This is a genomic window from Pseudomonas sp. Leaf58, from assembly GCF_003627215.1.
Taxonomy (GTDB): Bacteria; Pseudomonadota; Gammaproteobacteria; order Pseudomonadales; family Pseudomonadaceae; genus Aquipseudomonas.
Genome location: NZ_CP032677.1, coordinates 3825088 through 3881281, shown reverse-complemented (window position 1 = coordinate 3881281; position 56194 = coordinate 3825088). Strand labels below are relative to the sequence as shown.

General features: G+C 61.7%; 52 protein-coding genes and 6 tRNA genes (1 of these 58 cut by a window edge). 42 read left to right on the top strand and 16 right to left on the bottom strand.

Features of this window, described 5'->3' with window-relative positions:
• The first annotated feature begins 48 nt into the window (after positions 1 to 48).
• From DV532_RS18055 to rluB, 5 genes are all read left to right on the top strand, one after another.
• Complete coding sequence (locus tag DV532_RS18055) at positions 49 to 909, top strand: PHP domain-containing protein (protein ID WP_056804979.1); 861 nt, start codon at positions 49 to 51, stop codon at positions 907 to 909.
• Between the two features lie 13 nt (positions 910 to 922).
• On the top strand, positions 923 to 1552 hold the full coding sequence (locus tag DV532_RS18050; RefSeq protein ID WP_056805411.1) for an L-threonylcarbamoyladenylate synthase: 630 nt from the start codon (positions 923 to 925) through the stop codon (positions 1550 to 1552).
• Between the two features lie 125 nt (positions 1553 to 1677).
• Positions 1678 to 2394 (top strand): ScpA family protein, encoded by a 717-nt coding sequence (locus DV532_RS18045; RefSeq protein WP_162241143.1) that lies wholly within the window; start codon positions 1678 to 1680, stop codon positions 2392 to 2394.
• Entirely contained in the window at positions 2381 to 3151 is a 771-nt protein-coding gene (scpB, locus tag DV532_RS18040) for an SMC-Scp complex subunit ScpB (RefSeq protein ID WP_056805414.1), read from the top strand. Before DV532_RS18045 ends, scpB begins: the two co-directional genes overlap by 14 nt.
• A gap of 239 nt (positions 3152 to 3390) precedes the next feature.
• Positions 3391 to 4458 carry a 23S rRNA pseudouridine(2605) synthase RluB gene (gene rluB, locus DV532_RS18035; protein WP_056804984.1) on the top strand — a complete coding sequence of 356 codons (1068 nt, stop codon included), beginning with the start codon at positions 3391 to 3393 and terminating at the stop codon, positions 4456 to 4458.
• A 41-nt stretch (positions 4459 to 4499) separates the two neighbouring features.
• Here rluB and DV532_RS30410 read toward each other — a convergent pair whose 3' ends face one another.
• Positions 4500 to 4808 carry a hypothetical protein gene (locus tag DV532_RS30410; RefSeq protein ID WP_156676003.1) on the bottom strand — a complete coding sequence of 103 codons (309 nt, stop codon included), beginning with the start codon at positions 4806 to 4808 and terminating at the stop codon, positions 4500 to 4502.
• A 290-nt stretch (positions 4809 to 5098) separates the two neighbouring features.
• Here DV532_RS30410 and DV532_RS18030 point away from each other — a divergent pair, with 290 nt between their 5' ends.
• Complete coding sequence (locus DV532_RS18030; RefSeq protein ID WP_056805417.1) at positions 5099 to 6517, top strand: amino acid permease; 1419 nt, start codon at positions 5099 to 5101, stop codon at positions 6515 to 6517.
• 88 nt (positions 6518 to 6605) lie between these two features.
• Here DV532_RS18030 and DV532_RS18025 read toward each other — a convergent pair whose 3' ends face one another.
• Entirely contained in the window at positions 6606 to 7490 is an 885-nt protein-coding gene (locus DV532_RS18025; RefSeq protein WP_056804985.1) for a LysR substrate-binding domain-containing protein, read from the bottom strand.
• 152 nt (positions 7491 to 7642) lie between these two features.
• Here DV532_RS18025 and DV532_RS18020 point away from each other — a divergent pair, with 152 nt between their 5' ends.
• Positions 7643 to 10663: an FAD-binding and (Fe-S)-binding domain-containing protein gene (locus DV532_RS18020; RefSeq protein ID WP_056804986.1), complete on the top strand. Its 3021-nt coding sequence runs from the start codon at positions 7643 to 7645 to the stop codon at positions 10661 to 10663.
• A gap of 106 nt (positions 10664 to 10769) precedes the next feature.
• Here DV532_RS18020 and DV532_RS18015 read toward each other — a convergent pair whose 3' ends face one another.
• The 4 genes from DV532_RS18015 to phhA form a co-directional block, all read right to left on the bottom strand.
• Positions 10770 to 11969 carry an MFS transporter gene (locus DV532_RS18015; protein ID WP_056804987.1) on the bottom strand — a complete coding sequence of 400 codons (1200 nt, stop codon included), beginning with the start codon at positions 11967 to 11969 and terminating at the stop codon, positions 10770 to 10772.
• A 91-nt stretch (positions 11970 to 12060) separates the two neighbouring features.
• Positions 12061 to 12189, bottom strand: coding sequence for a hypothetical protein (locus tag DV532_RS30970; RefSeq protein WP_015271274.1), 129 nt, complete (start codon positions 12187 to 12189; stop codon positions 12061 to 12063).
• Between the two features lie 189 nt (positions 12190 to 12378).
• Positions 12379 to 12735 carry a 4a-hydroxytetrahydrobiopterin dehydratase gene (locus tag DV532_RS18010; RefSeq protein ID WP_056804991.1) on the bottom strand — a complete coding sequence of 119 codons (357 nt, stop codon included), beginning with the start codon at positions 12733 to 12735 and terminating at the stop codon, positions 12379 to 12381.
• A gap of 39 nt (positions 12736 to 12774) precedes the next feature.
• Positions 12775 to 13563, bottom strand: coding sequence for a phenylalanine 4-monooxygenase (phhA, locus tag DV532_RS18005; protein ID WP_056805000.1), 789 nt, complete (start codon positions 13561 to 13563; stop codon positions 12775 to 12777).
• A 256-nt stretch (positions 13564 to 13819) separates the two neighbouring features.
• On the opposite strand from phhA, the gene DV532_RS17995 reads away from it, so the two are divergent.
• Positions 13820 to 15379, top strand: coding sequence for a sigma-54-dependent transcriptional regulator (locus DV532_RS17995; RefSeq protein ID WP_056805003.1), 1560 nt, complete (start codon positions 13820 to 13822; stop codon positions 15377 to 15379).
• Positions 15380 to 15467: 88 nt separating this feature from the next.
• On the opposite strand, the gene DV532_RS17990 is transcribed toward DV532_RS17995, so the two are convergent.
• Positions 15468 to 15722 carry a DUF2790 domain-containing protein gene (locus tag DV532_RS17990; RefSeq protein WP_003260110.1) on the bottom strand — a complete coding sequence of 85 codons (255 nt, stop codon included), beginning with the start codon at positions 15720 to 15722 and terminating at the stop codon, positions 15468 to 15470.
• 398 nt (positions 15723 to 16120) lie between these two features.
• Between DV532_RS17990 and acs the strand changes: the two genes are divergently transcribed.
• The 22 genes from acs to mgtE all read left to right on the top strand — a co-directional run bounded on the left by acs (position 16121) and on the right by mgtE (position 38344).
• Positions 16121 to 18082: an acetate--CoA ligase gene (gene acs / locus DV532_RS17985; RefSeq protein ID WP_056805006.1), complete on the top strand. Its 1962-nt coding sequence runs from the start codon at positions 16121 to 16123 to the stop codon at positions 18080 to 18082.
• A gap of 538 nt (positions 18083 to 18620) precedes the next feature.
• Positions 18621 to 19406, top strand: a complete 786-nt coding sequence (locus DV532_RS17980; protein WP_056805008.1) for an ABC transporter substrate-binding protein — start codon at positions 18621 to 18623, stop codon at positions 19404 to 19406.
• Between the two features lie 88 nt (positions 19407 to 19494).
• Positions 19495 to 20184 (top strand): ABC transporter permease, encoded by a 690-nt coding sequence (locus DV532_RS17975; RefSeq protein ID WP_056805011.1) that lies wholly within the window; start codon positions 19495 to 19497, stop codon positions 20182 to 20184.
• Positions 20181 to 20879: an ABC transporter permease gene (locus DV532_RS17970; protein ID WP_056805014.1), complete on the top strand. Its 699-nt coding sequence runs from the start codon at positions 20181 to 20183 to the stop codon at positions 20877 to 20879. The genes DV532_RS17975 and DV532_RS17970 overlap by 4 nt, the downstream gene beginning before the upstream one ends.
• Before the next feature lie 19 nt (positions 20880 to 20898).
• Positions 20899 to 21663 (top strand): ABC transporter ATP-binding protein, encoded by a 765-nt coding sequence (locus DV532_RS17965; RefSeq protein ID WP_056805015.1) that lies wholly within the window; start codon positions 20899 to 20901, stop codon positions 21661 to 21663.
• 99 nt (positions 21664 to 21762) lie between these two features.
• Positions 21763 to 22743: a transcriptional regulator ArgR gene (argR, locus tag DV532_RS17960; protein ID WP_056805018.1), complete on the top strand. Its 981-nt coding sequence runs from the start codon at positions 21763 to 21765 to the stop codon at positions 22741 to 22743.
• A gap of 618 nt (positions 22744 to 23361) precedes the next feature.
• Positions 23362 to 24582, top strand: coding sequence for an aspartate aminotransferase family protein (locus DV532_RS17955; RefSeq protein WP_056805020.1), 1221 nt, complete (start codon positions 23362 to 23364; stop codon positions 24580 to 24582).
• A 146-nt stretch (positions 24583 to 24728) separates the two neighbouring features.
• The gene (gene aruF, locus DV532_RS17950; RefSeq protein WP_056805022.1) at positions 24729 to 25748 is read left to right on the top strand and encodes an arginine/ornithine succinyltransferase subunit alpha; all 1020 of its coding nucleotides are present in this window, start codon (positions 24729 to 24731) and stop codon (positions 25746 to 25748) included.
• Between the two features lie 78 nt (positions 25749 to 25826).
• Positions 25827 to 26855 (top strand): arginine N-succinyltransferase, encoded by a 1029-nt coding sequence (gene astA, locus DV532_RS17945; RefSeq protein ID WP_056805023.1) that lies wholly within the window; start codon positions 25827 to 25829, stop codon positions 26853 to 26855.
• A complete protein-coding gene (gene astD, locus DV532_RS17940; protein WP_056805024.1) occupies positions 26856 to 28319 on the top strand; it encodes a succinylglutamate-semialdehyde dehydrogenase in 1464 nt (487 codons plus the stop codon). It begins immediately after the preceding gene.
• Between the two features lie 23 nt (positions 28320 to 28342).
• Positions 28343 to 29692, top strand: a complete 1350-nt coding sequence (gene astB, locus DV532_RS17935) for an N-succinylarginine dihydrolase (RefSeq protein WP_056805026.1) — start codon at positions 28343 to 28345, stop codon at positions 29690 to 29692.
• A 13-nt stretch (positions 29693 to 29705) separates the two neighbouring features.
• Positions 29706 to 29996, top strand: coding sequence for a hypothetical protein (locus DV532_RS17930; protein WP_056805028.1), 291 nt, complete (start codon positions 29706 to 29708; stop codon positions 29994 to 29996).
• Between the two features lie 10 nt (positions 29997 to 30006).
• Entirely contained in the window at positions 30007 to 31014 is a 1008-nt protein-coding gene (gene astE, locus DV532_RS17925) for a succinylglutamate desuccinylase (protein ID WP_056805030.1), read from the top strand.
• Between the two features lie 268 nt (positions 31015 to 31282).
• Complete coding sequence (gene alaS, locus DV532_RS17920; RefSeq protein ID WP_056805033.1) at positions 31283 to 33907, top strand: alanine--tRNA ligase; 2625 nt, start codon at positions 31283 to 31285, stop codon at positions 33905 to 33907.
• An 84-nt stretch (positions 33908 to 33991) separates the two neighbouring features.
• Positions 33992 to 35227 (top strand): aspartate kinase, encoded by a 1236-nt coding sequence (locus tag DV532_RS17915; RefSeq protein WP_056805036.1) that lies wholly within the window; start codon positions 33992 to 33994, stop codon positions 35225 to 35227.
• A gap of 166 nt (positions 35228 to 35393) precedes the next feature.
• Entirely contained in the window at positions 35394 to 35582 is a 189-nt protein-coding gene (gene csrA, locus DV532_RS17910; protein WP_003254503.1) for a carbon storage regulator CsrA, read from the top strand.
• A 72-nt stretch (positions 35583 to 35654) separates the two neighbouring features.
• A tRNA-Ser gene (locus tag DV532_RS17905) sits at positions 35655 to 35745 on the top strand.
• A 106-nt stretch (positions 35746 to 35851) separates the two neighbouring features.
• A tRNA-Arg gene (locus DV532_RS17900) sits at positions 35852 to 35928 on the top strand.
• A gap of 71 nt (positions 35929 to 35999) precedes the next feature.
• Positions 36000 to 36076 (top strand) — tRNA-Arg (locus tag DV532_RS17895).
• A gap of 72 nt (positions 36077 to 36148) precedes the next feature.
• Positions 36149 to 36225: transfer RNA gene (locus tag DV532_RS17890), tRNA-Arg, on the top strand.
• A gap of 72 nt (positions 36226 to 36297) precedes the next feature.
• Positions 36298 to 36374 (top strand) — tRNA-Arg (locus tag DV532_RS17885).
• A 527-nt stretch (positions 36375 to 36901) separates the two neighbouring features.
• Entirely contained in the window at positions 36902 to 38344 is a 1443-nt protein-coding gene (mgtE, locus tag DV532_RS17880) for a magnesium transporter (RefSeq protein ID WP_056805046.1), read from the top strand.
• 180 nt (positions 38345 to 38524) lie between these two features.
• On the opposite strand, the gene DV532_RS17875 is transcribed toward mgtE, so the two are convergent.
• Positions 38525 to 38851 carry an Arc family DNA-binding protein gene (locus DV532_RS17875; protein WP_003254499.1) on the bottom strand — a complete coding sequence of 109 codons (327 nt, stop codon included), beginning with the start codon at positions 38849 to 38851 and terminating at the stop codon, positions 38525 to 38527.
• A gap of 69 nt (positions 38852 to 38920) precedes the next feature.
• Between DV532_RS17875 and DV532_RS17870 the strand changes: the two genes are divergently transcribed.
• From DV532_RS17870 to DV532_RS17855, 4 genes are all read left to right on the top strand, one after another.
• Positions 38921 to 39184, top strand: a complete 264-nt coding sequence (locus DV532_RS17870; protein WP_156676004.1) for a hypothetical protein — start codon at positions 38921 to 38923, stop codon at positions 39182 to 39184.
• Between the two features lie 12 nt (positions 39185 to 39196).
• Complete coding sequence (gene phnN, locus DV532_RS17865) at positions 39197 to 39790, top strand: phosphonate metabolism protein/1,5-bisphosphokinase (PRPP-forming) PhnN (RefSeq protein WP_056805049.1); 594 nt, start codon at positions 39197 to 39199, stop codon at positions 39788 to 39790.
• Between the two features lie 111 nt (positions 39791 to 39901).
• Positions 39902 to 39978 (top strand) — tRNA-Arg (locus DV532_RS17860).
• 250 nt (positions 39979 to 40228) lie between these two features.
• Positions 40229 to 41227 (top strand): diguanylate cyclase, encoded by a 999-nt coding sequence (locus tag DV532_RS17855; protein ID WP_056805052.1) that lies wholly within the window; start codon positions 40229 to 40231, stop codon positions 41225 to 41227.
• A 59-nt stretch (positions 41228 to 41286) separates the two neighbouring features.
• Here DV532_RS17855 and lpdA read toward each other — a convergent pair whose 3' ends face one another.
• Genes lpdA through DV532_RS17835 form a run of 4 tightly spaced genes read right to left on the bottom strand, consistent with a single transcriptional unit; the run spans position 41287 to position 46233 of the window.
• The gene (lpdA, locus tag DV532_RS17850) at positions 41287 to 42666 is read right to left on the bottom strand and encodes a dihydrolipoyl dehydrogenase (RefSeq protein ID WP_056805055.1); all 1380 of its coding nucleotides are present in this window, start codon (positions 42664 to 42666) and stop codon (positions 41287 to 41289) included.
• 2 nt (positions 42667 to 42668) lie between these two features.
• Positions 42669 to 43940, bottom strand: coding sequence for a dihydrolipoamide acetyltransferase family protein (locus tag DV532_RS17845; protein ID WP_056805058.1), 1272 nt, complete (start codon positions 43938 to 43940; stop codon positions 42669 to 42671).
• Positions 43941 to 44999, bottom strand: coding sequence for an alpha-ketoacid dehydrogenase subunit beta (locus DV532_RS17840; RefSeq protein WP_056805061.1), 1059 nt, complete (start codon positions 44997 to 44999; stop codon positions 43941 to 43943).
• Position 45000: 1 nt separating this feature from the next.
• On the bottom strand, positions 45001 to 46233 hold the full coding sequence (locus tag DV532_RS17835; protein WP_056805064.1) for a 3-methyl-2-oxobutanoate dehydrogenase (2-methylpropanoyl-transferring) subunit alpha: 1233 nt from the start codon (positions 46231 to 46233) through the stop codon (positions 45001 to 45003).
• Positions 46234 to 46431: 198 nt separating this feature from the next.
• On the opposite strand from DV532_RS17835, the gene bkdR reads away from it, so the two are divergent.
• The 3 genes from bkdR (at position 46432) to DV532_RS17820 (ending at position 49902) form a co-directional block, all read left to right on the top strand.
• Positions 46432 to 46917 carry a Bkd operon transcriptional regulator BkdR gene (gene bkdR / locus DV532_RS17830; RefSeq protein WP_056805068.1) on the top strand — a complete coding sequence of 162 codons (486 nt, stop codon included), beginning with the start codon at positions 46432 to 46434 and terminating at the stop codon, positions 46915 to 46917.
• A gap of 273 nt (positions 46918 to 47190) precedes the next feature.
• Entirely contained in the window at positions 47191 to 48432 is a 1242-nt protein-coding gene (locus DV532_RS17825; protein ID WP_162241144.1) for a glutamine synthetase family protein, read from the top strand.
• A 129-nt stretch (positions 48433 to 48561) separates the two neighbouring features.
• Positions 48562 to 49902, top strand: a complete 1341-nt coding sequence (locus tag DV532_RS17820; RefSeq protein WP_056805074.1) for an MFS transporter — start codon at positions 48562 to 48564, stop codon at positions 49900 to 49902.
• Between the two features lie 171 nt (positions 49903 to 50073).
• On the opposite strand, the gene DV532_RS17815 is transcribed toward DV532_RS17820, so the two are convergent.
• From DV532_RS17815 to flgA, 4 genes are all read right to left on the bottom strand, one after another.
• The gene (locus DV532_RS17815) at positions 50074 to 50817 is read right to left on the bottom strand and encodes a flagellar brake protein (protein ID WP_056805078.1); all 744 of its coding nucleotides are present in this window, start codon (positions 50815 to 50817) and stop codon (positions 50074 to 50076) included.
• Between the two features lie 79 nt (positions 50818 to 50896).
• On the bottom strand, positions 50897 to 51364 hold the full coding sequence (locus DV532_RS17810) for a flagella synthesis protein FlgN (protein ID WP_056805081.1): 468 nt from the start codon (positions 51362 to 51364) through the stop codon (positions 50897 to 50899).
• A gap of 49 nt (positions 51365 to 51413) precedes the next feature.
• Entirely contained in the window at positions 51414 to 51728 is a 315-nt protein-coding gene (gene flgM / locus DV532_RS17805) for a flagellar biosynthesis anti-sigma factor FlgM (protein WP_056805084.1), read from the bottom strand.
• A 159-nt stretch (positions 51729 to 51887) separates the two neighbouring features.
• Entirely contained in the window at positions 51888 to 52640 is a 753-nt protein-coding gene (gene flgA / locus DV532_RS17800; RefSeq protein WP_056805087.1) for a flagellar basal body P-ring formation chaperone FlgA, read from the bottom strand.
• Between the two features lie 77 nt (positions 52641 to 52717).
• Here flgA and DV532_RS17795 point away from each other — a divergent pair, with 77 nt between their 5' ends.
• The 5 genes from DV532_RS17795 to flgD form a co-directional block, all read left to right on the top strand.
• Complete coding sequence (locus tag DV532_RS17795) at positions 52718 to 53647, top strand: chemotaxis protein CheV (protein ID WP_056805089.1); 930 nt, start codon at positions 52718 to 52720, stop codon at positions 53645 to 53647.
• Between the two features lie 49 nt (positions 53648 to 53696).
• Positions 53697 to 54524, top strand: a complete 828-nt coding sequence (gene cheR, locus DV532_RS17790) for a protein-glutamate O-methyltransferase CheR (RefSeq protein WP_056805092.1) — start codon at positions 53697 to 53699, stop codon at positions 54522 to 54524.
• A gap of 348 nt (positions 54525 to 54872) precedes the next feature.
• The gene (flgB, locus tag DV532_RS17785; protein ID WP_056805095.1) at positions 54873 to 55283 is read left to right on the top strand and encodes a flagellar basal body rod protein FlgB; all 411 of its coding nucleotides are present in this window, start codon (positions 54873 to 54875) and stop codon (positions 55281 to 55283) included.
• 2 nt (positions 55284 to 55285) lie between these two features.
• Positions 55286 to 55729: a flagellar basal body rod protein FlgC gene (gene flgC, locus DV532_RS17780; RefSeq protein WP_056805098.1), complete on the top strand. Its 444-nt coding sequence runs from the start codon at positions 55286 to 55288 to the stop codon at positions 55727 to 55729.
• A gap of 15 nt (positions 55730 to 55744) precedes the next feature.
• A protein-coding gene (flgD, locus tag DV532_RS17775) for a flagellar hook assembly protein FlgD (RefSeq protein WP_056805101.1) crosses the window boundary here: on the top strand, positions 55745 to 56194 show its 5' portion. 255 nt of this gene lie beyond the right edge of the window; the window shows 450 of its 705 coding nt (coding positions 1-450); it begins with the start codon at positions 55745 to 55747; the stop codon falls past the right edge of the window.

Sequence of the window (56194 nt, the reverse complement as noted above, 5' to 3'; positions counted from 1 at the left end):
ATGTGACGGCATAATAACAAACATCGATTACAGCGAAAGCGCTCCTCCATGAATGTTGATCTGCACTGTCACAGCACGGCCTCCGATGGCGCCCTCTCGCCCACGGTGCTGGTCGCCCGGGCCCATGAGCAGGGGGTGCAAACGCTGGCTCTGACCGACCATGACACGCTCGAAGGCCTGCTCGAAGCGCGCCAGGCCTGCTTGGCGCGGGGCATGCGCTGGGTCAGCGGGGTAGAGCTGTCGTGCACTTGGGGGGGGGCCACCATTCATGTCCTGGGCTATGACTTCCCGCTCGACGCACCGCCGTTGCTGGCGGCGATTGAAGCGCTGCACCGGGGCCGCTGGCTACGGGCCGAAGAAATCGACAAACGGCTGGCGGCCAAGGGCATGCCCGGTACCCTCGAAGGCGCGCGCGCCGTGCAACACGAGCTGGGCGACAGTGGCAACGCCCCGGCGCGCCCGCATTTTGCCGAGTACCTGGTCCGTGCCGGGCACGTCAAGGACCGTGGCGAGGCGTTTCGCAAGTGGCTGGGGGCCGGCAAGTTGGGGGACGTCAAGCAGCATTGGCCGAGCCTCGATGAAACCGTCGCCACCCTGCGCCAGTCCAACGCTTGGGTGAGCCTTGCGCATCCCATGCACTACGACCTTACCCGCAGCAAGCGCAGACGGCTGATTGCCGACTATATTCAGGCAGGCGGGCAGGCGCTTGAAGTGGTCAATGGGATGATGCCAGCCGAGCAGGTGGGCACGATGTCCATCCTCACCCGTGAGTTCGGCCTGCTGGCAAGCGCTGGCAGCGATTTCCACGGCCCCGGCACCTGGGGCGAGATCGGTGCCTACCGGCCATTGCCCGAGGACCTGCCACCCCTGTGGCGTCGATTCAGTCATGAACAGCCTTTGGCGCTATGAACAGGATGACTACGTGAGCCAATTTTTCCAGATTCATGCGGAGAACCCGCAGGCGCGCCTGATCAAACAGGCCGTCGAGATCATCCGCAAGGGTGGTGTGGTGGTGTACCCAACCGACTCGGCTTATGCGCTGGGTTGCCAGATCGGCGACAAGGGCGCGATCGAGCGTGTGCGGACCCTGCGCAAGCTGGACAAGCAACACAACTTCACCCTGTTGTGCTGCGACCTATCGCAAATGGGACTTTTCGCCAAGATCGATACGTCTACCTTCCGCCTGCTCAAGGCGCACATCCCAGGGCCCTACACGTTCATTCTGAACGCCACCCGCGAAGTGCCGCGGCTGTTGATGCACGAGAAGCGGCGCACCATTGGCCTGCGCGTGCCGTCCAATCCGATTGTGCTGGCATTGCTCGCAGAGCTGGGCGAGCCGTTGATGAGCGTGAGCTTGATCCTGCCGCCCGAGGAAGAGCCGATGACGGATCCGTATGAAATCCGCCAGGCTCTGGAGCATCACGTCGATTTGATCATCGACGGTGGCTACGGTGACCTCAAGGCGTCGACGATCATTGACCTGACGGGCGATGAACCAGCGTTGATCCGTGAAGGCTGCGGCGACCCCACGCCGTTCCTGGTCGACGCGTGAGCGAGGTAGACACAGCCGAGGCGCCGGCCGCCCCCTTGGATTCGCCTCGGCAGCTGCAACTGGCGCTGGTTTATGGCGAAGCCCTGACCGAGCTGCCGCTGGACCTGTACATCCCGCCGGACGCCCTGGAAGTTATCCTCGAAGCCTTCGAAGGCCCGTTGGACCTGTTGCTGTACCTGATCCGCAAGCAGAACATCGACATCCTTGACATCCCTGTGGCGGAAATCACTCGCCAGTACATGGGTTATGTGGAGCTGATGAAAAACGTGCGCCTGGAATTGGCCGCCGAATACCTGGTGATGGCCGCCATGCTCGCCGAAATCAAGTCGCGCATGTTGCTGCCGCGCTCGGCTGAGGTCGAGGAAGATGAGGGCGACCCGCGCGCCGAACTGATCCGCCGCCTGCAGGAGTACGAGCGCTTCAAGGCCGCCGCCGAAGGCATCGACGAATTGCCACGGCTCGGCCGCGAGGTGCTGGTACCCCGCCTGGAGGCACCGCAGGCCAAGGTACGCAAGCTGTTGCCACAGGTAACCCTGGAGGAACTGCTGGTGTCCATGGCCGAGGTGATGCGCCGCAATGACCTGTTTGAAAGCCACCAGATCAGCCGCGAGACCTTGTCTACCCGCGAGCGCATGAGCCAGGTGCTGGAGCGCCTGAAAGGCGGTGGTTTTGTGCCGTTCGTTGAGCTGTTTGCCGCCGAGGAGGGCAAGCTGGGCGTGGTAGTGACCTTCATGGCGATTCTCGAGCTGGTGAAGGAATCACTGATCGAACTGGTGCAAAATGAACCCTTCGCCGCCATTCATGTGCGGCTTCGCCCGGCGCTTGTTGATGAACCTGAATGAACCCTGCGACCTGGCGTCGCTGATCGAGGCTTTTTTACTGGCGTCGGGCAAGCCGCAATCCTTGGAGCGCCTGTACGAGCTGTTTGAAGAGGCTGAGCGCCCTGAACCCAAGGTGTTCAAGCAGGCCCTGGAAGTACTTGGCAAGTCATGCAAGGGCCGTGCGTTCGAACTCAAGGAAGTGGCCAGCGGCTATCGCCTGCAAATTCGTGAAACCTTCGCCCCCTGGGTGGGGCGCCTGTGGGAAGAGCGCCCGCAGCGTTATTCGCGTGCGTTGCTCGAAACCTTGGCATTGATCGCCTACCGCCAGCCCATTACCCGTGGCGAGATCGAGGACGTGCGGGGCGTTGCGGTGAACAGCAATATCATCAAGACCATGATGGAACGCGAATGGATTCGTGTGGTTGGCTACCGCGAAGTGCCCGGGCGGCCGGCGATGTTCGCCACCACCAAGGCGTTTCTCGACCATTTCAACCTCAAGAGCCTGGAGCAACTGCCGGCCCTGGCCGAATTGCGTGAAATGGAGCCGGAGCCGCTGCTTGACCCGGATGATGCACCGGTGCCGGTGCACCTTCAGGCTTTGGCAGATGCCAGCCTTGGGGAAGAAGAGCAGGTCGCCGAGCCACAGGAGGAGACCAGCTTCCGTAGCCTGTTGGTGGAGCTGGATGCCATGGAAGAAGGCCTGAAAACCGATTTTGATGATTTGCGCGAAGAACAGCCTGAGGCCTCAGTGGAAGAAGAGGGCAAGTTGCAGCCCTGATTCTTCTGTACCGGCCCTTTCGCGGGCAAGCCCGCTCCTACACACATTTGTAGGAGCGGGCTTGCCCGCGAAAAGGCCGGTACTGCCAACACACACCATTAGGCAGAAACCCCTCACAAAGCCCACAAAACCTTCTACCCTCCAGTGCGTTCCCCGGCCGAACCGCGTATGATGCGCGGCCTTTTGGCGCATCCGTTGCCAGAAACCCCTTTTTCATTCCTACACCGGGAGGTGCCCAGATGAGTGAGCAAGACCTGCAAGATACCGAGATCACCCCTCCATCCGGCGAAAAGCTGCAGAAAGTGCTGGCGCGCATTGGCGTTGGTTCGCGCCGTGACGTCGAGGCCTGGATCAGCCAGGGCCGCATCAAGGTCAACGGCGTCGAGGCCACCCTCGGCCAGCGCGTCGACCTGCACGATGCCATTGCCGTGGATGGCAAGCTGATCAAGCGCGAGGAAGCTGCCGAGGCCACCCGCCGAGTGATCATGTACAACAAGCCCGATGGCGAAATCTGCACCCGTGACGACCCGGAAGGCCGCCCGACCGTGTTCGACCGCCTGCCACGGCCAAAAGAAGGCCGCTGGATCAACATCGGCCGCCTGGACATCAACACCACTGGCCTGCTGTTGTTTACCACTGACGGTGAACTGGCCAACCGCTTGATGCACCCGTCCTACGAGATGGACCGTGAGTATGCGGTACGTGTACGTGGTGAAGTCGATGACGAGATGATCGAGCGCCTGAAGGCCGGCGTAATGCTGGAAGACGGCCCGGCCAAGTTCACCGACATCCAGAAGGCGCCAGGTGGCGAGGGCTTCAACCACTGGTACCACTGCGTGGTGATGGAAGGCCGTAACCGTGAGGTGCGTCGCCTGTGGGAGTCCCAGGGCGTGGTGGTCAGCCGCCTGAAGCGCGTGCGTTTTGGCCCGGTCTTCCTCAATTCCGACCTGCCGATGGGCCGCTGGCGCGAAATGACCCAGGGCGAAATCGACATCCTTGCTGCCGAAGTGGGCCTGCAGCCGGTAGCGCTGCCCGCCATGAAGCTCAAGGCCAAGGACAAGATGGAGCGCCTGCAGCGCAAGTCGACCCGCCCGCTGGGCCGTGGCGAACGCGTGCGCAACCTGCGCCCGGCCAGCGAAGCTGCCGCTGGTGGCGAACGCCCGGCGCGTCAGCCGCGTGAAGAAGCCCCGCGTAAAGCGGGCCGTGGCAGCACGGTGGCCGAGCGCCCGAGCGAGATGCGCAAGCGCCCGGGCAAGCCTGATGGTGACAAGCCGGCAGGCCGTGGTCGCGGCAAGCCGCGTGGCTGATAGGCCTTTGCTTTAGAGAACCAGCCTTCGGGCTGGTTTTTTTATGGCTGTGAGAATTTGGGGCTGCTTTGCAGCCCAAGATATTGAACAAAAAGAATTTTTCGGATGACTGGCAAGTTCTCGAACCACCCTGTAAAGAAATTTATACGCCCAGGGCCGAATTCAGCCCTGATTTCAGATTTTCCTTTGGCATGTAAACAAACCTTGCCGCCGCCGACCTGGCCTAGCCTCTGCCCAGCCCCCGCCCACTCTTGCTCAAACCCCCGCCCCACGGTGTTATAGCCGCCATTGCCGTGTGCAAAAGCCTGTCCACAGAGCCAGGCTGACAAAACAACAAATGGAGGCGCCATGTACGCCGATCACTCCGCCTTTCAAGGCTCACACCACAGGATCGCTGCGTTTTTTCCCAAGGAAACGATGCAGTGCGTTGACGCCTGCGCGTTTGCAGGGGTATACAGTGCGCCGCGTTTTACCTGTGACTCCTTTGCGTACCGCGCACTCTTGATCACGCCTGGTTGACCCGCCCCGGCGGCACTTGCGTCCAAGAAACCCAAGGTAACCACCTTGCCCATTCCGCTGCGCCACGAGCGCGGTGGGTCCGATTCCGTCACAGATAAAAACAATGCAGGTGACTTCGTTCATGAGTGGACAAAACACGCATTCAGGCGAGCTCAAGCGGGGCCTGAAGAACCGCCATATCCAGTTGATCGCCCTCGGCGGTGCAATTGGTACCGGCCTGTTCCTCGGCTCGGCAGGCGTGATGAAATCCGCCGGCCCGTCGATGATCCTGGGTTACGCCATTTGCGGCTTCATCGCTTTCATGATCATGCGCCAACTCGGCGAAATGATCGTCGAAGAGCCGGTGGCCGGCTCGTTCAGCCATTTCGCCCACACCTATTGGGGGGGTTTTGCCGGCTTCCTGTCGGGCTGGAACTGCTGGGTGCTGTACATCCTGGTGGGTATGTCGGAGCTTTCGGCGGTCGGCAAGTATGTTCACTACTGGTGGCCGGAGATTCCGACCTGGGTTACGGCGGCGGCGTTCTTCGTGCTGATCAACGCCATCAACCTGATGAACGTGAAGTTCTTCGGTGAAGCCGAATTCTGGTTCGCCATCATCAAGGTGGTGGCCATTGTCAGCATGATCGGCTTGGGCGCCTACCTGTTGACCAGTGGCAGCGGCGGCCCTGAAGCCACCGTGGCCAACCTGTGGTCGCACGGTGGTTTCTTCCCGAACGGTGTCAGCGGGCTGGTGATGGCCCTGGCGTTCATCATGTTCTCCTTCGGAGGCCTGGAAATGCTCGGCTTTACTGCCGCCGAGGCCGACAAGCCGAAGACCGTAATCCCCAAAGCGATCAACCAGGTCATCTACCGCATCCTGATCTTCTATGTGGGTGCCTTGGTGGTGCTGCTGTCGCTGACCCCATGGGACAACCTGGTCGCCAGCATCGATGCGTCCGGTGGCAGCTATGGCAGCAGCCCGTTCGTACAGGTGTTCTCGCTGCTGGGCAGTGACGTGGCCGCGCACCTGTTGAACTTCGTGGTGCTGACTGCGGCGCTGTCGGTGTACAACAGCGGCACCTACTGCAACGCCCGTATGCTGTTGGGCATGGCCGAACAAGGTGACGCCCCGGCGGCGCTGGCCAAGGTCGACAGCCGCGGTGTGCCGGTGCGTTCGATCCTGGTGTCGGCCGCTGTGACCCTGATCGCAGTGCTGCTCAACTACCTGATGCCGTCCAACGCGCTGGAACTGCTGATGTCGCTGGTGGTGGCCACCCTGGTGATCAACTGGGCGATGATCAGCTACTCGCACTTGAAGTTCCGCCAACATCTGGACCGCACTGGCCAGAAGCCGCTGTTCAAGGCGCTGTGGTACCCCTATGGCAACTACATCTGCCTGGCGTTCGTGGTGCTGATCCTGGGCATCATGCTGATGATTCCGGGCATCCAGGTGTCGGTGTATGCGATTCCGGTGTGGCTGTTTGCGATGTTCGTGATCTATATGGTCAAGCCGCGTCGCAAGGTGCACGCGGGTGGGGTTGCCGGTAGCGTGGCCAAGTAAGGCGCTACAGGTAATAGAAAAACCCGAAGCCGGGTGACTGGCTTCGGGTTTTTTGTTACCTGTACCGGCGAGAGCGCCGGGGCAGGGATCAGATCTGCTCCAGCAACCAGCTTCTAAATGCCCGCAACGACGGCAACGCTTCATTGCGTGGCGGGTAGATCAGGTAGTAGCTGCGCTGGCTGGCAAACGCCTCTCCCGGGCTATACAGCTCGCCCTTGGCCAGTTCCTCCTCCACCAATATGCGCGGCACCAGCCCGATACCAATCCCGGCGCGTACTGCCTGAATCAGGTGCGAGGTCAGCTCGAAGCTCGGCCCCAAGCGCATCGCCCGGTGCGGCAGGCTGTGGTGGGAAAACCACTCACCCCAGGCATGCGGGTTGTTGGCTACGTTCAACAGCACTTCTTCACTGACCCGCGCCGGGCTCCAGCCCTGGCTGTCGGCGCCAGCTTCCGGCGGCAGGATTACCACCAATTCCTCGGCATGCAGGCGATGGCAAATCAGCCCTGGCAGGTCGTTGCTGGCCACGCCGATGGCGGCGTCGATCTCGCTGGTGTCGAAATTGATGGCTTCGATGCGTGAATGAATGTGCACTAGCATGCCGGGGTGGGCGCTGTAGAACGCATGCAGCCGCGGCAGCAGCCATTTCGAACCGAAGGTGGGCAGGGTGGCCAGGCGTAAGGTGCCCACCCCCGACTGGTAGGCCAATGCCTGCAGGGTGGCGCTGCGGATGCGCCCCAGTGCTTCGCTGAGCTCGCGCTGGTACAGGCGGCCGACATCGGTCAGCTGCACTTGGCGCCCCTCGCGGCGGAACAGGGTCAGGCCCAGTTGCTGCTCCAGCGCTTGCACCTGGCGGCTGACCGCACTCTGGGTCAGCGACAGCTCTGCGGCGGCGCGGGTGTAGCTTTCATGCCGGGCGGCGGCCTCGAAAGCCAGCAGTAGCGACATGGACGGGGTCAGATGGCGGTAATTCATTCATAAAAGTCATCGATAGCGGCAGGATTATCCGTTTGCCCCTGAAGCGAAACTACAGGAACATTGGCCTATACGTCATCCCTGCGCGGCATCACCCATGCAGGGGCGACAGGAATCCCGTGAATTAGCCCATATCAAGAGGCCATCCTTCGATGATCGCCCAGCTGTCGACCGTTGCCCCGAGCGCCAACTACCCCGAATTTCTCGAAGCCCTGCGCAATAGCGGCTTCCGTGGCCAAATCAGTGCTGACTACGGCACCCGCACAGTGCTGGCCACCGACAACTCGATTTACCAGCGCTTGCCTCAGGCGGCGGTGTTCCCGCTGGACGCCGACGATGTGGCGCGGGTCGCCACGCTGATGGGTGAGCCGCGCTTCCAGCAGGTCAAGCTGACCCCGCGCGGCGGTGGCACCGGCACCAACGGCCAGTCGCTCACCGACGGTATCGTGGTCGATCTGTCGCGGCATATGAACAACATCCTCGAAATCAATGTCGAGGAGCGCTGGGTGCGGGTGCAGGCCGGTACCGTCAAGGACCAGCTCAACGCCGCGCTCAAGCCGCATGGCCTGTTCTTCGCCCCCGAGCTGTCCACCTCCAACCGCGCCACCGTCGGCGGCATGATCAACACCGACGCCAGCGGCCAGGGCAGCTGCACCTTCGGCAAAACCCGCGACCACGTATTGGAGCTGCACAGCGTGCTGCTCGGTGGTGAGCGCCTGCACAGCCTGCCGATCGACGATGCCGCATTGGCGCAGGCTTGCGCCGCGCCCGGGCGGGTTGGCGAGGTGTACCGCATGGCGCGGGAGATCCAGGAAACCCAGGCCGAGCTGATCGAAACCACCTTCCCCAAGCTCAACCGCTGCCTGACCGGCTACGACCTGGCGCACCTGCGCGACGAACAAGGCCGCTTCAACCTCAACAGCGTGCTGTGCGGTGCCGAAGGTTCGTTGGGCTACGTGGTCGAGGCCAAGCTCAATGTGCTGCCGATTCCCAAGTACGCGGTGCTGGTCAACGTGCGCTACAGCAGCTTCATGGATGCCCTGCGTGACGCCAATGCGCTGATGGCGCACAAGCCGCTGTCGATCGAGACGGTCGACTCCAAGGTGCTGATGCTGGCGATGAAGGACATCGTCTGGCACAGCGTCGCCGAATACTTCCCGGCCGACCCCGAGCGCCCGACCTTGGGTATCAACCTGGTGGAGTTCTGCGGTGACGAGCCGGCCGAGGTCAATGCCCGGGTGCAGGCCTTTGTCGAGCACTTGCAGGTGGACACCAGCGTCGAGCGCCTGGGCCATACCCTGGCTGAAGGCGCCGAGGCGGTGACCCGCGTCTACGTCATGCGCAAGCGCTCGGTGGGCCTGCTGGGCAACGTCGAAGGTGAAGTGCGCCCGCAGCCATTCGTGGAAGATACCGCAGTACCGCCGGAGCAACTGGCCGACTACATCGCCGAGTTCCGCGCGCTGCTCGATGGCTACGGCCTGGCCTATGGCATGTTCGGCCACGTCGATGCAGGCGTGCTGCACGTGCGCCCAGCGCTGGACATGAAAGACCCGGCCCAGGCCGCGCTAGTCAAACCGATTTCCGACGCTGTGGCGGCACTGACCAAACGCTACGGTGGCCTGTTGTGGGGCGAGCATGGCAAGGGCCTGCGTTCGGAATATGTGCCGGAGTACTTCGGCGAGCTGTACCCGGCGCTGCAGCGCCTGAAAGGCGCCTTCGACCCGCACAACCAGCTTAACCCCGGCAAAATCTGCACCCCGCCGGACAGCGTCGAAGGCCTGACCAGGGTCGATGGCGTGACCCTGCGCGGCGACCTCGACCGCACCATCGACGAGCGCGTCTGGCAAGACTTCGCCAGCGCCGTGCACTGCAACGGCAACGGCGCTTGCTACAACTACGACCCCAACGACGCCATGTGCCCATCGTGGAAGGCAACCCGCGAGCGCCAGCACTCGCCCAAAGGGCGTGCCTCGCTGATGCGCGAGTGGCTGCGCCTGCAAGGCGAAGCGAACATCGACGTGCTGGCCGCGGCGCGCAACAAGGTGTCCTGGCTCAAGGGCCTGCCGGCGCGCCTGCGCAATAACCGCGCACGCAGCCAGGGGCAGGAGGACTTCTCCCATGAAGTGTACGACGCCATGGCCGGCTGCCTGGCGTGCAAGTCGTGCGCCGGGCAGTGCCCGATCAAGGTCAATGTGCCGGATTTCCGCTCGCGCTTCCTCGAGCTGTACCACGGCCGCTACCAGCGCCCGCTGCGTGATTACCTGATCGGTTCGCTGGAGTTCAGCATCCCCTACTTGGCGCACGCGCCGGGGCTATACAACGCAGTGATGGGCTCGAAGTGGGTCAGCAAGCTGCTGGCCGACAAAGTGGGCATGGTCGACAGCCCGCTGATCAGCCGCTTCAACTTCCAGGCCACGCTGACCCGCTGCCGCGTCGGCGTGGCCAGCGTGCCGGCGCTGCGCGAACTGACCCCGGCCCAGCGCGAGCGCAGCATCGTGTTAGTGCAGGACGCCTTCACCCGCTACTTCGAGACGCCGCTGCTGGCGGCCTTCATCGACCTGGCGCACCGCCTGGGCCACCGGGTGTTCCTGGCGCCGTACAGCGCCAACGGTAAGCCGCTGCACGTGCAGGGCTTCCTTGGTGCGTTCGCCAAGGCGGCGATCCGCAATGCCAGCCAACTCAAGGCCCTGGCCGACTGCGGCGTGCCGCTGGTAGGCCTGGACCCGGCGATGACCCTGGTGTACCGCCAGGAGTACCCGAAAGTGCCGGGCCTGGACGGTTGCCCGCAGGTGCTGTTGCCGCAGGAGTGGCTGATGGATGTGCTGCCGGAACAGGCACCGACCGCGCCGGGCAACTTCCGCCTGATGGCGCACTGCACCGAGAAGACCAACGTGCCGGCCAGCACCAAACAATGGGAGCAGGTGTTTGCCCGTTTGGGGCTGAAGCTGGTGACCGAGGCAACCGGTTGCTGCGGCATGTCCGGCACCTATGGGCACGAAGCGCGTAACCAGGAAACGTCGCGGACCATCTTCGAGCAGAGCTGGGCGACCAAGCTGGACAAGGAAGGCGAGCCGCTGGCGACGGGTTACTCGTGCCGTAGCCAAGTCAAGCGCATGACCGAGCGGCAGATGCGCCACCCGCTGGAAGTGGTGTTGCAGTACGCCCAGCGCTGACTTCAGGCTCCGGGGGGCTGCTTTGCAGCCCTTTCGCAGGTACGGCGCTGCCCTCAGTGTAGAAGCGGGTTTACCCGCGAAGGGGCCAGCACAGGCAGCGCAACGATCAGGCTTTTTGTAAGTGATCCCTATGCTGCCGAGCCTGCCGGTACAGATACAGGCTCAACACCCACCCACAAGCCGCCGCAGCCGCCGCAAACAAAAACATCGAGGCAAAGCCGAACCCCGCCGCCACCGCGCCCACCAGCGGCCCGGTCACCCCCAGCGACAAATCGATGAACAGCGAATACGCCCCCACCGCCGCCCCGCGGTTGGCCGCCGACACTTGGTTCACCGCCTCCACCCCTAGGGCAGGAAACACCAGCGAGAAGCCGAACCCGCTCAGCGCGGCACCCACCAACGCCAGTTCGGCGCTGGGCGCCAACCACAGCAGCAGCAGCCCAAGCGTTTCCACCGCCAGGCAGGCGATGGCCACCCGGAACCCGCCCAGGCGGTTGATCAGGTTGCCGAACAGCAACCGCGCACTGATGAAGCTGGCACCGAACAGGCTCAGGGTTAGCGCCGCATTGGCCCAGCCGCGGCTGGCGTAGTACAGGGTGATGAAGGTGGCAATGGTGCCGAAGCCGATCGACCCCAGCGCCAGCCCCGAGCCATGCGGGAACACTTTGCCCAGCACCCGCAGGAACGGCAGGCGCACGCCGCTGACAATCGGTGCCGGCTGTTTGCGCCAGGCCAGTAATAGGCCGAGCGCGCACAGCAGGATGATGCTTCCACCCATGCTCCACAGCCCTAGGCCCTTGACCATCAGCACGCCCAGCGGGGCGCCGATAGCCAGTGCGCCGTAGCTAGCGATACCGTTCCAGGAGATGACCTTGGCGGTATGACCGGCGCCGACCCGGCCAATCCCCCAACCAATCGCACCCGAGCCCACCAGGCTTTCGGCGCTGCCGAGCACCAGGCGGCCGACCAGCAGGCAAGCCAGGCTCAGCCAGGGCATATGGGTGAGGAAGGCACAGGCCAGCATGAACACCCCGCTGAGCCCGCAACCGGCCAGGCCATACATGACCGCCTTCTTGCTGCCGTGGTTGTCGATGATGCGGCTGGCGGTAGGGCGGCTGAGCAGCGTGGCCAAATACTGCACGCTGATCACCAGGCCCGCGACCACGGCGCTGAAACCCAGGTCGTTGTGCACATAACCGGGCAAAACGGCCAGCGGGATGCCGATGTTCAGGTAACCGATGAAGGTGAAGAGGACGATGGAAACAACTTGCAGAGTGACCGCAAGGGGGCGCGGTGAATCGGGCATGGGGGCCTACGAGGGTTCTGGACGGTGTGAAAACGTGATGACGGGGGTCGCCCGCAGGTCAGCCGTTTTCACACAGTCGGGGGATGCGCAGTTATTCCTGGTCAGCGCTGGATTGATCGTCACCATCCTGCTCGACGGCTGCTGCCGGTTCGGCGTGAACGGTCACGGTTGGCTCTTCTGGGTTCAGGCTTGGGAAGGGAAGATTCGGGATTTCATGCATCTCGTCGTTCCTCGCAAGTGTGAGTGAAAAGTCTGCGCCAGGCGCGTTTGGAGCTTCGCAAAGCTGGGGCAGGATACACAAGTCTGGATGACAGTTTCGGTTTTTTACCGGTCGCTTGTCGGTTTTGCGGGCGAACAGCGGATATTCTGGCCAAAAAAAATGGGGCCTGGGGCCCCATTCTCTAGGTGGTCACTTCCGGCCTTCAGCCGTCTCTGCCACTTTGTCAGTGCGCGCGCACATGATGAAGTCATTGCGGTGCAGGCCTTTGATCGAGTGGCTCCACCAGGTCACGGTGACCTTGCCCCACTCGGTCAGCAGGCCCGGGTGGTGGCCTTCAGCCTCGGCGATTTCGCCCACGGCATTGGTGAACGCCAGGGCCTGCTTGAAGTTCTTGAACAGGAACACGCGCTCCAGCTCCATGTGGCCATCACGCACTTCGATGTTCCAGTCCGGGATTTCGCGGATCAGCTCGGCCAGCTCCTCGTCGGTGACTTTCGGGGCGTCGGCGCGGCAGGCTTCGCAATGGGCTTGGTTCAAGGCATTCATGTGGTGTTTTCCGGTTCGAGTTGTTATCGGCAAGGTCGCTCAGGCTGCGATCTTGGGTGGAAACTTTGGTGCGTGCAGGCCCAGCTGCATGGCGTTATGGACCATGCCCATGATGTCTTCGTGGGCCAGATCGAACAGGCGCTTCATGTTCGGCAGCACGAAATACAGTGGTTGCAGAATGTCGATGCGGTACGGGGTACGCATGGCTTCGATGGGGTCGAAGGCCTGGTGCTCAGGTTCGCCAGACAAACTGTAGACGGTCTCTTTCGGCGACGAGAGGATGCCGCCACCATAGATCTTGCGGCCCTGCGAAGTTTCCATCAGGCCGAATTCGATGGTCATCCAGTACAAGCGCGCCAGGTACACGCGTTGTTCCTTGGTCGCGGCCAGGCCGAGCTTGCCGTAGGTGTGGGTGAACTCGGCGAACCAGGGGTTGGTTAGCAGCGGGCAGTGGCCGAAAATCTCGTGGAAGATGTCGGGCTCTTGCAGGTAGTCCAGCTCTTCCGGGGTGCGGATGAAGGTGGCGACCGGGAAGCGCTTGCTGGCCAACAATTCGAAGAAGGTCTGGAAGGGGATAAGCGCCGGTACTCGGGCAACTTGCCAGCCGGTGGTGGCGCCCAGCACTTTGTTGACCTCGCCCAGTTGCGGGATGCGGTCATGGGGCAGCTTGAGTTGGTCGATGCCGTCCAGGTACTCCTGGCACGCGCGGCCTTCGATCACTTTCAGCTGGCGGGTGATCAGGGTGTTCCATACCGCATGCTCTTGCTGCGGGTAATCGATAAAACCATGCGCATCGGGCTCGCGTGCCACGTATTGCGTCTGTTTCATGTGGCTCTCCTGGTGAGGGCTTTTCTTGTTATGTGCAGAACATACCTAAGGAATATCCCTTCGCTGGCTGCTTTGCACGGGGGCGGGCCGCTGACCGGGCAGGCTTTTTGCCGTGGTTTCGTAACGATAATTTTACAAAGTGGCGTAAGTGTCGGAAAATCCAAGGCGTCGCGCTGATGTTTTGGTCATTTTTGTCAGCTTATCTTTACGAATTTTCCGCGCGGTGTTGAAAAACATTGGCGCTTCGAGGGCCCTCATGCGTATCAAAGTGCATTGCCAAAACCGCATTGGCATCCTGCGCGACATCCTCAACCTGCTGGTTGAGTACGGCATCAACGTACTGCGTGGCGAGGTGGGCGGTGACCATGGCAACGCCATCTACTTGCATTGCCCAAACCTGATCAATTTGCAGTTTCAGGCGTTGCGGCCGAAGTTCGAGGCCATTGCTGGGGTGTTTGGCGTCAAGCGCGTGGGGCTGATGCCCAGCGAACGGCGGCACATGGAGCTGAATGCGTTGCTGGGGGCGCTGGATTTCCCCGTGCTCTCGATTGACATGGGCGGCAGCATCGTCGCCGCCAACCGTACGGCGGCGCAGCTGCTAGGTGTGCGCGTGGACGAAGTGCCGGGCATGCCACTGGCGCGCTATGTGGAGGACTTCGACCTGCCGGAGCTGGTGCGTGCCAACAAATCCCGCATCAATGGCCTGCGCATCAAGGTCAAGGGTGACGTGTTCCTGGCCGATATCGCGCCGCTGCAGTCCGAGCATGATGACAGCGAGGCGCTGGCTGGCGCGGTGCTGACCCTGCACCGTGCTGACCGCATCGGTGAGCGCATCTATAACGTGCGCAAGCAGGAGCTGCGCGGTTTCGACAGCATTTTCCAGAGCTCGCGGGTGATGGCGGCTGTGGTGCGCGAAGCACGGCGCATGGCGCCGCTGGATGCGCCATTGCTGATCGAGGGCGAGACCGGTACTGGCAAGGAGCTGCTGGCGCGTGCCTGCCACCTGGCCAGCCCGCGCGGTCAGTCGCCGCTCATGGCGTTGAACTGCGCCGGGTTGCCCGAGTCGATGGCCGAGACCGAGTTGTTCGGCTATGGCCCTGGAGCATTCGAGGGGGCGCGGGCCGAGGGCAAACTGGGGCTGTTGGAGTTGACTGCCGGTGGCACGCTGTTCCTTGACGGGGTAGGGGAGATGAGCCCACGGCTGCAGGTGAAACTGCTGCGCTTTCTGCAAGATGGTTGCTTCCGCCGCGTAGGCAGCGATGAAGAGGTGTACCTGGATGTGCGGGTGATTTGCGCGACTCAGGTGGACTTGTCCGAGCTGTGCGCCCGTGGCGAGTTTCGCCAGGACCTTTACCACCGCCTCAACGTCTTGTCGCTACACATTCCGCCTTTGCGCGAATGCATGGATGGCTTGGAAGGGCTGGTGCAGCACTTTCTTGACCAGGCTAGCCGGCAGATCGGCTGCGCCCTGCCACGCCTGGCGCCGGCAGCGATGGACAAACTCAGCCAATACCATTGGCCGGGTAATGTAAGGCAGTTGGAGAACGTCTTGTTCCAGGCCGTTTCGTTATGCGAAGGCGGTGTGGTCAAGAGCGAACATATTCGTTTGCCGGATTATGGTGTGCGGCAGCCGTTGGGCGAGTTTTCGCTGGACGGGGATCTTTCGCAGATTGTCGGGCGCTTTGAAAAAGCAGTGCTGGAAAGTTTGATGGGAGAGTTTCCCAGTAGTCGCGCTTTGGGAAAAAGATTGGGGGTTTCGCATACTACGATTGCCAACAAGTTGCGGGATTATGCGCTTGGCAAGTCAACAGATTAAGTTGGGTAATGAGTAGCTTGTTAATCCAGTGCAATATTCTTCGCCGGCCCGCCCGCGAAGGGCCCCGGAGGGGCCCCAATCTCAAGGATTAGCCGTTCGAGCAGCCGTTCCCCATCACGCGGTATTCGAGAATGTGCTTCTGTCCTTTGGAGTCCTCGTAGGTCATGCGCGCTGGCACGACTTCGCACACATTGGGCACTTCGCTCATGGAGATGACGCGGGCAATGTCCAGGTGCTGCGAGTAACTGTACTGTTCAACCGGAATCTGCTCAGCATCTTTGGCTTCGCCGGCCATTGCCGCGCCGCAAAGACTGCCAAGTACCAATACCAGTAAAGCTTTCATTTTCTATTTACCTGTCTAAGGTCGTGAGGGGGCACGCGGCGCTTATGGCGCCGCGAGTATTGCTAGTTTTAACTATCGGGTTTAGAGGGAGATTAACGCTTGCCTTCGTGGGGGCTGTTACCAGTTAGTTAATCGCCTTGCCGTTGCTGGCGAGATGAATTTTATGGCGGCGGCCAGGGCCGAAACAGTGGGTGTTTTGATAAAGTGTTTTGACAGAATCTGTAACAATCCTGTGCTAGGTGCGCCGATTTTTCCTCGTGTTGGCTGAAAGGCGCGTGCCAGAGCGCTCGGCCAGAACGGGCGTACCAAATTACTACCAACGTCGAATGGCTTTTGTCGCTCTGGTACAGTTACAAACGGTTCCATACAAAAACAACTATTACACCGAGGTAACACAGATGAGTGCGGCTCCACTGTATCCCGTTCGTCCTGAGGTTGCGGCTACTACCCTGACCGACGAGGCCACCTACAAGGCCATGTACCAGCAATCGGTGATCAACCCGGACGGCTTCTGGCGCGAGCAGGCCCAGCGCATCGACTGGATCAAGCCGTTTACCAAGGTCAAGCAGACCTCCTTCGACGACCACCATGTCGATATCAAATGGTTCGCCGACGGCACTCTGAACGTATCCTCCAACTGCCTGGACCGCCACCTTGAAGAGCGCGGCGACCAGCTGGCGATCATCTGGGAAGGCGACGACCCTTCCGAGCACCGCAACATCACCTACCGCGAATTGCACGAGCAGGTTTGCAAGTTTGCCAACGCCCTGCGTGGCCAGGACGTGCACCGCGGTGATGTGGTCACCATTTACATGCCGATGATTCCCGAGGCCGTGGTGGCCATGCTGGCCTGTGCCCGCATCGGTGCGATCCACTCGGTGGTGTTCGGTGGTTTCTCCCCTGAGGCATTGGCCGGCCGTATCATCGACTGCAAGTCCAAAATCGTGATCACCGCCGACGAAGGCGTGCGTGGCGGCCGCCGCACCCCGCTCAAGGGTAACGTCGACCTGGCGCTGACCAACCCTGAAACCAACAGCGTGCAGAAAATCATCGTGTGCAAGCGCACCGGTGGCGACATTGCCTGGCACCAGCACCGCGACATCTGGTACGAAGACCTGATGAAAGTGGCCTCCAGCCACTGCGCGCCAAAAGAGATGGGGGCCGAGGAAGCGCTGTTCATCCTTTATACCTCTGGCTCCACTGGCAAGCCGAAGGGCGTGTTGCACACTACCGGCGGCTACCTGGTGTATGCCGCGCTGACCCATGAGCGCGTGTTCGACTATCGCCCAGGCGAGGTGTACTGGTGCACCGCCGACGTGGGCTGGGTTACCGGCCACAGCTACATTGTCTACGGCCCGCTGGCCAACGGCGCCACTACCCTGCTGTTCGAAGGTGTGCCGAACTACCCGGACATCACCCGTGTGTCGAAAATCGTCGACAAGCATAAGGTCAACATCCTCTACACCGCGCCAACCGCCATCCGCGCGATGATGGCCGAAGGCCAGGCCGCTGTTGAGGGGGCCGACGGCTCTAGCCTGCGCTTGCTGGGCTCGGTGGGTGAGCCGATCAACCCTGAAGCCTGGAACTGGTATTACAAAACCGTGGGCAAGGAGCGTTGCCCGATCGTCGACACCTGGTGGCAGACCGAGACCGGCGGCATCCTGATCAGCCCGCTGCCAGGGGCTACCGGCCTCAAGCCGGGTTCGGCTACCCGGCCGTTCTTCGGTGTGGTGCCGGCATTGGTGGACAACCTGGGCAACCTTATCGACGGCGCTGCCGAGGGCAACCTGGTTATTCTCGATTCCTGGCCGGGCCAGTCGCGTTCGCTGTATGGCGACCACGACCGCTTTGTCGACACCTACTTCAAGACCTTCCGCGGCATGTACTTCACCGGCGACGGCGCGCGCCGCGACGAGGATGGCTACTACTGGATCACCGGCCGCGTGGATGACGTGCTCAACGTGTCTGGCCACCGCATGGGTACTGCCGAAATCGAAAGTGCCATGGTGGCACATGCGAAAGTGGCCGAGGCTGCCGTGGTAGGGGTGCCGCATGACATCAAGGGACAGGGCATCTATGTGTATGTCACCCTTAATGCCGGCATCGAGGCTAGCGAGCAGCTGCGCCTGGAGCTGAAGAACTGGGTGCGCAAAGAGATCGGCCCGATCGCCTCGCCGGACGTGATCCAGTGGGCGCCAGGGTTGCCGAAGACCCGTTCGGGCAAGATCATGCGCCGCATCCTGCGCAAGATTGCCACCGGTGAGTACGATGCCCTGGGGGATATCTCGACCCTGGCCGACCCGGGTGTGGTGCAGCACCTGATCGATACGCACAAGGCGATGAACCTGGCTTCGGCCTAATCCCCCCAGGCAATATCCCCTGTAGGAGCGGGCTTGCCCGCGAATGCGCCAGTTCAGACTAAGCTGTAGTCTGACTTGAAGCGTTCGCGGGCAAGCCCGCTTCTTTATTCATTGTTACCCGACATTCATCGGTAACTGTTCTGTCACCGGCCCGGCACAAGATCGGGGCGTGCGGAAACAATTCCGACCCGTTTCGGTGCATTCCCGTAGCCATTTTTGGCAACACCGCACGCTGCACTTGCCGTAGTACAAGGCTTTGCCAATAATAGGCCCAGGAATTGCTAGGTCTATAGGTTTTATTTCTTACGCTTTTGCATAATTTGCATTGGCTGTCAACATCGCCCGCAGCGGTTTCAAGCGCTTCTGTAAGTAGTTGTCGCTTTGAAGAAATATCGACTACCGGGCTGTCGCTAAAATGCCACTCACTCGCTCGTGGTCTGCGACCTTGGTCGAACCCTGCGCGGCTCGCGTTGTACCCATTCGCATATCGGGCAGCCGTTACCTGCCTTGTATTGCCCCGTACCGATGGAGTTACCTGATGAAGAAGCTCGCACTGCTTGGCGCCCTGGCGCTGTCTGTGTTTTCCCTGGTGTCGCAGGCCGATGAAAAACCGCTGAAAATCGGTATCGAAGCCGCCTACCCACCCTTCGCCTTCAAGCAACCTGACGGCAGCATCGCCGGTTTCGACTACGACATCGGCAACGCCCTGTGCGAAGAGATGAAAGCCAAGTGCACCTGGGTCGAGCAGGAATTCGACGGCCTGATCCCGGCGCTGAAAGTGCGCAAGATCGACGCCATCCTGTCGTCCATGTCGATCACCGACGACCGCAAGAAGTCGGTCGACTTCACCAAGCGCTATTACCTCACCCCGGCGCGCCTGGTGATGAAGGACGGCACCACCGTCAGCGACAGCCTGGATGAACTCAAGGGCAAGAAAATTGGCGTGCAGCGCGGCTCGATCCACGACCGCTTCGCCAAGGAAGTGCTGGGCGCCAAAGGTGCCACGGTGGTTCCGTACGGCACCCAAAACGAAATCTATCTGGACGTGGCAGCCGGTCGCCTCGATGGCACCGTGGCTGACGCCACCCTGCTGGAAGACGGCTTCCTGAAAACCGACGCCGGCAAAGGCTTTGCCTTCGTAGGCCCAGCCTTCACCGACGCCAAGTACTTCGGTGACGGCATTGGCATTGCTGTGCGCAAGGGTGACAAGGCCAACGTCGACCGCATCAACGCGGCCATCGACGCCATCCGTGCCAACGGCAAGTACAAAGAAATCGAGAAGAAGTACTTCAACTTCGATATCTACGGCCCAGACGCGAACTAATACGTTGGGTTTCACCGGTGCAATGGTGCAAACAGCAGAGGCTCTGAGGTTTGCACCATTTTTCATTCTCTAGGTCGAGGACCTCATCATGTTGAAAGGCTACGGGGCAGTCATCCTCGACGGGGCGTGGCTGACGCTACAGCTTGCCTTGTCGTCGATGGCCCTGGCCATCGTGCTCGGCCTGATCGGTGTGGCGCTGCGCTTGTCGCCGGTGCGCTGGTTAGCCTGGCTGGGCGATCTGTATTCCACGGTGATCCGTGGCATACCGGACCTGGTCCTGATCCTGCTGATCTTCTATGGCGGGCAGGACATCATCAACCGTGTCGCGCCGCTGGTGGGCTACGACGACTACATAGACCTGAACCCGCTGGTGGCCGGTATCGGCACGCTGGGCTTCATTTTTGGCGCGTACCTGTCGGAAACCTTCCGCGGCGCCTTCCTCGGTATTCCCAAGGGTCAGGCCGAAGCCGGTGTGGCCTATGGCATGAGCAACCGCCAGGTATTCTTCCGCATTCAGGTGCCGCAGATGATCCGCCTGGCGATTCCGGGCTTCACCAACAACTGGCTGGTGCTGACCAAGGCCACGGCACTGATTTCGGTGGTCGGCCTGCAGGACATGATGTTCAAGGCCAAGCAGGCGGCGGATGCCACTCGCGAACCCTTCACCTTTTTCCTGGCGGTGGCGGCCCTTTACCTGGTGTTGACCAGTGTTTCGCTGCTGGCTCTGAAGTATCTCGAAAAGCGCTACTCGGTGGGCGTCAAGGTGGTTGAGCTATGATTTTCGACTACAACGTCGTCTGGGATGCCCTGCCACTGTACCTAGGTGGCTTGCTGACTACCCTCAAGCTGCTGGCGATTTCGCTGTTCTTCGGCTTGCTGGCGGCTATCCCGCTGGGCTTGATGCGGGTGTCGAAGCAGCCCGTGGTCAACCTGGCCGCGTGGCTCTACACCTACGTGATTCGTGGCACACCAATGCTGGTGCAGCTGTTTCTGATCTACTACGGCCTGGCCCAGTTCGAAGCGGTACGCGGCAGCATCTTCTGGCCGTTGCTGTCCAGCGCCACCTTCTGTGCCTGCCTGGCGTTCGGCATCAATACCAGCGCCTATACCGCAGAAATTATCGCCGGCAGCCTCAAGGCCACGCCGCATGGCGAGATCGAGGCGGCCAAGGCCATGGGCATGTCGCGCATGAAGATGTACCGCCGCATTCTGCTGCCATCGGCCCTGCGCCGGGCGCTGCCGCAGTACAGCAACGAAGTGATCATGATGCTGCAGACCACCAGCCTGGCGTCGATCGTTACCCTGATCGACATCACCGGTGCCGCGCGCACGGTCAATGCCCAGTACTACCTGCCTTTCGAGGCCTATATCACGGCGGGCGTGTTCTACCTGTGCCTGACCTTCATCCTGGTGCGCTTGTTCAAGATGGCCGAACGCCGCTGGCTCGGCTACCTGGCGCCGCGCAAGCACTGACCGCTTTGTGAGAATCGACATGTACAAACTCGAAGTCCAAGACCTGCACAAGCGCTACGGCAGCCATGAAGTGCTCAAGGGCGTGTCCCTGTCGGCCAAGGCCGGCGATGTCATCAGCATTATCGGCTCCAGTGGTTCGGGCAAATCGACCTTCCTGCGCTGCATCAACCTGTTGGAGCAGCCGCATGCTGGCAAGATCCTGCTCAATAACGAAGAGTTGAAGCTGGTACCTGGCAAGGATGGCGCGCTGAAGGCCGCCGACCCGCGTCAGTTGCAGCGCATGCGCTCGCGCCTGTCGATGGTGTTTCAGCATTTCAACCTGTGGTCGCACATGACCGCGTTGGAAAACATCATCGAAGCGCCAGTGCACGTGCTGGGCGTAAACAAGAAGGAAGCCCTGGAAAAGGCCGAGCACTACCTGGCCAAGGTGGGTGTGGCCCATCGCAAGGATGCCTTCCCAGGGCACATGTCCGGTGGCGAGCAGCAGCGTGTGGCGATTGCCCGGGCGCTGGCCATGGAGCCCGAGGTTATGCTGTTCGACGAGCCCACCTCGGCGCTCGACCCCGAGCTGGTAGGGGATGTGCTCAAGGTGATGCAGGCCCTGGCCCAGGAAGGCCGGACCATGGTGGTGGTGACCCACGAAATGGGCTTTGCCCGCGAGGTGTCCAATCAGCTGGTGTTCCTGCACAAAGGCCTGGTAGAAGAAACCGGTTGCCCGCGCGAAGTGCTGGCCAACCCGCAGTCGGAGCGTCTGAAGCAGTTCCTCTCCGGCAGCCTGAAGTAAAAGCTGCTTTTTCGCACCAGAATAGGGCATGCTGCGCGGCGAAGCGCAGCCTGACCCGGCGCACAGACTCGAACGACCTCAGGTTTCGGACCGTACCCTATGACCACCCAGCGAATCGGTTTTCTCATCTGGCCCAGCACCAGGCCCTTGACTCTGGCGCTGGCCGAGGAAGTGTTGCTGGTGGCGCAGCGGGTGCACCCGGATGTGGTCTACGAGCTGGCTTTCCTGCAGGCAGAGCCGGCCCAGGATGGCAGTTGGCGCTTGCCGGGCGAGGCCTGGAATGGCCGCCTGGAGGGCTGCCAAAAGCTGTTTCTGGTGGCGGACGAGCAGCCGCTTGTGGTGGGTGCGGCGTTGGCCGCGGCGCTCAAGCAGTTGGCGCGCAGCGGCTGCATGGTCGGCGGCCTGTCTGCCGGGGTTTATCCGCTGGCGATGCTCGGCCTGCTCGACGGCTATCGCGCTGCGGTGCACTGGCGTTGGCAGGATGATTTTGCCGAGCGCTTCCCCAAGGTTATCGCCACCAGCCACTTGTTCGACTGGGACCGCGATCGGCTGACCGCCTGTGGTGGCATGGCCGTGACCGACCTGTTGCTGGCAGTGTTGGCCCGTGATCACGGGGCGGAGCTGGCAGGGGCGGTGTCGGAGGAGCTGGTGGTCGAGCGCATTCGTGAGGGTGGCGAGCGCCAGCGTATTCCGTTGCAGAACCGCCTGGGTTCCAGCCACCCCAAGCTGACCCAGGCAGTGCTGTTGATGGAAGCCAACATTGAAGAGCCGCTGACCACTGACGAAATTGCCCAGCACGTGTGCGTGTCGCGCCGGCAGCTGGAGCGCATTTTCAAGCAGTACCTGAACCGCGTGCCGAGCCAGTATTACCTGGAGCTGCGGCTGAACAAGGCGCGGCAGATGCTGATGCAGACCAGCAAGTCGATCATCCAGATTGGGTTGTCCTGTGGTTTTTCCTCGGGGCCGCATTTTTCCAGTGCCTACCGCAATTTCTTTGGCGCCACGCCGCGGGAAGACCGCAACCAGCGGCGTAGCAGCAGCCCGTTTGAATTGAGTTCGGCGCCTGCTGAAAAGGGTTGAGGTTTCGGGTGGATTCGGGGCGTATGCCTTGGGGGTGAGGGTGGGGCGGAAATCGAGCGCCGCCCGCGCGGCGCTTCGCGGGACAAGCCCGCTCCCACATTTGTTGCAACGTGCCGAACCTGTCAGGCCATGGTTGTCAGCCTGGTTGCCCTGGCCTGATTTCTCGGCTGGCGCTGCTGCCGCCCCACCTGCCTCAAGCCATGCACCAAGGCGGGCAACGCCTCTCCAACAGACATGGCCACGTTGCAACAAATGTGGGAGCGGGCTTGCCCCGCGAAGCGCCGCGCGGGCGGCGCTCGATCTCACAGGCGCAGAAAGTGTCAAGGCTAATACCCGCGAAGCGCCGCGCGGGCGGCGCTCGATCTCACGGGCGCCACACGGACATCGCCGACATCCCGCCCCTCACAATCCTGTGTGAACACCCGTTCACCCAGCTCCCTCTCTCCCGTACACTGCGCGATTGCGACAGTGTTTGTCGCATTGCCGAAAGCCTTGTCAAAACTGGGTTTTGCGCTGTAACAAGTTGTCGCTTGGCCGCAAGGACAGGCGCGGATCAGTCCTTACAATCCCCCCATCGCTCGCCACTTCCAGGCCAGCGTTCCTCTTCAGGAGACTCAGATGTCCGTTGAGCAAGCCCCGGTGCAACGTGCCGATTTCGACCAGGTCATGGTCCCTAACTATTCTCCGGCGGCCTTCATTCCTGTGCGAGGCGAGGGTTCCCGTGTTTGGGACCAGTCAGGTCGCGAGCTGATCGACTTTGCCGGTGGCATTGCGGTCAACGCCCTGGGCCACTGCCACCCGGCGCTGGTCAAGGCCCTGACCGAGCAGGCTAACACCCTCTGGCACGTTTCCAATGTGTTCACCAACGAGCCGGCCCTGCGCCTGGCTCACAAACTGGTGGACGCCACCTTTGCCGACCGTGCGTTCTTCTGCAACTCTGGCGCCGAAGCCAACGAGGCCGCCTTCAAGCTGGCCCGTCGCGTTGCCCATGACCGTTTCGGCCCGGAAAAGCACGAAATCATCGCCACCGTGAACAGTTTCCACGGCCGTACTCTGTTCACCGTCAGCGTCGGTGGCCAACCGAAGTATTCCGACGGCTTCGGCCCGAAGATCACCGGCATCAGCCACGTGCCATACAACGACCTGGAAGCGTTGAAAGCTCAAATTACCGACAAGACCTGCGCTGTGGTGATCGAGCCGATCCAGGGCGAGAGCGGCGTGGTGCCGGCCGACAAGGCCTACCTGGAAGGCGCGCGCAAGCTGTGTGACGAGCACAACGCTTTGCTGATATTCGACGAAGTGCAGACGGGCGTGGGCCGGACCGGCTCGCTGTACGCTTACCAGCACTACGGTGTAACCCCCGACATTCTGACCAGCGCCAAAAGCCTGGGCGGCGGCTTCCCGATCGGCGCCATGCTGACTACCACCGAGCTGGCCAAACACCTGGCCGTTGGCACCCACGGCACCACCTACGGTGGCAACCCGCTGGGCTGCGCCGTCGCCTGTGCCGTGCTGGACGTGGTCAACACTCCGGAAACCCTGGCCGGCATCAAGGCCAAGCATGAGCGTTTCAAGGTCCGCCTGGAGCAGATCGGCCAGAAGTACAACCTGTTCACCCAGGTGCGCGGTGTTGGCCTGCTGCTGGGCTGCGTGCTGACCGAGGCCTGGCAAGGCAAGGCCAAAGACGTACTCAACGCCGCTGAGAAAGAAGGCGTGATGGTACTGCAGGCCGGCCCGGACGTGGTCCGCTTCGCCCCAAGCCTGGTGGTTGAAGACGCCGATATCGATGCAGGTCTGGACCGCTTCGAGCGCGCTGTGGCCACCCTGACCCAGGGCTAATTCGCCCGCGGTCCCTTCGCCGGTCACCGCGTAGGCTCAACCCGCGCCTGGGCCGGGCCGGCGATACCCGATTCCAGTGCAAATGCCGGTGCATTTGCCGTTTTCCGTGCCGCCGTTAGCGGCCCGTATTCCAAAGGAGTGACACCATGCTGGTGATGCGCCCCGCGCAAATGGCTGATCTGAACGAAGTGCAGCGCATGGCTGCAGACAGCCCCATTGGTGTCACCTCGCTGCCGGACGACACTGCTCGCCTGGGCGACAAGATCGCCGCATCCGAGACTTCATTCGCCGCCGAGGTCAGCTTCAACGGTGAAGAAAGCTACTTCTTCGTGCTCGAAGACAGCGAAACCGGAAGGCTGGCGGGTTGCTCGGCGATTGTCGCTTCGGCTGGCTATTCCGAGCCGTTCTACAGCTTTCGTAACGAGACCTTCGTGCACGCCTCGCGCGAGCTGAAGATCCACAACAAGATCCACGTGCTGTCGCTGTGTCACGACCTGACCGGCAACAGCCTGTTGACCAGTTTCTATGTGTTGCCCGAGCTGGTGAACAGCGGCTGGGCCGAGCTCAACTCGCGTGGCCGTCTGCTGTTCATGGCTGCGCACCCGGAGCGTTTCGCCGACTCCGTGGTGACCGAGATTGTCGGCTACAGCGACGAGCAGGGTGAATCGCCGTTCTGGGACGCCATCGGCCGCAACTTCTTCGACCTCAACTACGCCGACGCCGAGCGCCTGTGCGGCCTGAAGAGCCGTACCTTCCTCGCCGAGTTGATGCCGCACTACCCGATCTACGTGCCGCTGTTGCCTGACCTGGCGCAGGAAGCCATGGGCCAGGTGCACCCGCGTGCGCAGATTACCTTCGACATCCTGATGCGCGAAGGCTTTGAGACCGAGCACTACATCGACATCTTCGACGGCGGCCCAACCCTGCATGCGCGCACTTCGGGCATCCGCTCGATCGCCCAGAGCCGGGTGGTGCCGGTGAAGATCGAGGAGGCCCCGGCCAAAGGCGGGCGCCCATACCTGGTGTGCAACGGCCAGTTGCAAGACTACCGCGCGGTGCTGCTGGAGCTGGATTGGGTGCCGGGCAAGCCGGTTAGCCTGAGCCTGGCCGCCGCCGAAGCGCTGGGGGTGGGCGAGGGTGCCAGCGTGCGCCTGGTCGCGGTCTGAGGTCTGGCAACAGACGTTTCGGGATTGATGCGTTAGAAGAGTTTTGCGCCGGCCGCCGCCGCCGCACAAGGAGATAGCATGATCGTTCGTCCTGTACGCAGCAGCGATTTGCCTGCGTTGATCGAATTGGCACGCAGCACCGGCACCACCGGGCTGACCACGCTGCCGGCCAACGAAGAGCGCCTGGGGCATCGCGTAGGCTGGGCGGAAAAGAGCTTCCGTGGCGAAGCCGAGCGTGGCGACACCGACTACCTGTTCGTGCTGGAAAACGACGAAGGTATGGTGGTTGGTATCAGTGCCATCGCCGGTGCCGTCGGCCTGCGCGAGCCCTGGTACAACTACCGGGTCGGCCTGACCGTCAGCGCCTCGCAGGAGCTGAAGATCTACCGCGAAATCCCTACGCTGTTCCTGGCCAACGACCTGACCGGCAACTCCGAGCTGTGCTCGTTGTTCCTGCGCAGCGACTACCGCTCTGGTGTCAATGGCCGCCTGCTGTCGCGGGCGCGCATGTTGTTCATCGCCGAGTTCCCGGAACTGTTCGGCAAGAAGATCATCGCCGAAATGCGCGGTATGTCTGACGAGCAGGGCCGATCGCCGTTCTGGGAGAGCTTGGGCCGGCACTTCTTCAAGATGGAGTTCAGCCAAGCCGACTACCTTACCGGCGTGGGCAACAAATCGTTCATTGCCGAGCTGATGCCCAAGTTTCCGCTGTACACCTGCTTCCTGTCCGAGGCGGCACGTAACGTGATTGGCCGCGTACACAAAGACACCGAGCCGGCGCTGGCCATGCTCAAGCAGGAAGGCTTTAGCTATCAGGGCTACGTCGACATCTTCGATGCCGGCCCGGCCATCGAATGCGATACCGCCAAGATCCGCGCCGTGCGCGAGAGCCAGACCCTGGTGCTGGCGGTGGGCACGCCGGGCGATGACGCCACCCCTTACATCATCCACAACCGCAAGCGCGACGACTGCCGCATTACTGCTGCCCCTGCGCGGCTGGCCGCCGGCACCCTGGTGGTCGACCCGTTGACCGCCAAGCGCCTGCGCATGGGCGCCGGCGACAACGTGCGCGCCGTGCCGCTGTCGGCCAGCCGGGAGGCCCAGTAAATGACCACGCATTACATTGCAGGCAATTGGCAGGCTGGCCAGGGCGAAACCCTGCAGTCGCTGAACCCGGTGACGCAAGCTGTGGTCTGGCAAGGGCAGGGCGCTGATGCCAGCCAGGTGAACGCTGCAGTGCAGGCTGCGCGCCAGGCCTTCCCGGCTTGGGCGCAGTTGAGCCTGGAGGCGCGCATCGATGTGCTGGAGAAGTTCGCGGCGCAGCTTAAAGTGCATGCCGAAGCCATGGCCCAGTGCATTGGCGAAGAAACCGGCAAGCCTTTGTGGGAGTCGGCGACCGAAGTCACCAGCATGATCAACAAAGTGGCGATATCGGTACAAAGCTACCGCGAGCGCACCGGCGAAAAAAGCGGCCCGCTGGCCGATGCCACGGCGGTGCTGCGGCACAAGCCGCACGGTGTGGTGGCGGTGTTCGGCCCTTACAACTTCCCTGGCCACCTGCCCAACGGCCATATCGTGCCGGCGCTGCTGGCAGGCAACTGCGTGGTGTTCAAGCCGAGCGAGCTGACGCCCAAGGTTGCCGAGCTTACCGTCAACTGCTGGATCGCCGCCGGCCTGCCGGCAGGGGTGCTGAACCTGGTGCAGGGCGCGCGTGAAACCGGTGTGGCATTGGCTGCCAGCCCGGGTATCGATGGCCTGTTCTTCACCGGCTCCAGCCGCACCGGTAACCTGCTGCACCAGCAGTTTGCCGGCCGCCCGGACAAAATCCTGGCCCTGGAAATGGGCGGTAACAACCCGCTGGTGGTGGATGAGGTCAAGGACTTAGACGCCGCCGTGTACACCATCATCCAGTCGGCATTCATTTCCGCTGGCCAGCGTTGCACGTGCGCGCGGCGCCTGTTGGTGCCGCAGGGCGCCTGGGGCGATGCGCTGATCACGCGCCTGGTCGAGGTGTGCAAAACCATCACGGTCGGTGCCTTCGATGAACAGCCAGCGCCGTTCATGGGCTCGGTGATTTCGCTGCAGGCGGCGCGGGCGCTGATTGCGGCCCAAGCCGAACTGGCTGCCAAGGGGGCGGTGAAGCTGCTGGAAATGACCCAGCCGCAGGCCGATGCCGCCCTGCTGACCCCAGGCATCGTCGACGTTACTGCTGTTGCTGAGCGCCCGGACGAAGAGTTCTTCGGCCCGCTGCTGCAGGTGATCCGCTACGCCGACTTCGATGCCGCCATCGATGAGGCCAACAACACCCAGTATGGCCTGGCCGCCGGCTTGCTGTCCGACTCCCACGCTCGCTACCAGTACTTTTGGCTGCGCAGCCGCGCCGGCATCGTCAACTGGAACAAGCAGTTGACCGGTGCTGCCAGCAGCGCGCCGTTCGGCGGCGTAGGTGCCAGTGGCAACCATCGTGCCAGTGCCTATTACGCGGCCGACTACTGCGCTTACCCCGTGGCTTCGCTGGAGACCGCCAGCCTCGCCCTGCCGGCAAACCTGACGCCGGGCATCACCCTATAACAACAGGTCACGGAGCCTTGCCGATGAAATCCTATGAAGTGAATTTTGATGGCCTGGTGGGGCCTACCCACAACTATGGCGGCCTGTCCTACGGTAACGTGGCTTCGCAGAGCAACAGCCAGCAGGGCTCTAACCCGCGCGAAGCCGCGCGCCAGGGCCTGGCGAAAATGAAAGCACTGGCCGACATGGGCTTCAAGCAGGGCGTGCTGGCGCCACAGGAGCGCCCGGACGTGGCCGCCCTGCGCAGCCTGGGCTTCAGCGGCAGCGACGCCGAAGTGATCCGGCGTGCCGCGAAGGAGGCCATGCCGTTGCTGGTGGCCAGCTGTTCGGCTTCGAGCATGTGGGTGGCCAACGCCGCCACGGTCAGCCCCAGTGCCGACACGGCGGATGGCCGTGTGCACTTCACCGCCGCCAACCTCAACTGCAAATACCACCGCAGCATCGAGCACCCGACCACCAGCCGTGTGCTGGGCGCCATGTTCAGCAGCGCGCAACACTTTGCCCACCACGCCGCGCTGCCCGCAGTAGCCCAGTTCGGTGACGAAGGGGCGGCCAACCACACGCGCTTCTGCCGTGCCTATGGCGAGGCTGGCGTGGAATTCTTCGTCTATGGCCGCAGTGCCTTCGACAGCCGCTACCCGGCGCCGCAGAAGTACCCGGCCCGGCAAACCCTGGAGGCCTCGCAGGCGGTGGCTCGCCTGCATGGCCTGAGCGAAGGGGGTGTGGTCTACGCTCAACAGAACCCGGCAGTAATTGACCAGGGCGTGTTCCATAACGACGTGATTGCGGTGGGTAACGGCGAGGTGCTGTTCTACCACGAGGACGCTTTCCTCGAGACCGACACGGTGCTTGACCAGCTGCGAGCTAAACTGGCCAGCAAAGGTGGTAACTTCCAGGCCATCTGTGTGCCACGGGCGGCGGTGACGGTGGAGGACGCGGTGCGCTCCTACCTGTTCAACAGCCAGCTGCTTAGCCGTGACGACGGCTCCATGCTGCTGGTGGTGCCCGAGGAGTGCCGCAATAACGAACGGGTCTGGGCCTACCTGGGCCAGTTGACCAGCCATGGCGGGCCAGTGAAGGAGGTCAAGGTATTCGACCTCAAGCAGAGCATGCAGAATGGCGGTGGCCCGGCTTGCTTGCGTTTGCGCGTGGCCTTGAAGGAAACGGAACTGGCGGCGGTCAACCAAGGCGTTATCATGACCGCCCCGTTGTACGACACCTTGGTGCAGTGGGTCGACAAGCACTACCGTGATCGCCTCGTCGAGGCGGACCTGGCCGACCCGCAGCTGCTGGTGGAATGCCGTACGGCGCTGGATGATTTAACCCAGATCCTGAAGTTGGGCTCGGTGTACCCGTTCCAACGCCAACCTTGAAGAGAGAATTGTAATGACCGACGCCCTGCGCCTGATCCTCGAAGATGAAGATGGCACCCAGCTGGAAACCTCCTGCACCCGCTTTGCTGTGGTTTGGCAAGGTAAAGAAGTGTGGATTCAGCAGGACGGCCGTGGCCAGTTGCTGATCGGCGTGGATGTCGATGAAGACGACAGCGAGTACGCCAACCTGTTGCTGCGCCCGATGGCCACCAACTTGGTCAGCCTGCAGCTGGAAATGGAACCGGCGGAGCTCGGTGAAGACGACGATCACGTTCATGGCCCCGACTGCGGCCACAAACACTAAGGAAGTACCTATGCTCGCCCTTGGCAAATTGCTTGAGCTGACCCTCTCCGGTCGTGAGCCGGCCGAGAAGACCCAAGTGACACACGAGGGCGCGCGTTTGCGCTGGCTGGGGGTGGGTGCGCTTGAAGTACGCCCCGCTGAAAGCGAGGATTGCGGGCTGGATTTGCTGTTGTCCGCCGGCATCCATGGCAACGAAACGGCGCCGATCGAACTGCTCGAGCGGCTGCTGCACAGTGTGGCCAATGGCGAAGTCAAGCCAAAGGCGCGGGTGCTGTTCCTCTTTGGCAACCCGGCGGCGATCAGCAAGGGCGAGCGTTTCATCGAGCAGGACATCAACCGCCTGTTCAATGGGCGCCATGAACAGTCCAGTGGTTTCGAGGCATTGCGTGCCGCCGAGCTGGAGCAGTTCGCCCGGGTGTTTTTCAGCAAGCCGGGGCGCAGCCGCCTGCATTACGACCTGCATACCGCTATCCGCGGCTCGAAAATCGAGCAGTTCGCCTTGTACCCTTATAAAGAGGGCCGCAAACATTCCCGTCGCGAGCTGGTGCGCCTGGCAGCAGCGGGCATGCAGGCAGTGTTGCTACAGAGCAAGTCGTCCATCACCTTCAGTGCCTTCACCTACGAGCAGCTGGAGGCCGAGGCCTTTACCCTGGAGCTGGGCAAGGCCCGCCCGTTCGGCCAGAACGAGCAGGTCAACCTGGACAAGCTGGAAAAGCGGCTGATCCACATCATCGAAGGCACTGAGCCAGCGGGCGAAAGCTCGCTGGATGGCTTGCAGTTGTTCAGTGTCTCCCGCGAGATCATCAAGCACAGCGACAGCTTCCACCTGCACTTGCCGGCGGATATCGAAAACTTCTCCGAACTGAGCAAGGGTTACCTGCTTGCCGAAGACCTGGCCGAGATGCGCTGGGTGGTGGAGGAAGAGGGCGCGCGTATCATCTTCCCCAACCCCAAGGTGAAGAATGGCTTGCGTGCTGGCATTCTGGTCGTGCCGGACGCGGGGCAGCGGTTGGGCTAACCAGAGGCAGCCAGCTTTTCTCTTTTAATGCACCGCCTGTTCCATTTTCCCTCCTCATCAGCGGTAATGGGCTTGCCAGTGGCGAAAGGCAGGATTTAGCATCCGGTCATCTCGTTTTCGTTTGCATAGCCCGAAAAACCGTCCAAACGATGGTTTCTATCGTATAAACACACTGCATCGAGACTGCAGGACCGATATAATGCGGCCCTTTGCCGTCGTTTCGTCGACGCGTTTGCCCAACAGGGCCGCCGTTTCCGTGGAAGAACCTATGAAAAGCGCAGAAATCCGTGAAGCCTTCCTTCGCTTCTTCGAAGAGCAGGGCCATACCCGAGTCGCCTCCAGTTCGCTGATCCCGAACAACGACCCGACCCTGCTGTTCACCAACGCAGGCATGAACCAGTTCAAGGACTGCTTCCTCGGTGCGGAGAAGCGTGCCTACACCCGTGCGGTCAGCAGCCAGAAGTGTGTACGCGCCGGTGGCAAGCACAACGACCTGGAAAACGTCGGTTACACCGCGCGTCACCATACCTTCTTCGAAATGCTGGGTAACTTCAGCTTCGGCGACTATTTCAAGCGCGACGCCATCACCTTCGCTTGGACTTTCCTCACGTCGGAAAAATGGCTGAACCTGCCCAAGGAGAAGCTCTGGGTCACCGTCTACGCCACTGACGACGAAGCCTACGACATCTGGACCCAGGAAGTTGGCGTGCCGGCCGAGCGCATGGTGCGCATCGGCGACAACAAAGGCGCCCCATATGCTTCCGACAACTTCTGGACCATGGGCGACACCGGCCCGTGCGGCCCTTGCACCGAGATCTTCTACGACCACGGCGCGGACATCTGGGGCGGCCCACCCGGCTCGCCAGAAGAAGACGGCGACCGTTACATCGAGATCTGGAACAACGTCTTCATGCAGTTCAACCGCACCGCCGACGGCGTGCTGCACCCGCTGCCAGCGCCGTCGGTAGACACCGGTATGGGCCTGGAGCGCGTCAGCGCCGTGCTGCAGCACGTGCACTCGAACTACGAGATCGACCTGTTCCAAAACCTGCTGGCCGCGGCGGCCAAGGCCATCGGTTGCAGCAATGACGGCCAGGCTTCGCTGAAAGTGGTTGCCGACCACATCCGTTCCTGCGGCTTCCTGATTGCCGACGGCGTGCTGCCGTCCAACGAAGGCCGCGGTTACGTGCTGCGTCGCATCATTCGCCGCGCTTGCCGCCACGGCAACAAGCTGGGCGCCAAGGGCAGCTTCTTCTACCAGATCGTTGCCGCCCTGGTCGCCGAAATGGGCGAAGCCTTCCCTGAGCTGAACAGCCAGCAAGCGCACATCGAGCGCGTGCTCAAGGCCGAAGAAGAGCAGTTCGCCAAGACCCTGGAGCAGGGCCTGCGCATTCTCGAGCAGGACTTGGCCCAACTGCAGGGCAACGTGGTACCGGGTGACGTGGTGTTCAAGCTGTACGACACCTACGGCTTCCCGATGGACCTGACTGCCGACATCGCCCGTGAGCGCGAGCTCACCATCGACGAAGCCGGCTTCGAGCGCGAAATGGATGCCCAGCGTGAGCGTGCCCGCTCCGCCAGCGCCTTCGGCATGGACTACAACAGCCTGGTCAAGGTCGACAGCGCCACCGAGTTCCTCGGTTATGACGCCACCGAAGGCCAGGGCAAGATCATCGCCCTGTACAAGGACGGTCAGGCCGTCGACCAATTGGGCGAAGGCGAGCAAGGCGTGGTCGTGCTCGACCGCACACCGTTCTATGCCGAATCCGGTGGCCAGGTGGGTGACAGTGGCTTCCTGCAGGCTGGCGCTGCGCGCTTCGACGTGCGCGACACCACCAAGACCGGTGGTGCTTTCCTGCACCATGGCGTGGTCGCCAGCGGCGCGCTGGTGATCGGTTCGCCGGTCGAGGCCAAAGTCGATGCCGACGTGCAGCACGCTACCTCGCTGAACCACTCCGCCACTCACTTGCTGCACGAAGCGCTGCGCCAGGTGCTGGGTGAGCACGTTCAACAGAAGGGTTCGCTGGTCGACAGCCAGCGCCTGCGTTTCGACTTCAGCCACTTCGAGGCGGTGAAGCCGGAGCAGATCAAGCTGCTCGAAGACATCGTCAACCGCGAAGTGCGCAAGAACACCGCCGTGGAAACCGAACTGACCGACATCGAAACCGCCAAGGCCAAAGGTGCCATGGCGCTGTTCGGCGAGAAGTACGGCGATACCGTGCGTGTATTGAGCATGGGCGGTGATTTCTCGGTGGAGCTGTGCGGCGGTATCCATGCCAAGCGCACCGGTGACATCAGCCTGTTCAAGATCATCAGCGAAGGCGGCGTGGCCTCTGGCGTACGCCGTATCGAAGCGGTGACCGGCGCTGCGGCGCTGGCCTACCTGAACGCTGCTGAAGAGCAAGTCAAGGAAGCCGCGCAACTGGTCAAGGGTAACCGCGACAACCTGATCGACAAGCTGTCGGCTGTGCTCGAGCGCAACCGCCAGCTGGAGAAGCAGCTGGAACAGCTGCAGGCCAAGGCCGCCAGCGCCGCCGGGGACGATCTCTCCAACGCGGCCGTTGAGGTCAAAGGCGCCAAGGTGCTCGCCGCCCGCCTGGATGGGCAGGACGGCAAGGCCCTGCTGGCGCTGGTCGATCAGCTGAAAAACAAGCTCGGCCACGCAGTGATCCTGCTGGGCAGCGAGCATGAGGGCAAGGTCGTGCTGGTGGCCGGCGTGACCAAGGACCTCTCCAGCCAACTCAAGGCTGGCGATCTGATGAAACAAGCCGCTGCGGCAGTGGGTGGCAAGGGCGGTGGCCGTCCGGATATGGCTCAGGGTGGTGGCGTCGACGTCGCTGCGCTGGACCAGGCCCTGGCGCTGGCCGTGCCATTCGCAGAGCAGGGACTTTGAGATGAAGGGGCGGGTGGTGTAGCCACCCGCTCCTTCATGTTGGATTGTTTTTTGGGGCCCTGTATGGGCTGAGGCACCATTGAAATGGCGTTGATCGTACAGAAATTTGGCGGCACCTCTGTCGGTTCCATCGAGCGGATCGAGCAGGTAGCCGAAAAGGTCAAGAAACACCGTGAGGCAGGCGACGACCTGGTGGTTGTGCTGTCAGCCATGAGCGGTGAAACCAATCGCCTGATCGACTTGGCCAGGCAGATCACCGATCAGCCGGTTCCGCGCGAACTGGATGTGATCGTGTCGACCGGTGAGCAGGTGACCATTGCCTTGCTGACCATGGCCCTGATCAAGCGTGGTGTGCCAGCGGTGTCCTACACCGGCAACCAGGTGCGTATCCTCACCGACAGCGCGCACAACAAGGCGCGCATCCTGCAGATCGACGACCAGAAGATTCGTGCCGACCTCAAGGAAGGCCGCGTAGTTGTGGTGGCTGGCTTCCAGGGTGTCGACGAGCACGGCAACATCACCACCCTGGGCCGTGGCGGCTCCGACACCACCGGCGTGGCCCTGGCGGCGGCGCTGAAGGCTGACGAGTGCCAGATCTACACCGACGTCGATGGTGTCTACACCACCGATCCGCGCGTGGTGCCACAGGCCCGCCGCCTGGAGAAGATCACCTTCGAAGAAATGCTGGAAATGGCCAGCCTCGGCTCCAAGGTGCTGCAGATCCGCTCGGTGGAGTTCGCCGGCAAGTACAACGTTCCGCTGCGCGTGCTGCACAGCTTCAAGGAGGGTCCGGGTACCCTCATTACCATTGATGAAGAGGAATCCATGGAACAGCCGATCATTTCCGGTATCGCCTTCAACCGTGATGAAGCCAAGCTGACCATTCGCGGCGTGCCGGACACCCCGGGCGTGGCCTTCAAGATCCTCGGCCCGATCAGCGCCTCGAACATCGAGGTCGACATGATCGTGCAGAACGTGTCCCACGATAACACCACCGACTTCACCTTCACCGTACACCGCAACGAGTACGAGAAGGCGCAGAGCGTGCTGGAAAACACTGCCCGCGAAATCGGTGCCCGTGAAGTGATCGGCGACACCAAGATCGCCAAGGTCTCGATCGTGGGCGTCGGCATGCGTTCGCACGCCGGTGTAGCCAGCCGCATGTTCGAAGCCCTGGCCAAGGAGAGCATCAACATCCAGATGATCTCTACCTCCGAAATCAAGGTTTCGGTCGTGATCGAAGAGAAGTACCTGGAACTGGCCGTACGTGCGCTGCACACCGCGTTCGAACTCGACGCACCTGCACGACAGAGCGAGTAATTTGCTGCCTGGAAGGGCGCGGCTTGCCGCGCCCTTCGCGTTTCTGCTCGCCGCGCAGGCCCTGTCCTGCCCTGTGTGGTGAGTAACCCGGGCCGAGTCGTCGTCCACGACCAGGCCGTGACACCCAAGACTGTTACCCCTGAATGTTTTACGTAAGGAGAAAGCTATGTTGATTCTGACTCGTCGGTGCGCCGAGAGCCTGATCATTGGAGACGGCGAGATCACCGTGACGGTGCTCGGCGTCAAAGGCAACCAGGTGCGTATTGGCGTCAGTGCCCCGAAAGAAGTGGCCGTTCACCGCGAGGAAATCTACCTGCGGATCAAGAAAGAGAAGGATGAAGAGCCAAGCCTTTAATTTTTTTGAAGTTTTTTTCAAAAAAAGGGTTGCAAGCGAGGAAGATCCTGTTTAATATTCGCCTCGTGTTGCGGTGAGGTGGCCGAGTGGCCGAAGGCGCTCCCCTGCTAAGGGAGTATACCTCATAAGGGTATCGGGGGTTCGAATCCCCCCTTCACCGCCATTATTTGCGTAGGGCGCTGTAAACGGTAAGAACGCTAAGTAGTTGATTTTAAACGAAAACGTTCTTGCAAAAATGTTTCAGCGGCCTATAATGCGCGGCAAGACACGGACTCATAGCTCAGCTGGATAGAGTACTCGGCTACGAACCGAGCGGTCGCAGGTTCGAATCCTGCTGAGTCCGCCACTTTTGAAGTGGCTTTGTTTGCAAGGCTGCTTCAATCAACCAGTGGTAACTGGTCTAAAACTACCAATCGCGGACTCATAGCTCAGCTGGATAGAGTACTCGGCTACGAACCGAGCGGTCGCAGGTTCGAATCCTGCTGAGTCCGCCACTTTTTGAAGTGGCTCTGCTTGCAAAGCTGCTTCAGTCAACCAGCGGTATCTGGTTTAAAACTGCCAATCGCGGACTCATAGCTCAGCTGGATAGAGTACTCGGCTACGAACCGAGCGGTCGCAGGTTCGAATCCTGCTGAGTCCGCCACTTTTTGAAGTGGTTCTGCTTGCAAGGCTGCTTCAGTCAACCAGTGGTAATCTGGTCTAAAAATACCACCACGGACTCATAGCTCAGCTGGATAGAGTACTCGGCTACGAACCGAGCGGTCGCAGGTTCGAATCCTGCTGAGTCCGCCATACCCCATCAAGAAGCCCGCTCAATTGAGCGGGCTTTTTGTTTTTCTGCACCACTGAATTGTTGGCCCTGCCGATCTAAGCTCTTCTGTAATGATTGTGGTGTAGCTTGGACCGCCTTGTGCCCCATCGCCGGCAAGCCAGCTGCCACAGGGACGCTGCAATCCAGAGAGCAGCGCGGTACCTGTGGCAGCTGGCTTGCCGGCGATGGGCTGCAAAGCAGCCCCAAATCGCCCAGGCGCCACAAACACATCCAGGCACACAACCAATGTGCTTTAACCGCCAGAGCCACCGTCGCACTGATAGCTTCGCGCGTTGTCCCAGCTTTATCACGCAAACGATTGTTCCGGCCAAAATTTTAAGCGATCTGACAGCTTGAGCAGTGTATGATTGCGCCCGTCAGCCCCGCCGGGGCTTGTGGAAAACCACCATGGACTTACCCAGTAGTTACTCGCTAACACGATTCATACCGAAAGATCTGACCGATTGATTCTCCCGGCGTGCTCCGCTGCTGGGAGTGGAGTTCGCCTATGACTGAAGTAGAAGTAAAAAAAGCGCAAGAAAGCCTGCAAGATCGCCTGGCCCAGGTGGTCGAACTGTTGCAACGCCAGCGTGTGGTCGAAGACCTGACCCACCGTCAGGAAGGTGCCCACAACGACCTGGTGGAAAACCTGGTCCACCGCCAGAACCTCGTCGAGCTGCAGCGCAAACTCGATGACCTGCACCCCGCCGACATCGCCTACATCCTCGAAGCCTTGCCCCTGGAAGACCGCCTGACGGTCTGGCAACTGGTGCGCTCGGATCGCGATGGCGACATTTTGCTGGAAGTTTCTGACGCCGTGCGGCAGTCGCTGATCGCCGACATGGACGATCACGAACTGCTCGCCGCCGCCAAGGAAATGGACGCCGACGAGCTGGCCGACCTGGCGCCTGAGCTGCCGCGTGACGTTGTCCACGAGCTGATGGAAACCCTCGATGCCCAGCAACGCGAGCGCGTGCGCTCTGCGCTGAGCTACGACGAGGAGCAAGTCGGTGCGCTGATGGACTTCGAGATGGTCACCATCCGCGAAGACGTCAGCCTGGAAGTGGTGTTGCGCTATCTGCGTCGCCTGAAAGAACTGCCGAACCACACCGACAAATTGTTCGTGGTCGATTACGACGGCATCCTCAAGGGCGTTTTGCCGATCAAGCGCCTGCTGGTCAACGACCCGGAGAAGAAGGTGGCGGAGGTCATGGCGACCGACCCGGTGTCCTTCCAGCCCGAGGAAGATGCCTACGACGCCGCGCAAGCCTTTGAGCGTTACGACTTGGTGTCTGCACCGGTGGTAGACAAGGGCGGTCGTTTGATCGGCCGTCTGACCATTGACGAGATGGTCGACCTGATTCGTGAAGAGAGCGAGAGCGAAGTGCTGAGCATGGCCGGTCTGCGCGAGGAGGAAGACATCTTCGCCTCGGTCTGGCGCTCGTTCCGCAACCGTTGGGCATGGCTGGCGATCAATCTGATCACTGCCTTTGTTGCTTCGCGAGTGATTGGCCTGTTCGAGGGCTCGATCGAGAAGCTGGTGGCGTTGGCTGCGTTGATGCCGATCGTTGCGGGTATTGGTGGCAACTCGGGTAACCAGACCATCACCATGATCGTGCGCGCCATGGCGCTAGACCAGGTATCGCCGGGCAACACCAGCCGGTTGATGCGCAAGGAGCTGGCGGTGTCGCTGATCAACGGCCTGGTTTGGGGCGGAGTGATTGGCGCAGTGGCTTTCTGGCTGTATGGCAGCTGGTCACTCGGGGTAGTGATGACCGGGGCGATGACCTTGAACCTGTTGCTGGCGGCGCTGATGGGCGTGCTTATCCCGATGACCTTGGCCCGCTTGGGGCGCGACCCGGCGATGGGGGCGAGTGTGATGATCACGGCAGTGACCGACAGCGGCGGCTTCTTCATCTTCCTCGGCTTGGCTACGGTGTTCCTGCTGTAACGCCGCAAAGCGGCCCTAAGGCTTCAGTGGTGAAGCTCAGGTTGCTGGGGCTGCTGCGCAGCCCTTTCGCGACACAAGGCCGCTCTTACAAAGCATCGCGTTTCTTGCATGATCCTATGGCTTGATAGTCGCCCATAAAAAAGCCAGCTTAGGCTGGCTTTTTCGTATCCGCTGCAAACCTCAGGAGGCGTCCGCGGCCATTTCCACATCGTGAGCGATGAGGGCGACCAGTGCGTTCTGCTGGCGGTGGGACAGTTGGCGGAAGCGCTGCAGCAACTCGCGTTCATGCAGAGACAGTTCAGGGCTGTCCAGGCGCATGCTCAGCTCGTCACCCAGCGCGCCTTCCTGGATAAGGCTCTGTTCCAGGCGCGCGATGATCTCGGAGTTCATGCTGCGGTGATGGTTGCGCGCTACCTCGGCAATGCGCTCACGCATCCCATCTGGCAGGCGGACGACGAACTTGTCAGCGGTGCGGCTCGAATAAATAGCCTGTTTCATTGGGCGCATATAAATTGACCAGATTTTGGTTCAGGGGAAGCGGTTCTCAAATTGGCCGCACGGGATGGAAGTACGACCGTGGCGACGACAAAATGTTCAACCGTCAGTGAAAAATGGATGCTCATCTTGCCTCATGGTCGCCGTTTCCTTGGCGTCAATTCTGTGACAAATAGTGAGCCGGATAAAGGCTTTGTGCCAGTACCAATTATCAGAAATGAGCACTGGTTTGAAAAGTTTTACATGCACCGGCTTGGCCAACTGTCAGACTTTTGCCGTCAAAAACTGGTAAAACACAGCAAAAACCCAGGAAAGCCCCTAGAATGCCGCGGTTTCCTTCCATAGAGCATAGTGGCTATGCAACATGACGCAAGCGACCACCGATCAGGGACAGGCCGGTTGATATTTCTGATAGGACCGTCGGGTGCCGGGAAAGATTCCCTGATCGACGCTGCACGTGAGCGGCTGGCGGCCGCCGGGGTGGTAATCGCCCGCCGCGTCATTACCCGTTCGGCCGAAGCCAAGGGCGAAGCCGCCCATGGGGTCACGGCCGAACAGTTCGAAACACTGCGTGCGCAGGGCGCATTTGCTATGTACTGGCGAGCCAATGGCTTGGCTTACGGCATTCCACAGCAGGTGGACCAGTGGCTGGCAGCGGGTAGGGCGGTTTTGGTGAATGGTTCGCGGGCTTATCTGGCTGAGGCGCGCCAGCGTTACCCCAACCTGCTGGCAGTGCAGGTTGAGGTCAGGCCCGAGGTGCTGCGCCAGCGCTTGCTGGCTCGTGGCCGTGAGACTACCGAAGAAATCGAGCAGCGTCTGGCGCGGAACGCCCGCTTGCAGGCGGTGGCCGACCCCACGGTGCATGTGCTGGACAACTCGACCACCCTGCAGGCAGCGGTCACTGCGTTGTTCGCGCTGCTACGCGATGAAGGTGTGCTGACGCAGGTGTAGCATAGGCAGAAAAGGATTACGCGAAAAAGCCCGGTTGAGGCATGACAAACGCCAGTATGCTGGTTAACATGCTGGCCGTCCTGCTGTGCAGCGTTCGCTGCCGGTACTTGCGTCTCAGTAGCTCAATTGGATAGAGCATCCCCCTCCTAAGGGGAAGGTTGCAGGTTCAATTCCTGCCTGGGACGCCATTTCTTATCTCCCCCCGTTACCCTGTGTTGGCAGCCAACTTTGACACATCAGTGTCATGGGTATTGCTGTCGGGCAAAGGCCATGTCAGCCATGAGCGCCGCGAAAATAGGCTAGCGAAGCTATTCCGATGCTGCCCCGGTGGGCATATGCTTGCCCGTCAAAGCACCATCTTGCCGCCTGCGGCAGTTACCACCATTGTCGGCAGCCCCTTGATCGGAGCGCAGTTGCTGGGCATCAGGGAGAGCGTCCATGAGTCAGGAAACCCGGCCGGTTCACGCCGGCTTCAGTGAACAGCAGCTGCATACCTTGTTCGATTTGATCAGCGATGGTATCTGGGACTGGAATGCCAACACCGGCTATGTCTATCGCAACCCGGGCTGGTACGCGATGCTCGGCTACTCCAGCCATTCCATGGCCAACTCGGTACTTACCTGGGAAAGCGTGATCCACCCCGACGACTACCCGCGGGTGATGGCGCATTTCGAGGCTTATATCAATCAGCGTAACGAGCGTTACCTCGTCGAGTATCGCTGCCGTTGCCACGATGGCAGCTACCTGTGGGTCGAAGACAGCGGCTACATCATTGCCCATAACGAGGACGGGTCGGTAGCGCGCATGCTCGGTGCCCACCGTAACATCGATGCCGGCAAGCGCCTGGTGGCGCAGCTTGAACAGAAGAACCAGTCGCTGGAAAGCCTGGTGGCCGAACGCACCCGCGAGCTGTCCTGGGTGAACCAGCAGTTGCAACGGCAGCTGGACGAAAACCGCGAGTTGGCCGAGCGCGATGCGTTGACCCGCATAGCCAACCGCTACCGGCTGGAGAAGACCTTGCAGTTGGAGTGCCAGCGTGCCCAGCGCTTTCGCCAGCCGTTGTCGCTGATCGCCATGGACCTGGACGATTTCAAGCCAATCAACGATCGCTACGGGCATGCCCGGGGTGACGCAGCGCTGGTGCGGGTGGTCGAAAACCTGCGTACCTGCTTGCGCGAACTGGACCTGCTGGCGCGCTGGGGTGGTGACGAGTTCGTGATCGTACTGCCGCAAACCACACTGGGCGAAGCGTTGGAAGTGGCAGCGCGCTTACGCCAGGTGATGGCGCAGCTGGAGCCGGTGGGTGATTGCCGGCTGACCATGAGCTATGGCGTGGTGCAGCGGCGGGACGAGGAAGACCAGCATGCGCTGTTGGCCCGGGCGGACCAGGCGTTGTACCGGGCCAAGGACGCTGGCAAGAACGCCATCGCCGAGTAGACCGCCTGGCGGGGTACCTGTTAGGAGCGGCCTTGCGTCGCGAAGGCCGCTCCTACCGGTCAGATATGCAGCGCGTGGCCCAGGGCGCGCAGTGCCGCTTCCTGTACCGCTTCACCCAAGGTCGGGTGGGCATGGATGGTGCCAGCCACATCCTCCAGGCATGCGCCCATCTCCAGCGACTGGGCAAACGCCGTCGACAGTTCGGAAACCGCCACGCCAACGGCCTGCCAACCAAGGATCAGGTGGTTGTCACGCCGCGCCACCACGCGCACGAAACCGCTTTTCGCTTCCAGGCTCATGGCCCGGCCGTTGGCGGCGAACGGGAACTGCGCGACGATGCAGTCCAGGCCTTGCTGGCTGGCCTGTTCCGGGGTCTTGCCGACCACTACCACCTCGGGGTCGGTGAAGCACACTGCGGCAATTGCGCTGGGCTCGAAGCGCCGCGCCTTGCCGGCGATGATCTCGGCGACCATCTCACCCTGGGCCATCGCCCGGTGCGCCAGCATCGGTTCACCCGCTACGTCGCCAATGGCCCAGACGTTGCGCATGCTGGTTTGGCAGCGCTCGTCGATGGCGATGGCCGCGCCGTTCATCTTCAGGTCCAGGCACTCCAGGTTGAAGCCTTTCGTGCGCGGCCGGCGGCCCACGGCCACCAGCACCTGGTCAGCTTCCAGTCGCAATTGCCCGCCCTTGCCATCGTTGGCCAGCAGGCGGCCATTTTCGTAGCCTTCGACGCTGTGGCCCAGGTGCAGGGCGATGCCCAGCTTCTTCAGCGACTCGGCCACCGGGGCGGTCAGCTCGCTGTCGTAGGTGGGCAGGATGCGCTCGCGCGCTTCCACCACGCTGACCTGCGCGCCCAGCTTGCGGTAGGCGATGCCCAGCTCTAGGCCGATATAACCACCGCCCACCACCACCAGGTGCTGTGGCAGAGCTTTCGGCGCCAGCGCTTCAGTCGAGGAAATCACCGGCCCACCCAACGGCAGCATTGGCAGTTCGACACTGCTGGAGCCGGTGGCCAGCAACAGGTGCTCGCATTGGATACGCTGGCCGTCCACTTCGACTTGTTTGCCGTCGAGAACCTTCGCCCAGCCATGGATCACCTTGACCCCATGCTTTTTCAGCAGGGCGGCCACGCCGGTGGTCAGGCGGTCGACGATGCCGTCCTTCCAGGCCACGCTCTGGCCGATGTCCAGGCGCGGTGAGGTCACGCTGATGCCCAGCTCCGAGGGCCCGGCAAAGCGCGAGGCCTGGTGGAACTGCTCGGCCACATGGATCAGGGCCTTGGATGGAATGCAGCCGATGTTCAGGCAGGTACCGCCCAGTGCCTGGCCCTCTACCAGCACGGTAGGGATGCCCAGTTGCCCGGCGCGAATGGCAGCTACGTAGCCGCCGGGGCCGCCGCCGATAATCAACAGGGTAGTCTGGATAGTCTGTTGCATGCTTACTCCACGAACAGGCAGGCGGGTTGTTCGAGCAGGCCGCGCACGGCCTGGATGAACAGCGCGGCGTCCATGCCATCGACCACGCGGTGGTCGAACGAGCTGGACAGGTTCATCATCTTGCGCACAACGATCTGGCCGTCGATTACCATCGGCCGCTCAACCATGCGGTTGACGCCGACGATCGCCACTTCCGGGGTGTTGACCACCGGTGTGCTGACGATACCGCCCAGGGCACCCAGGCTGGTCAGGGTGATGGTCGAGCCAGACAGCTCATCGCGGCTGGCCTTGTTGTTGCGCGCAGCGTTGGCCAGGCGCGAAATCTCACCGGCGTTGGCCCACAGGCTGCCCGCTTCGGCATGGCGCAGCACCGGTACCATCAGGCCGTTGTCACCTTGGGTGGCGATGCCCACGTGCACCGCGCCATGGCGGGTGATGATTTGCGCTTCGTCGTCATAAGTGGCGTTGATTTGCGGGAAGTCACGCAGGGCCACCACCAGCGCGCGCACCAGGAACGGCAGCAGGGTCAGCTTGCCGCGGCTGTCGCCGTGCTTGCTGTTGAGCTGCTGGCGCAGGGCTTCCAGGGCGGTGACGTCGATTTCTTCCACATAGCTGAAGTGCGCGACTCGGCGCTTGGCGTCTTGCATGCGCTGGGCGATCTTGCGGCGCAGGCCGATCACCGGCACTTGTTGGCTGTCGGTGCGCTTGGCGTAGCCATTGGGTGCTTGCCCGGCTGCGCTCTGTGGCTTGCTCATGAAGACGTCAAGGTCTTCGTGCAGGATGCGCCCGGCTGGGCCGCTGCCATGCACGTAGCGCAGTTCGATACCGGCATCCAGGGCACGCTTGCGCACGGCCGGCGAGGCCAGCGGCTTATCGCCTGGCTGGCGCGCCACGATAGGGGCTGCCTCGTGGTTGGCAGGCGCCGGGCAAGCAGCCGGCTTCAGCTCTTTCTGCGGCTCTGGCTTGGCTGCCGCCGGGGCAGCGGGAGCCTCAACTTGCTTGGCCTGCGGCACATCCACATGGTTGCCGCTGCCTTCCACTTCGATGCGGATCAGCTCGCTGCCGACCGCCATCACTTCACCTGGCTGGCCGCCCAGGGCCAGCACCTTGCCGCTGACCGGCGAAGGGATTTCCACGGTGGCCTTGTCGGTCATGACGTCGGCCACTACCTGGTCCTCGGCAATCATGTCGCCGACCTTGACGAACCATTCCACCAACTCGACCTGCGCGATGCCTTCGCCAATGTCCGGCATCTTGATGACGTGCGTGCCCATTCAGACCTCCATGACCTTTTTCAATGCCGCACCTACCCGCGAAGGCCCTGGGAAGTAAGCCCATTCCTGTGCGTGAGGGTAGGGGGTGTCCCAACCGGTGACGCGCTCGATCGGCGCCTCCAGGTGGTGGAAGCAGTGTTCCTGCACCAGCGACACCAGCTCGGCGCCGAAGCCGCAAGTACGGGTGGCCTCGTGCACCACCACGCAGCGGCCGGTTTTCTTCACCGACTCGACGATCGTGTCGAGGTCCAGCGGCCACAGGCTGCGCAGGTCGATCACTTCGGCATCGACGCCGGTTTCTTCGGCAGCCACCTGGGCCACGTACACGGTGGTGCCATAGGTCAGCACGGTCACGTCATTGCCGGGGCGGGTAATGGCTGCCTTGTCCAGCGGCACGCTGTAGTAGCCGTCAGGCACGGCGCTTTGCGGGTGCTTCGACCACGGGGTTACTGGGCGGTCGTGGTGGCCGTCGAACGGGCCGTTATACAGGCGCTTGGGCTCGAGGAAGATCACCGGGTCGTCGCATTCGATCGAGGCAATCAGCAGGCCTTTGGCGTCATACGGGTTGGACGGCATGACGGTGCGCAGGCCGCACACCTGGGTGAACATTGCTTCTGGGCTCTGGCTGTGGGTCTGGCCGCCATAGATGCCGCCCCCGCAGGGCATGCGCAGGGTCAGTGGGGCGATGAACTCGCCGGCCGAACGGTAACGCAGGCGAGCCATCTCGGAGACGATCTGGTCGGAGGCCGGGTAGAAGTAGTCGGCGAACTGGATTTCCACCACCGGGCGCAGGCCGTAGGCACCCATGCCCACGGCAGTGCCGACGATGCCGCTTTCCGAGATCGGTGCGTCAAACACGCGGGACTTGCCGTACTTGGTCTGCAGGCCTTCGGTGCAGCGGAACACGCCGCCGAAGTAACCGACGTCCTGGCCGTAGATCACTACATTGTCGTCGCGCTCGAGCATGACATCCATGGCCGAGCGCAGGGCCTGGATCATGGTCATGGTGGTGGTGGCCATGGCGGTTTCCGGGTTGATGCTGCTGTTGTGGTCGTTCATCTCAAACCCCCAGTTCCTGGCGTTGGCGGCGCAGGTGGTCAGGCATTTCCTTGTACACGTCCTCGAACATCGAGGCGGCACTTGGGATGTGACCGTTGGCCAGGGTGCCGTACTGCTCGGCTTCTTTCTGCGCGGCAATCACCGAGGCTTCGAACTCGGCAGTGGTGGCCTGGTGTTCTTCTTCGGACCAGTGGCCGATCTTGATCAAGTGCTGCTTCAGGCGGGCGATCGGGTCGCCCAGCGGGAAGTGGCTCCAATCATCGGCTGGGCGGTATTTGGACGGGTCGTCCGAAGTCGAGTGCGGGCCGGCACGGTAGGTAACCCACTCGATCAGGCAGGGGCCCAGGCCACGGCGGGCGCGCTCGGCAGCCCAGCGCGAGGCGGCGTACACGGCGACGAAGTCGTTGCCGTCAACCCGCAGCGAGGCAATGCCGCAACCCACGCCACGGCCGGCGAAGGTGGTGGACTCGCCACCGGCAATGGCCTGGAAGGTGGAGATTGCCCACTGGTTGTTGACCACGTTGAGGATCACTGGGGCGCGGTACACGTGGGCGAAGGTGAGCGCGGTATGGAAGTCCGACTCGGCGGTGGCGCCGTCGCCGATCCAGGCCGAGGCGATCTTGGTATCACCCTTGATTGCCGACGCCATGGCCCAGCCGACTGCCTGCACGAACTGGGTCGCCAGGTTGCCGCTGATGGTGAAGAAGCCGGCTTCGCGTACCGAATACATGATCGGCAGCTGGCGCCCCTTGAGCGGGTCGCGCTCGTTGGACAGCAGTTGGCAGATCATTTCGACCAGCGACACTTCGCGGGCCATCAGGATGCTTTGCTGGCGGTAGGTGGGGAAGCACATATCGCTGCGGTTCAGTGCCAGGGCCTGGCCACTGCCGATGGCTTCTTCGCCCAGGCTCTGCATGTAGAAGGACATTTTCTTCTGGCGCTGGGCAACCACCATGCGGCTGTCGAAAATCCGCGTCTTGAGCATGGCGCGCATGCCTTGACGGAGGACTTGCGGATCGATGTCTTCGGCCCATGGGCCTTGCGCATCGCCTTGCTCGTCGAGCACGCGGATCAGGCTGTAGGACAGGTCGGCGGTGTCGGCAGCATCGACATCGACAGGGGGTTTACGGGCTTGACCTGCATCGTTCAGGCGCAGGTAGGAGAAATCGGTCTGGCAGCCTGGCCGGCCGGTGGGCTCGGGCACATGCAAACGCAGGGGGGCGTACTCGTTCATGCTTTTTACGCTCGCTCGGGTATTTGTTTTTGTGAGCTTTGAAGCGGCCGCCGCTGAATACCGGCTTGTGACTGGTAAGTCAGCGTCCCCTACATCTTAGTGGCCCGGCAGGAGAATTTTTCTCTCAAGTTGATTGCCTTTACCCAGCAGGGAGGATAAATATTCCGCATAAACACAATAAACCGGTGATTTTGTCTCATGCGCAAACTCGATCGTACCGATATCGGCATTCTCAACAGCCTGCAGGAAAACGCCCGCATCACCAACGCCGAGTTGGCACGCTCGGTGAACCTGTCGCCCACGCCTTGTTTTAACCGGGTGCGGGCCATGGAAGAGTTGGGGGTGATCCGCCAGCAGGTGACCTTGCTGTCGCCCGAGGCATTGGGGCTGGACGTCAACGTGTTCATTCATGTGAGCCTGGAAAAGCAGGTCGAGCAGTCGTTGCACCGCTTCGAGGAAGAAATTGCCGAACGGCCCGAAGTGATGGAGTGCTACTTGATGACCGGCGACCCGGACTACTTGTTGCGGGTGCTGTTGCCGAGCATCCAGGCGCTGGAGCGCTTTCTCGACTACCTGACGCGCTTGCCGGGGGTGGCCAACATACGGTCGAGCTTTGCCTTGAAGCAGGTGCGTTACAAGACTGCCTTGCCATTGCCAGCCAATGGCATGACCTTGCACGAATAGCGATCTCCTGTGCGGGCCCTTTCGCGGGTAAACCCGCTCCTACAGGGGCCGACAGGCTTCGAATACTGCGCCGCAGCTGTAGGAGCGGGTTGACCCGCGAAAGGGCCAGCACAGGCACCAAAGAGGGTGCTTGATATTTTAAACACCGCCAGCCTATGTTGTTGTCAGGCTATAACAACAAGGACAAGCGTCATGAGCACCGCTCAGCTCCAGGGCATCGATGAAATCGAATGCGTCACCCCCGACCTCAATGGCGTCCCCCGGGGCAAGGTGATGACCGCCGAAGGCTTCCTCGAAGGCCGCCGCCTGCAGATGGCCAGGGGGGTGTTGTTGCAATGCATCATGGGTGGTTACCCGCCGGCGAAGTACTATGGCAGTGACGATGGCGACCTGGCGCTGGTGCCCGAGCCGAGCCAGGTTCACCGCCTGCCCTGGAGCAGCGACGGCCGAGCGCTGGCCATTTGTGACGCCAACGAGCTCGATGGCCGGCCTTCGGCATTGTCCACCCGTGGCCAGCTCAAGGCGGTGATCGCCCGTTACGCGGCGCTGGGCCTGGCACCGGTGGTGGCGACCGAGCTCGAGTTCTTCGTCTTTGCCCCCAACAGCGACCCGCAGCAGCCGTTTCAGCCACCGGTTGGCAGCGATGGCCGCCGTGAACTCGGCCATTCGGCGTTCAGTGTCAGCTCCAACAACGGCCTGCGCCCGTTCTTCAAGGAGGTGTACCAGTGCATGGCCGCGCTCGGCCTGCCGCGCGACACCTTCATGCACGAAATGGGCGTTAGCCAGTTCGAGATCAACTTGCTGCACGGCGACCCGTTGCTGTTGGCCGACCAGACGTTCCTGTTCAAGCACCTGCTCAAGGAAGTGGCGCTCAAGCATGGCCTGAGCGTGGTGTGCATGGCCAAACCGCTGGCGCGCACACCCGGCAGCTCCATGCACATTCACCAGAGCCTGGTGGAGGTAGGCAGCGGGCGGAACGTGTTCAGCGACGAGCAAGGCTTGCCCACTGCAACCTTTCACCATTTCATCGGTGGCCTGCAAGCGTGCATGGCCGACTTCACTGCGCTGTTCGCGCCCAACGTCAATTCTTACCAGCGCCTGTGTCACCCCTATGCTTCGCCGAACAATGCCTGCTGGTCCGAGGACAACCGTGCCGCAGGCCTGCGCATCCCGGCCAGCGCGCCGGTAGCCCGGCGGGTGGAAAACCGCCTACCGGGCGCCGATGCCAACCCGTACCTGGCCATCGCTGCCAGCCTGGCCGCCGGGCTGCATGGCATCGAGCAGCGCTTGCAGCCATCACCGGCCATCCAGGGTGAATTCCAGGTGCCGGAGCACTTGAGCCTGCCGTGCACCCTGCATGCCGCGCTGGAGCGGCTCAAGCACAGCACGCTGGCGCGGGAACTGTTCGGCAGCGAGTTCATCGAAGGCTACATCGCCAGCAAGACCCTGGAACTGACCGATTTCTTCGACGAAATCACACCGTGGGAACGCCGGGTGCTGGCGGCACAAGCCTGATCGCGACACGACCGACACCGGGTGCGCCCTCCTAGCCCTAAATCGCAACCGGGGGCCTGCACCAGGCGGTTTTTACCCTTATGCTGCTAGCACCCAACCGCCACCTGACCAGGGAGCTTCACGGGACGTATGCGAAATGTATGGAAGCCTTTTCAGTCGTTGTATTTCGCCGCGCTGATGATGTTGATCGGCTCAGGCCTGCTCAGTACCTACCTGGCCCTGCGCCTGGCGGCCGACCATGTCGATAGCCTGTGGGTAGGTGCGTTGATGGCGGCCAACTACTTTGGCTTGGCGGTCGGCGGCAAGGTCGGCCACCGGCTGATTGGCCGGGTCGGGCACATCCGCGCCTATGCCACCTGCGCCGGTATCGTCTGTGCTGCGGTGCTCGGCCATGGCATGACCAATTGGCTGCCAGCCTGGGTCGGGCTGCGGATCATCGTTGGCCTGGGGATGATGTGCCAGTACATGGTGATCGAAAGCTGGCTGAACGAGCAAGCCGACGTGAAGCACCGTGGCGCGGTGTTCAGCGGCTACATGATTGCCTCGTACCTGGGGTTGGTGCTCGGCCAATTGATCCTGGTGGTGCACCCGCAACTCGGCCCTGAACTGCTGATGTTGGTAGCGATGTGCTTTGCCCTGTGCCTGGTGCCGGTGGCGATGACTCGGCGCATTCACCCGGCGCCGCTGCGGCCGGCGCCGATGGAGCCGAAATTCTTCATCAAGCGCGTGCCGCAGTCGCTCAGCACGGTGCTGGGTTCGGGGTTGATCGTTGGCTCGTTCTATGGCCTGGCGCCCTTGTATGCGTCCAGTCAAGGCATGACGACTGAGCAGATTGGTCTGTTCATGGGTAGCTGTATTTTCGCCGGCTTGTTGGTGCAGTGGCCGTTGGGGTGGTTATCCGACCGCTACGACCGTGCGGTGCTGATCCGCAGCGTGGCAATAGGCTTGGCCTTGGCCGCTGCCCCGTTGGCGATACTGCCCAGTGTGCCGTTGGAGTTGCTGTTCGGCATCGGCTTCCTGATTTCGCTGTTGCAGTTCTGCCTGTACCCGCTGGCGGTGGCGTTTTCCAACGACCATGTGGAAAGCGAGCGGCGGGTGTCGCTGACGGCGATGCTGCTGGTGACCTATGGCGTGGGCGCGTGCATCGGGCCGCTGGCGGCGGGTGTGCTGATGAAAGTGTTGGGCGCACAAATGCTGTATGCCTTCTTCGTGTTCTTCGCGCTGGTGCTGGTATGGCGCATCCGGCCGAAGGCGGTGACCGGGCTGCACCAAGTGCAGGACGCGCCGCTGGGCCACGTGGCGATGCCGGCGGCCGGTTCGCCGTTGTCGGCGGCGCTGGACCCACGGGTGGATGAGCAGACAGTGCAGGACATGATGCAGGCGCCGGTGGCGGCGGAGGATACCGAGGCGGAAGAGAAGGGGGCTGAAAAAGAGCCTGAGCCGGAAGGTGAGGTCAGCAAATCGGTGTAAACCTGTACCGGCCTCTGTGCGAGTAAGCCCGCTCCCACAGGGTCCCGAGCAAGCCTGACGATAGCGCCGCCCTTGTAGGAGCGGGCTTGCCCGCGAAGAGGCCAGCACAGGAACAGCACAAACAAAAACGCCACCTCGATAGGTGGCGTTTTTGCATTATTGAGCCGACGATCAATAATCGTCCTTGTCGAACCGCCGCGCCTCACGCTGCAACTGGTACACAAAGCTTTCGATCTTGCGCTGTGCCTGCCCACTGAGGTTATGGAAGCGCACACCGGCAAAGGTGGTGTTGATCCGCTCTTCATAGTGCAGGTGACGCAACTCGACCATGGTGTCGACCAGGCCCAGCGGGTTGCTGGCCTTGAAGCGCTCGTACACCTGGCCCAGTTGCAGGCGCTCCTCGACATTGCCCTCGAAGCGCAATTTGCAACCGGTGGCCGAAATGTCCAGCAGCTTGCCGCGCAGCGCGCCGTTGCCTTTGAGGTGGGCGCCATCGAGGATGATATCGACCAGCTGCGACAGCTTCAGTGCGGCACGGAAGGCGTTGCGGCGCTGGTGGTAGGTCATCTCCACGGGCATGGCGCCGCGGTAGCAGCGGTGGCCGTCGACTTCGCTGATCTTCAGCGCGTGGTTGCATTCCCAGGCGATGCGCACACCATCATGAAAGCCTTCGACACGGAAGTGTTCGCCGTTCTCGATGAACTTCTCGCCGTCGCGTGGGATCATCTCGTCCAGCGCCAGGGTGTTGCTGTCACGGTCTACATGCACCACATAGCTCTGGAAGCGCTGGCTGCGGTCATGGAAGGTGATGATCAGCGGGTCGTGGCTTTCCTGCAGTTGCCGCAAGTTGGCCGCAATTTCCAAAGGGGTGTTCAGCACCTTTGGCGGTTGCGGGGCATCGGATTCATTGAACACGGCTTATCGTTCTCCAGGCAAAAGCAACACACGCAAGTAACGGCATTTTGCCAGTATGTTCCGTGCCTTAATAGAAAAATCACACTTGGCTGAGGGCCCGTGGCTTGGCCAGCGGCGAGGTGCTGCCGCGGCTGTCATAGAGCGAGGGTGAATCGCCGCCCATGAGGATTCTGACCTGATTGCTGGTGACGTGTTGCTGCACCTGGATGATCCGGCCGTTGGTCTCATTGAGCTGTTGGCAGGCCTGCATCAACTGGCTGATCACGTCGAGCTGCTGCAGTAGCAGTTCGCCGTTCGGCGATTGTGCTGCCACGGCCTCTACCCCGGCGCGATTGGCGCTCAGGCCAAGGCTGGTGAGCAGGTTGTTACGGCGCAGGCCTTGCTGCTCCAGCAGCACGATCAAAGACTGCTTGCGGGCCAGGATGTTCTCCAGTGGCGCCATGTCGCGGCCATGCAGTGCAACGGCCTCTTTCTGCAAGAGATCGAGCAGTTCTTGCATCGGGGCAATGTCGTCTTCGATCAGTTGCAGCAAGGTGATGTCGTGCATGGCTAACTCTTGGTTTTTCTAGCGTCCATGAAGTCAGCGCGCCGAACGGTCAGCGCTGGGCTTCGAAATCGAGCAGTTTGCTGGCGACCCGGCCGGCATCGACCTGGTAGCTGCCGTCGGCGATTGCCTGTTTCAACTGGGCCACACGGGCGCTGTTGACCACCGGTTCGTCGCGCAGCTTCTCGCTGATCTTCTGCAACTGCTGGGCCTCTTGGCTGAGGTGTACCGCTTCTCCGCTGGCGCTGGTGTCTTTCACCGCGTCCTGGCTGGCTGCCGGTTTTTCGGCGCTGCCGGGCGCGCTGGTGCTGCGCACGCCGCCCGTGACGGACGGAGAGTTATTTAAACGACTGAAGTCGATGACCATGATCAGAAACCTCTGGGTATTTGGACGCTTGCCTTGTTTTCGGCCAACCCGAAAAAAACTTTAGGCACAAATGCACAGCCGCCTGTCAGCAAGCTCGCGAACCCGTTTCTGACACAGTTTAGGAAAAGCGCTTCCTCATCGCCAGTGCAATCCTTGTGGCTACATGCTCACCTCGACCTGGCCGGGCCCGGTTACCCGGGCCTTGACCACCCGCTTGGAGTTGAGGTTGCGTACTCGGATCTGCTCGCTGAGGCCGCCCTTGCTCAGTGCTTCGCCGGGCATGCGCACGCTCAGGCTGCCGCTGCGGGCGATGATCACCACGTGGTCGCCCTTGCGCACGACCTCGGCCTGTTCCAGGTGCTGCGGGGTAAGCACCTGGTCGATCACCGTGGGCCGCAGCATCTTCATGCCCACCGCTTGGTCCAGCTCGGTCAGAAACCCCTGGCCCAGGGTGCCGACGTCGCGCTCGCGCAAGGCCACGTCGCCTTCGCCCACCACGTTGTCGCGCTTGAGTGGGCGGGTCATCACCACCACATCCCGGAACAGCCGCACGGTAGCCGGCACGAACACGGTCCACGGTGCCGTGCCTGCGCAGCGCACCTTGACCGTCACTCGGCCCAACGGCTGGGCCGGGCTTTCCAGCGAGGCGTCCAGCTGCTGGCTGCACAGCGGCATGCGCAAGCGCGGGTCCAACGGGTTGACCTGGATCTCGTAGCGGGCGGCGGTGTGGGTGGTTGCCAAGTAATCTTCGACGGTGAATTCAAGAAACCCTTGGGTGACACCGATAAGCTGTTCAGGCAAGGTAAACGCGTCCGCTACCGTGCGAACGCCGGGCGCCAGCAGGCACAGCGTGGCCAGCGAGCCCGTCAGCAGGCGTGTCAATCGTCGGGAAAATGTCGTTTTCGTGTACATGACCCTCAAAAAAGCAAAGCCCGTGCCGACTCGCTACTTGAGTTGCAACGAAAGGCTGAAAGGTTAAGGAGTCTGGCATGGCGGGTGTTATGGATTCGGTCAACCAGCGCACGCAGCTGGTCGGGCAGAATCGCCTGGAATTGTTGCTGTTCCGCCTCAATGGCGAACAGCTTTACGGCATCAACGTATTCAAGGTCAGGGAAGTGCTGCAATGCCCTGCGCTGACCCTGCTGCCCAAGGCGCACCCGGTGGTGCGCGGCGTTGCCAACATTCGCGGGGCGACTATCCCGATCCTCGACTTGTCGATGGCCACCGGGTTGCGGCCGCTGCAGGAAGAAACGCGTAAAAGTTTCGTGATCATCACCGAGTACAACACCAAGACCCAGGGCTTTTTGGTGCATTCGGTAGAGCGCATCGTCAACATGAACTGGGAAGAAATCCATCCGCCACCCAAGGGCACTGGCCGCGACCACTACCTGACGGCGGTTACGCGGGTGGACAAGCGCATGGTCGAGATCATCGACGTGGAGAAGGTGCTGGCCGAAGTGTCGCCGTCGTCGGAGTCGGTATCGGCTGGAGTGATCGACGCCGAGGTGCAGGACAAAGCCGTGCTGCTGCGGGTGCTGACCGTCGACGACTCGTCGGTGGCGCGCAAGCAGGTCAGCCGTTGCCTGCAGACCGTAGGGGTGGAGGTGGTGGCGCTCAACGATGGCCGTCAGGCCCTGAACTACCTGCGCCAGCTGGTGGACGAGGGCAAGAAGCCGGAAGAAGAGTTCCTGATGATGATCTCGGACATTGAAATGCCGGAAATGGACGGCTACACGCTAACGGCGGAGATCCGCAGCGATCCGCGCATGCAAAAATTGCACATCTGCCTGCATACTTCGCTTTCCGGGGTGTTCAACCAGGCGATGGTCAAGAAGGTCGGCGCCGATGACTTCCTGGCCAAGTTCAAGCCGGACGACCTGGCCCAGCGGGTAGTCGACCGGATCAAGGCAGCGCATTGAAGCAGCCGGGGCATGCCCCGGCACCAGTGATTTAAAAGAGGCGGCAGTAGTGTCTACGGGTAATTTAGATTTCGAACAGTTCCGGGTCTTCCTGGAGAAAGCCTGTGGCATCCTGCTGGGCGAGAATAAGCAGTATCTGGTGTCCAGCCGTCTCAACAAGCTGATGGAACAACAGGGTATCAAGAGCCTGGGCGAGCTGGTGCAGCGCATTCAGGCCCAGCCGCGTGGCGGCTTGCGTGAGCAGGTGGTAGATGCCATGACCACTAATGAGACCCTGTGGTTTCGCGATACCTACCCGTTCGAAGTGCTGAAGAACAAGGTCATTCCGGAGTTCATTCGCAACAACCCCGGCCAGCGCCTGCGCATGTGGTCGGCCGCCTGTTCTTCGGGGCAGGAGCCGTACTCCATCTCGATGGCCATCGACGAGTTCGAGCGCAGCAACCTCGGCCAGCTGAAGATGGGGGCGCAGATCGTTGCCACCGACCTGTCCGGCACCATGCTGACCAACTGCAAGACCGGCGAGTATGACAGCCTGGCAATTGCCCGCGGCCTGTCCCAAGAGCGCCTGCAGCGCTACTTCGACCCCAAGGGGCCGGGGCGCTGGGCGGTCAAGCCGGCGATTCGCAGCCGCGTCGAGTTCCGCTCGTTCAACCTGCTGGACAGCTATGCCAGCCTGGGCAAGTTCGACGTGGTGTTCTGCCGCAACGTGCTGATCTACTTCTCGGCGCAAGTGAAGAAGGACATCCTGTTGCGTATCCACAGTACCTTGAAGCCGGGTGGGTATCTGTTCCTCGGCGCTTCCGAGGCGCTGAATGGTTTGCCGGACCATTACCAGATGGTGCAGTGCAGCCCGGGGATCATCTACCAGGCCAAGTAAACCAGAAGGCCGGCAGTGACAGTTGCCGGCCTTTTTGTTTGCCTGTGGTGGCCTCTTCGCGGGTGCCGTGCCGCCTTCAGGTCATGCACAAAGCCCTGTGGAGGCGGGTTCACCCGCGAAGAGGCGACAGCAGGAACAGCTGACGTCAATTTTTTGTATTGCCGCTTTTGCCGCCTGGTAATTGCCGCTTTCGCCGCGCCAGGCGGAAGGCCTTTGCCGCTTTTCTGGCATCACCCTGACACCACCCAGCCTCGCAAGCCCATGTTTTCGGCCTTTTCGGCGGTTGGCACAGCCCTTGCTATACCTTGCTCAACGAAATTCCGGTCAACCTCTGAAGGTTTCCCCGACATGAGCATCAGCTTCGACAAGGCGCTTGGTATCCACGAAAAGGCCCTGGGCTTCCGCGCCCAGCGTGCCGAAGTGCTGGCCAACAACATCGCCAACGCCGACACGCCCAACTACAAGGCGCGTGACATGGACTTTTCTTCGGTGCTTGCCGCCGAAACCAGCAAGCAGCAAAGCGGCCGCTTCGCCATGGACCGTACCAATAGCCGGCACATCGAAGCCGAAGGCTTGGCCATTGCGGCTGACGATACCCTCAAGTACCGCACCCCGCTGCAGCCATCGATCGACCAGAACACCGTGGATGCGCAGATCGAGCAATCGAACTACACCGAAAACGCCGTCGGCTTCCAGGCCAGCTTCACCTTGCTCAACAGTAAATTCAAAGGGCTGGTTTCCGCCCTGCGGGGAGAATGACCATGTCCCTTTCCAGTGTCTTCAACATCGCCGGTAGCGGCATGAGTGCGCAGAACACGCGCCTGAACACCGTTGCTTCCAACATTGCCAACGCCGAGACCGTGTCTTCGAGCATCGACCAGACCTACCGCGCGCGCCACCCGGTATTTGCCACCACCTTTCAGAATGCGCAGGCCGGCAGCAGCCAGTCGCTGTTCGAAGACCAGGGTGAAGCCGGGCAGGGCGTGCAGGTAAAAGGCATCGTCGAAGACCAGAGCACCCTGGAAGCGCGCTACGAGCCCAACCACCCAGCGGCGAACAAAGACGGCTACGTCTACTACCCGAACGTCAATGTGGTTGAAGAGATGGCCGACATGATCTCCGCCAGTCGCGCGTTCCAGACCAACGCCGAGCTGATGAACACGGCCAAGGCCATGATGCAGAAGGTCCTGACCCTCGGTCAGTGATAAGGAAACCAGACCATGGCAATCGATACCAACGGTGTGAACCTCAACGACGTGCTGGCAGCGTCGGGTGTAGGCACCAACACCAAGAAAACCACGGACACGGCGTCCAAGACCGGCAATGATTCACTCGGCAAAGATGCCTTCCTGCAACTGCTGGTCACCCAGATGCAGCACCAGAACCCGCTGGACCCGCAGGACAACGGTGAGTTCGTTGCCCAGCTGGCGCAGTTCAGCAGCTTGGAAGGCATTACCTCGCTGAACGAGTCGGTCGGTTCCATCACCAGCGCCATGGCCTCGTCGCAGGCCCTGCAGGCGTCGTCGTTGGTGGGACGCTCGGTGGTGGTGCAGAACGACAAGGCCGTGGTCGATACCAGCGAAAGCTTCAACGCGCAGTTCGTCGTGCCGCAAGCCATCAGCGAAGCGAAGATCACCATCAAGGACAAGGACGGCAACACCGTCAAGACC

What these genes read in the sequence shown, in the direction of transcription:
- argR (WP_056805018.1), top strand. Translation starts at nt 21,763, where the DNA reads ATGACCACCCAGCGAATCGGTTTTCTCATCTGGCCCAGCACCAGGCCC.
- flgM (WP_056805084.1), bottom strand. Translation starts at nt 51,728, where the DNA reads ATGGTCATCGACTTCAGTCGTTTAAATAACTCTCCGTCCGTCACGGGC.
- DV532_RS17825 (WP_162241144.1), top strand. Translation starts at nt 47,191, where the DNA reads ATGACCGCCGAAGGCTTCCTCGAAGGCCGCCGCCTGCAGATGGCCAGG.
- DV532_RS17980 (WP_056805008.1), top strand. Translation starts at nt 18,621, where the DNA reads ATGAAGAAGCTCGCACTGCTTGGCGCCCTGGCGCTGTCTGTGTTTTCC.
- flgA (WP_056805087.1), bottom strand. Translation starts at nt 52,640, where the DNA reads ATGTACACGAAAACGACATTTTCCCGACGATTGACACGCCTGCTGACG.
- DV532_RS30970 (WP_015271274.1), bottom strand. Translation starts at nt 12,189, where the DNA reads ATGCATGAAATCCCGAATCTTCCCTTCCCAAGCCTGAACCCAGAAGAG.
- DV532_RS30410 (WP_156676003.1), bottom strand. Translation starts at nt 4,808, where the DNA reads ATGGCGCCTCCATTTGTTGTTTTGTCAGCCTGGCTCTGTGGACAGGCT.
- flgB (WP_056805095.1), top strand. Translation starts at nt 54,873, where the DNA reads ATGAGCATCAGCTTCGACAAGGCGCTTGGTATCCACGAAAAGGCCCTG.
- DV532_RS17990 (WP_003260110.1), bottom strand. Translation starts at nt 15,722, where the DNA reads ATGAAAGCTTTACTGGTATTGGTACTTGGCAGTCTTTGCGGCGCGGCA.
- DV532_RS18030 (WP_056805417.1), top strand. Translation starts at nt 5,099, where the DNA reads ATGAGTGGACAAAACACGCATTCAGGCGAGCTCAAGCGGGGCCTGAAG.
- astD (WP_056805024.1), top strand. Translation starts at nt 26,856, where the DNA reads ATGACCACGCATTACATTGCAGGCAATTGGCAGGCTGGCCAGGGCGAA.
- DV532_RS17845 (WP_056805058.1), bottom strand. Translation starts at nt 43,940, where the DNA reads ATGGGCACGCACGTCATCAAGATGCCGGACATTGGCGAAGGCATCGCG.
- DV532_RS17965 (WP_056805015.1), top strand. Translation starts at nt 20,899, where the DNA reads ATGTACAAACTCGAAGTCCAAGACCTGCACAAGCGCTACGGCAGCCAT.
- DV532_RS18015 (WP_056804987.1), bottom strand. Translation starts at nt 11,969, where the DNA reads ATGCCCGATTCACCGCGCCCCCTTGCGGTCACTCTGCAAGTTGTTTCC.
- csrA (WP_003254503.1), top strand. Translation starts at nt 35,394, where the DNA reads ATGTTGATTCTGACTCGTCGGTGCGCCGAGAGCCTGATCATTGGAGAC.
- lpdA (WP_056805055.1), bottom strand. Translation starts at nt 42,666, where the DNA reads ATGCAACAGACTATCCAGACTACCCTGTTGATTATCGGCGGCGGCCCC.
- phhA (WP_056805000.1), bottom strand. Translation starts at nt 13,563, where the DNA reads ATGAAACAGACGCAATACGTGGCACGCGAGCCCGATGCGCATGGTTTT.
- astB (WP_056805026.1), top strand. Translation starts at nt 28,343, where the DNA reads ATGAAATCCTATGAAGTGAATTTTGATGGCCTGGTGGGGCCTACCCAC.
- DV532_RS17955 (WP_056805020.1), top strand. Translation starts at nt 23,362, where the DNA reads ATGTCCGTTGAGCAAGCCCCGGTGCAACGTGCCGATTTCGACCAGGTC.
- DV532_RS18055 (WP_056804979.1), top strand. Translation starts at nt 49, where the DNA reads ATGAATGTTGATCTGCACTGTCACAGCACGGCCTCCGATGGCGCCCTC.
- astE (WP_056805030.1), top strand. Translation starts at nt 30,007, where the DNA reads ATGCTCGCCCTTGGCAAATTGCTTGAGCTGACCCTCTCCGGTCGTGAG.
- flgC (WP_056805098.1), top strand. Translation starts at nt 55,286, where the DNA reads ATGTCCCTTTCCAGTGTCTTCAACATCGCCGGTAGCGGCATGAGTGCG.
- DV532_RS17795 (WP_056805089.1), top strand. Translation starts at nt 52,718, where the DNA reads ATGGCGGGTGTTATGGATTCGGTCAACCAGCGCACGCAGCTGGTCGGG.
- DV532_RS17855 (WP_056805052.1), top strand. Translation starts at nt 40,229, where the DNA reads ATGAGTCAGGAAACCCGGCCGGTTCACGCCGGCTTCAGTGAACAGCAG.
- DV532_RS17810 (WP_056805081.1), bottom strand. Translation starts at nt 51,364, where the DNA reads ATGCACGACATCACCTTGCTGCAACTGATCGAAGACGACATTGCCCCG.
- DV532_RS17930 (WP_056805028.1), top strand. Translation starts at nt 29,706, where the DNA reads ATGACCGACGCCCTGCGCCTGATCCTCGAAGATGAAGATGGCACCCAG.
- DV532_RS18020 (WP_056804986.1), top strand. Translation starts at nt 7,643, where the DNA reads ATGATCGCCCAGCTGTCGACCGTTGCCCCGAGCGCCAACTACCCCGAA.
- DV532_RS17835 (WP_056805064.1), bottom strand. Translation starts at nt 46,233, where the DNA reads ATGAACGAGTACGCCCCCCTGCGTTTGCATGTGCCCGAGCCCACCGGC.
- alaS (WP_056805033.1), top strand. Translation starts at nt 31,283, where the DNA reads ATGAAAAGCGCAGAAATCCGTGAAGCCTTCCTTCGCTTCTTCGAAGAG.
- mgtE (WP_056805046.1), top strand. Translation starts at nt 36,902, where the DNA reads ATGACTGAAGTAGAAGTAAAAAAAGCGCAAGAAAGCCTGCAAGATCGC.
- scpB (WP_056805414.1), top strand. Translation starts at nt 2,381, where the DNA reads ATGAACCTGAATGAACCCTGCGACCTGGCGTCGCTGATCGAGGCTTTT.
- DV532_RS17875 (WP_003254499.1), bottom strand. Translation starts at nt 38,851, where the DNA reads ATGCGCCCAATGAAACAGGCTATTTATTCGAGCCGCACCGCTGACAAG.
- rluB (WP_056804984.1), top strand. Translation starts at nt 3,391, where the DNA reads ATGAGTGAGCAAGACCTGCAAGATACCGAGATCACCCCTCCATCCGGC.
- astA (WP_056805023.1), top strand. Translation starts at nt 25,827, where the DNA reads ATGATCGTTCGTCCTGTACGCAGCAGCGATTTGCCTGCGTTGATCGAA.
- bkdR (WP_056805068.1), top strand. Translation starts at nt 46,432, where the DNA reads ATGCGCAAACTCGATCGTACCGATATCGGCATTCTCAACAGCCTGCAG.
- DV532_RS17915 (WP_056805036.1), top strand. Translation starts at nt 33,992, where the DNA reads ATGGCGTTGATCGTACAGAAATTTGGCGGCACCTCTGTCGGTTCCATC.
- acs (WP_056805006.1), top strand. Translation starts at nt 16,121, where the DNA reads ATGAGTGCGGCTCCACTGTATCCCGTTCGTCCTGAGGTTGCGGCTACT.
- DV532_RS17995 (WP_056805003.1), top strand. Translation starts at nt 13,820, where the DNA reads ATGCGTATCAAAGTGCATTGCCAAAACCGCATTGGCATCCTGCGCGAC.
- DV532_RS17820 (WP_056805074.1), top strand. Translation starts at nt 48,562, where the DNA reads ATGCGAAATGTATGGAAGCCTTTTCAGTCGTTGTATTTCGCCGCGCTG.
- DV532_RS18010 (WP_056804991.1), bottom strand. Translation starts at nt 12,735, where the DNA reads ATGAATGCCTTGAACCAAGCCCATTGCGAAGCCTGCCGCGCCGACGCC.
- phnN (WP_056805049.1), top strand. Translation starts at nt 39,197, where the DNA reads ATGCAACATGACGCAAGCGACCACCGATCAGGGACAGGCCGGTTGATA.
- DV532_RS17840 (WP_056805061.1), bottom strand. Translation starts at nt 44,999, where the DNA reads ATGAACGACCACAACAGCAGCATCAACCCGGAAACCGCCATGGCCACC.
- DV532_RS17970 (WP_056805014.1), top strand. Translation starts at nt 20,181, where the DNA reads ATGATTTTCGACTACAACGTCGTCTGGGATGCCCTGCCACTGTACCTA.
- DV532_RS17975 (WP_056805011.1), top strand. Translation starts at nt 19,495, where the DNA reads ATGTTGAAAGGCTACGGGGCAGTCATCCTCGACGGGGCGTGGCTGACG.
- aruF (WP_056805022.1), top strand. Translation starts at nt 24,729, where the DNA reads ATGCTGGTGATGCGCCCCGCGCAAATGGCTGATCTGAACGAAGTGCAG.
- DV532_RS18025 (WP_056804985.1), bottom strand. Translation starts at nt 7,490, where the DNA reads ATGAATTACCGCCATCTGACCCCGTCCATGTCGCTACTGCTGGCTTTC.